The organism is Streptomyces sulfonofaciens, from assembly GCF_014656295.1.
In the GTDB taxonomy this organism is placed as follows: Bacteria; Actinomycetota; Actinomycetes; order Streptomycetales; family Streptomycetaceae; genus Streptomyces; species Streptomyces sulfonofaciens.
Map to the genome: position 1 here is coordinate 115343 of NZ_BNCD01000008.1, position 57671 is coordinate 173013.

At 70.5% G+C, this 57671-nt stretch carries 40 protein-coding genes and 4 pseudogenes (1 of these 44 cut by a window edge); 19 read left to right on the forward strand and 25 right to left on the reverse strand.

Translation table 11 applies throughout. The annotated features are described in order from the left end of the window. Positions 1-126: 126 nt before the first annotated feature. The gene (locus IE313_RS15300; RefSeq protein WP_189932357.1) at positions 127-513 is read left to right on the forward strand and encodes a DUF1304 domain-containing protein; all 387 of its coding nucleotides are present in this window, start codon (positions 127-129) and stop codon (positions 511-513) included. A gap of 204 nt (positions 514-717) precedes the next feature. Here IE313_RS15300 and IE313_RS15305 read toward each other — a convergent pair whose 3' ends face one another. Next, positions 718-2208: an MFS transporter gene (locus IE313_RS15305; RefSeq protein ID WP_189932359.1), complete on the reverse strand. Its 1491-nt coding sequence runs from the start codon at positions 2206-2208 to the stop codon at positions 718-720. A 270-nt stretch (positions 2209-2478) separates the two neighbouring features. Here IE313_RS15305 and IE313_RS15310 point away from each other — a divergent pair, with 270 nt between their 5' ends. Continuing rightward, positions 2479-3093 carry a PadR family transcriptional regulator gene (locus tag IE313_RS15310; protein WP_189932361.1) on the forward strand — a complete coding sequence of 205 codons (615 nt, stop codon included), beginning with the start codon at positions 2479-2481 and terminating at the stop codon, positions 3091-3093. A gap of 299 nt (positions 3094-3392) precedes the next feature. On the opposite strand, the gene xynA is transcribed toward IE313_RS15310, so the two are convergent. Then, the gene (gene xynA, locus IE313_RS15315; protein ID WP_189932362.1) at positions 3393-4076 is read right to left on the reverse strand and encodes an endo-1,4-beta-xylanase XynA; all 684 of its coding nucleotides are present in this window, start codon (positions 4074-4076) and stop codon (positions 3393-3395) included. 643 nt (positions 4077-4719) lie between these two features. On the opposite strand from xynA, the gene IE313_RS15320 reads away from it, so the two are divergent. Both IE313_RS15320 and IE313_RS15325 read left to right on the forward strand, forming a co-directional pair. Then, on the forward strand, positions 4720-5343 hold the full coding sequence (locus tag IE313_RS15320) for a TetR/AcrR family transcriptional regulator (RefSeq protein WP_189932363.1): 624 nt from the start codon (positions 4720-4722) through the stop codon (positions 5341-5343). Between the two features lie 352 nt (positions 5344-5695). Further along, positions 5696-7576 (forward strand): ricin-type beta-trefoil lectin domain protein, encoded by a 1881-nt coding sequence (locus tag IE313_RS15325; RefSeq protein WP_189932364.1) that lies wholly within the window; start codon positions 5696-5698, stop codon positions 7574-7576. Between the two features lie 490 nt (positions 7577-8066). Here IE313_RS15325 and IE313_RS15330 read toward each other — a convergent pair whose 3' ends face one another. Beyond that, positions 8067-9086, reverse strand: a complete 1020-nt coding sequence (locus IE313_RS15330; RefSeq protein WP_189932365.1) for a LacI family DNA-binding transcriptional regulator — start codon at positions 9084-9086, stop codon at positions 8067-8069. Positions 9087-9346: 260 nt separating this feature from the next. Here IE313_RS15330 and IE313_RS15335 point away from each other — a divergent pair, with 260 nt between their 5' ends. The 5 genes from IE313_RS15335 (at position 9347) to IE313_RS15355 (ending at position 16487) form a co-directional block, all read left to right on the forward strand. Beyond that, a complete protein-coding gene (locus IE313_RS15335; protein WP_189932366.1) occupies positions 9347-11320 on the forward strand; it encodes a glycoside hydrolase family 127 protein in 1974 nt (657 codons plus the stop codon). Between the two features lie 66 nt (positions 11321-11386). Then, positions 11387-12637 carry a sugar ABC transporter substrate-binding protein gene (locus IE313_RS15340; protein ID WP_189932367.1) on the forward strand — a complete coding sequence of 417 codons (1251 nt, stop codon included), beginning with the start codon at positions 11387-11389 and terminating at the stop codon, positions 12635-12637. 115 nt (positions 12638-12752) lie between these two features. Continuing rightward, positions 12753-13736, forward strand: a complete 984-nt coding sequence (locus IE313_RS15345) for a carbohydrate ABC transporter permease (RefSeq protein ID WP_189932368.1) — start codon at positions 12753-12755, stop codon at positions 13734-13736. A gap of 56 nt (positions 13737-13792) precedes the next feature. Continuing rightward, positions 13793-14554: a carbohydrate ABC transporter permease gene (locus IE313_RS15350; protein WP_189932679.1), complete on the forward strand. Its 762-nt coding sequence runs from the start codon at positions 13793-13795 to the stop codon at positions 14552-14554. Between the two features lie 190 nt (positions 14555-14744). Beyond that, a complete protein-coding gene (locus tag IE313_RS15355; RefSeq protein WP_189932369.1) occupies positions 14745-16487 on the forward strand; it encodes an RICIN domain-containing protein in 1743 nt (580 codons plus the stop codon). Positions 16488-16902: 415 nt separating this feature from the next. On the opposite strand, the gene IE313_RS15360 is transcribed toward IE313_RS15355, so the two are convergent. From IE313_RS15360 to IE313_RS15375, 4 genes and pseudogenes are all read right to left on the reverse strand, one after another. Beyond that, entirely contained in the window at positions 16903-17916 is a 1014-nt protein-coding gene (locus tag IE313_RS15360) for a DMT family transporter (protein WP_189932370.1), read from the reverse strand. A 99-nt stretch (positions 17917-18015) separates the two neighbouring features. Continuing rightward, a complete protein-coding gene (locus IE313_RS15365; protein ID WP_189932371.1) occupies positions 18016-21165 on the reverse strand; it encodes an ATP-binding protein in 3150 nt (1049 codons plus the stop codon). A gap of 132 nt (positions 21166-21297) precedes the next feature. Continuing rightward, on the reverse strand, positions 21298-22140 hold the full coding sequence (locus tag IE313_RS15370; RefSeq protein ID WP_189932372.1) for an alpha/beta fold hydrolase: 843 nt from the start codon (positions 22138-22140) through the stop codon (positions 21298-21300). Between the two features lie 458 nt (positions 22141-22598). Continuing rightward, positions 22599-22775: pseudogene (locus tag IE313_RS15375) on the reverse strand (IS5/IS1182 family transposase); the annotation flags it as partial. Between IE313_RS15375 and IE313_RS15380 the strand changes: the two are divergent. Then, a pseudogene (locus IE313_RS15380) lies at positions 22766-23111 on the forward strand (transposase family protein); the annotation flags it as partial. The pseudogenes IE313_RS15375 and IE313_RS15380 overlap by 10 nt on opposite strands. A 525-nt stretch (positions 23112-23636) precedes the next feature. Here the strand turns inward: IE313_RS15380 and IE313_RS15385 are convergent. Continuing rightward, complete coding sequence (locus tag IE313_RS15385; protein ID WP_189932373.1) at positions 23637-24482, reverse strand: NAD(P)-dependent oxidoreductase; 846 nt, start codon at positions 24480-24482, stop codon at positions 23637-23639. Between the two features lie 338 nt (positions 24483-24820). Beyond that, positions 24821-25744: a LysR family transcriptional regulator gene (locus IE313_RS15390; protein ID WP_189932374.1), complete on the reverse strand. Its 924-nt coding sequence runs from the start codon at positions 25742-25744 to the stop codon at positions 24821-24823. A gap of 679 nt (positions 25745-26423) precedes the next feature. Here IE313_RS15390 and IE313_RS15395 point away from each other — a divergent pair. After that, positions 26424-27143, forward strand: coding sequence for an SDR family oxidoreductase (locus tag IE313_RS15395; protein WP_189932375.1), 720 nt, complete (start codon positions 26424-26426; stop codon positions 27141-27143). Positions 27144-27598: 455 nt separating this feature from the next. Here the strand turns inward: IE313_RS15395 and IE313_RS15400 are convergent, their stop codons facing one another. Together IE313_RS15400 and IE313_RS15410 are read right to left on the reverse strand one after the other, a co-directional pair. Then, complete coding sequence (locus IE313_RS15400) at positions 27599-27793, reverse strand: hypothetical protein (protein WP_189932376.1); 195 nt, start codon at positions 27791-27793, stop codon at positions 27599-27601. Between the two features lie 576 nt (positions 27794-28369). Continuing rightward, positions 28370-29536, reverse strand: a complete 1167-nt coding sequence (locus IE313_RS15410; RefSeq protein ID WP_189932378.1) for an acyl-CoA dehydrogenase family protein — start codon at positions 29534-29536, stop codon at positions 28370-28372. Between the two features lie 88 nt (positions 29537-29624). Here IE313_RS15410 and IE313_RS15415 point away from each other — a divergent pair, with 88 nt between their 5' ends. The 6 genes and pseudogenes from IE313_RS15415 to IE313_RS15440 all read left to right on the forward strand — a co-directional run bounded on the left by IE313_RS15415 (position 29625) and on the right by IE313_RS15440 (position 38013). Beyond that, entirely contained in the window at positions 29625-30338 is a 714-nt protein-coding gene (locus tag IE313_RS15415) for a TetR family transcriptional regulator (protein ID WP_189932380.1), read from the forward strand. Positions 30339-30602: 264 nt separating this feature from the next. Continuing rightward, positions 30603-30983, forward strand: a pseudogene (locus tag IE313_RS15420) (3-hydroxyacyl-CoA dehydrogenase NAD-binding domain-containing protein); the annotation flags it as partial. A 210-nt stretch (positions 30984-31193) separates the two neighbouring features. After that, positions 31194-32792 carry a long-chain-fatty-acid--CoA ligase gene (locus tag IE313_RS15425; RefSeq protein ID WP_189932384.1) on the forward strand — a complete coding sequence of 533 codons (1599 nt, stop codon included), beginning with the start codon at positions 31194-31196 and terminating at the stop codon, positions 32790-32792. 68 nt (positions 32793-32860) lie between these two features. Beyond that, a complete protein-coding gene (locus IE313_RS15430; RefSeq protein ID WP_268256708.1) occupies positions 32861-35140 on the forward strand; it encodes a DUF6351 family protein in 2280 nt (759 codons plus the stop codon). 337 nt (positions 35141-35477) lie between these two features. Beyond that, positions 35478-36010 (forward strand): annotated as a pseudogene (locus IE313_RS15435) (transposase); the annotation flags it as partial. A 686-nt stretch (positions 36011-36696) separates the two neighbouring features. Next, positions 36697-38013 carry a serine hydrolase domain-containing protein gene (locus IE313_RS15440; protein ID WP_189932388.1) on the forward strand — a complete coding sequence of 439 codons (1317 nt, stop codon included), beginning with the start codon at positions 36697-36699 and terminating at the stop codon, positions 38011-38013. Between the two features lie 89 nt (positions 38014-38102). Here IE313_RS15440 and IE313_RS15445 read toward each other — a convergent pair whose 3' ends face one another. The 3 genes from IE313_RS15445 to IE313_RS15455 form a co-directional block, all read right to left on the reverse strand. Then, a complete protein-coding gene (locus tag IE313_RS15445) occupies positions 38103-38447 on the reverse strand; it encodes a hypothetical protein (RefSeq protein ID WP_189932390.1) in 345 nt (114 codons plus the stop codon). Positions 38448-38497: 50 nt separating this feature from the next. After that, positions 38498-39280 carry an ISAs1 family transposase gene (locus IE313_RS15450; RefSeq protein ID WP_189932391.1) on the reverse strand — a complete coding sequence of 261 codons (783 nt, stop codon included), beginning with the start codon at positions 39278-39280 and terminating at the stop codon, positions 38498-38500. Positions 39281-39497: 217 nt separating this feature from the next. Further along, positions 39498-40088, reverse strand: a complete 591-nt coding sequence (locus tag IE313_RS15455; RefSeq protein ID WP_189932393.1) for a TetR/AcrR family transcriptional regulator — start codon at positions 40086-40088, stop codon at positions 39498-39500. An 85-nt stretch (positions 40089-40173) separates the two neighbouring features. Between IE313_RS15455 and IE313_RS15460 the strand changes: the two genes are divergently transcribed. Continuing rightward, positions 40174-41073 (forward strand): alpha/beta fold hydrolase, encoded by a 900-nt coding sequence (locus tag IE313_RS15460; protein ID WP_189932395.1) that lies wholly within the window; start codon positions 40174-40176, stop codon positions 41071-41073. Between the two features lie 109 nt (positions 41074-41182). Here the strand turns inward: IE313_RS15460 and IE313_RS35200 are convergent, their stop codons facing one another. The 10 genes from IE313_RS35200 to IE313_RS15510 all read right to left on the reverse strand — a co-directional run bounded on the left by IE313_RS35200 (position 41183) and on the right by IE313_RS15510 (position 55527). Next, positions 41183-41581, reverse strand: a complete 399-nt coding sequence (locus IE313_RS35200; RefSeq protein ID WP_229924663.1) for a hypothetical protein — start codon at positions 41579-41581, stop codon at positions 41183-41185. Positions 41582-42336: 755 nt separating this feature from the next. Continuing rightward, the gene (locus IE313_RS15470; protein WP_189932396.1) at positions 42337-43764 is read right to left on the reverse strand and encodes a sulfite oxidase; all 1428 of its coding nucleotides are present in this window, start codon (positions 43762-43764) and stop codon (positions 42337-42339) included. Between the two features lie 532 nt (positions 43765-44296). Then, positions 44297-45898: an SWIM zinc finger family protein gene (locus tag IE313_RS15475; protein ID WP_308439176.1), complete on the reverse strand. Its 1602-nt coding sequence runs from the start codon at positions 45896-45898 to the stop codon at positions 44297-44299. Positions 45899-46218: 320 nt separating this feature from the next. Then, the gene (locus tag IE313_RS15480; protein ID WP_189932400.1) at positions 46219-49107 is read right to left on the reverse strand and encodes an SCO1167/SCO6262 family helicase; all 2889 of its coding nucleotides are present in this window, start codon (positions 49105-49107) and stop codon (positions 46219-46221) included. Between the two features lie 399 nt (positions 49108-49506). Beyond that, positions 49507-50109, reverse strand: a complete 603-nt coding sequence (locus IE313_RS15485; RefSeq protein WP_229924664.1) for a sugar kinase — start codon at positions 50107-50109, stop codon at positions 49507-49509. After that, entirely contained in the window at positions 50106-51263 is a 1158-nt protein-coding gene (locus IE313_RS15490) for an ROK family glucokinase (RefSeq protein WP_189932408.1), read from the reverse strand. Before IE313_RS15490 ends, IE313_RS15485 begins: the two co-directional genes overlap by 4 nt. A gap of 182 nt (positions 51264-51445) precedes the next feature. Further along, positions 51446-52360: an ATP-binding cassette domain-containing protein gene (locus tag IE313_RS15495; protein ID WP_373316995.1), complete on the reverse strand. Its 915-nt coding sequence runs from the start codon at positions 52358-52360 to the stop codon at positions 51446-51448. Further along, positions 52357-53430, reverse strand: a complete 1074-nt coding sequence (locus IE313_RS15500) for an ABC transporter permease (protein ID WP_189932410.1) — start codon at positions 53428-53430, stop codon at positions 52357-52359. Before IE313_RS15500 ends, IE313_RS15495 begins: the two co-directional genes overlap by 4 nt. Then, a complete protein-coding gene (locus IE313_RS15505) occupies positions 53427-54431 on the reverse strand; it encodes a sugar ABC transporter substrate-binding protein (RefSeq protein WP_189932412.1) in 1005 nt (334 codons plus the stop codon). Before IE313_RS15505 ends, IE313_RS15500 begins: the two co-directional genes overlap by 4 nt. A 346-nt stretch (positions 54432-54777) precedes the next feature. Further along, the gene (locus IE313_RS15510; RefSeq protein ID WP_229924680.1) at positions 54778-55527 is read right to left on the reverse strand and encodes a GntR family transcriptional regulator; all 750 of its coding nucleotides are present in this window, start codon (positions 55525-55527) and stop codon (positions 54778-54780) included. A 115-nt stretch (positions 55528-55642) separates the two neighbouring features. Here IE313_RS15510 and IE313_RS15515 point away from each other — a divergent pair, with 115 nt between their 5' ends. Continuing rightward, the gene (locus tag IE313_RS15515; protein ID WP_189932415.1) at positions 55643-56647 is read left to right on the forward strand and encodes a Gfo/Idh/MocA family protein; all 1005 of its coding nucleotides are present in this window, start codon (positions 55643-55645) and stop codon (positions 56645-56647) included. 1007 nt (positions 56648-57654) lie between these two features. On the opposite strand, the gene IE313_RS15520 is transcribed toward IE313_RS15515, so the two are convergent. Next, on the reverse strand, positions 57655-57671 hold the final stretch of the coding sequence (locus IE313_RS15520) for a guanyl-specific ribonuclease (RefSeq protein WP_189932417.1). The gene runs 403 nt beyond the window's last position; the window shows 17 of its 420 coding nt (coding positions 404-420); the start codon falls outside the window, past its right edge; the stop codon is at positions 57655-57657.

Here is a 57671-nt window from a genome sequence, read left to right on the forward strand (position 1 = left end):
TCGGCCCGGTTTCGGATCGGCCCGGTCACGATTCGGCCTCCGGCCTGCACCCCGGCGCACCGGCGTGGAGCACGGCAGGCCATAGTGCCTCGCACCACACGGTTTGTCGGTTCATCAGGAGTGAATGTGCTGGTCGTCGCCCTTGTCTTCGCGATACTCGCCGCTTTGACACACGTCTACATCTTCGTGCTGGAGTCCCTCCTGTGGACCGCGCCGAAGACCAGGGCGGTCTTCGGCACCTCGGAGGACGAGGCACGGGCCACCCGGCAGCTCGCGTTCAACCAGGGCTTCTACAACCTCTTCCTGGCCGTGCTGGTCGCACTCGGCGCGGTGGTCGCGCTCGCCGCCGACGACACCGTGGGCAGGACGCTCGTCGTCGCGGGCACCTCCTGCATGGTGCTCGCCGGCCTGGTCCTCGTCCTGAGCGACCGCACCAAACTCCGCTCCGCCCTGGTCCAGCTCGTCACCCCGGCCGTCGCCCTCGTGGCGCTCGGCGTCGATGCCCTGCACTGAGCGGACGCCCTGCACTGAGCGGATGCTCGGCCGCGACCGGATGCTCGGCCGAGCCCGGACGGTCGGCAGCGCCCGGATGCTCCGCCGCGCCCGGACATGTGGTCGCGCCCGCGCGCGTGGTCGCGCGGTCCGGCCGCCGCCTGCCGTCCTCCGCCGCCTCTCGGCCGAGGGTCTGCGGCTGTTCGGTCCACGGCTCGCGGCCGCTCAGCCCGTGGCCCGCGGCCGTGCCGTCGCGGGCCCGTCCGTGCCCGTGTCCGAGGCGTCCCGTTCCGCCGGGGCCGGCGCGGAGGCCGAGTACGCCGCCGTGCCACCCGCCGTGCCACCCGCCGTACGGCTGCGCGCGAGCGGCACGCAGAGCAGCAGCGCCACCACCGCGGCGCCGCCGCAGGTGGCGAAGGCCGCGAGGTAGGAGCCGAGCGCCGGAAGTCCGGCGGGGGTGGTGAAACTCGCGAAGTAGACGCCGACGACCGCGCTGCCCAGCGACTGGCCCACCGCGTACATCACGACAGAGAGGCCGAGCGCGATACCGGACTCCTCCGCCGGCACCACGCTGAGCACGAGCAGTTGCGTGGCCGCCAGCGCGATGGCCAGCCCCATCGAGTCGGGTGCGAGGGAGACGAGTTCGGCGAGGGGCGTGGAGTGGCCGACGGCGTAGCCGGCGAATCCCACGATGATGAGGCAGAAGGAGATGGCCGCGGTCATCACGAGACCCCGCTGCCGCCCCCACCGCAGCACCAGGGTGCCGAGTGCAGGCCCCACCGCCTGCGGGACCGCGAACCAGGCGGTGGCGTGGCCGCTCCAGCCGAAGCCGAAGCCGGCCTGGAGGGGGGTCTGGGCGAGCCGGGTCACCGCGGAGAGCGAGCCGTAGATCCCGAAGGCCACCAGGAAGGTCATGGCGTACGGGATTCCGATGTGCGGCTGCACCAGGTAGCCCACCTTGATCAGCGGCACCTGCGCGGTGCGCTCGCGCAGCCACCACAGGCCGAACAGCACCGCGCCGCCCACCAGCAGCGACACGACCCCCGCCGAGCCCCAGCCCCAGGCCGAGCCCTCGCTCAGCCCGAGCAGCACCGCGACGAGCGCCAGGGTCAGCAGGCCGGCACCGGGGAGGTCGAGGCCGCCGGTGGCGCGCCGCGGTGAGTCGTGTACCAGCAGGGCGGTCGCCACCAGGCCGATGAGTGCGGCAACGGCACTGATGGCGAAGTACAGGTGCCAGGACCTGCCGACGAAGGAGCCGAGCAGCAGTCCGGCCGCGATGCCGAGACCGGTGCACACATGGATGGAGCTGATGGTGCCGTGCGCCCGCTTCGGCTCCAGGGTGTCGTTGGCGATGGCCACGGGCAGCGCGAGCATGGGGAGTTGGGCGCCGATCAGGACCCGGCCGAGCAGCACCAGCGGCAGGGTGGTCGCGAAGGTGTCGATGACGCAGCCGACCACGACCAGGCTCATGGCCAGCAGGATGACGGGCCGCTTGCCGATGAGGTCGCCGAGCCGGGTGAGCACGGCGAGGAAGACCGCACCCGACAGCAGTCCGGAGGTGAGGATCCAGGACGTGCCGGCGGGCGAGGCGCCCAGCTCGGCACCGATCTCGGGCAGCAGGGGCAACAGGCCGACCTGCACCATCTGGAGGGCGAAGCCCAGGTAGGTCAGGGCCATGATGGCCGCGCGGCCGTTGCGGGGAGGACGGGAGGTCACACGCGTCAACCGATCGGACGAGGAGGGAGTACGGCGCGCGGTACGCTAGGCCGACCCAGAAATGTATGTCAATGGTTACGTAACTGCTTACACACATAGGCCGGGTGCGCGCTGACGGAGGACGGCGTGGGCGCGCCTGCGCAGGCGCTGCGGGAATCCGGTTGCGGGCGGGCCGACGCGCCACCGGCGGCGACCGGCAGGCGGCGGGCCGACGCGCGACCCGGCGGCACGTCAGATGAGCACGCCGAACGAGAGACGAGAGGGGATCCGGTGTCCCTGTCCCACGCCCTGCTCGCCCTGCTCGACGCGGGTGAGATGACGGGATACGAACTGGCCAAGCAGTTCGACCAGTCCGCCGACCGGGTCTGGCATGCGACGCACCCGCAGATCTACACGGAGCTGCGCCGCCTGGAGAGCGCGGGCCTGGTCACCGCCCGCGAGCTGCCGCGCGGCCCGAAGGCCAAGGCGGTGAAGCGGGCGTACGCCCTGACCGAGGCGGGAAGTGCCGAACTCCTGCGCTGGGTGGCGGAGATCGAGCCGCCCCAGCGTGTCAGGGACGTGGCCTGTCTGAAGGCCACGTACTTCGAGTACGCCGACCCCGGCACCGTACGCCGCCAGTTCGAGTCGCACCGCGACCACTTCCGGGAGCAGCAGCAGCGCTGGGAGCGGCACGTGGAGCAACTGCGCACGCGCCGGACGGAGCTGCTGAGCCGCCGTCTGGCCGTCGCTCCGCAGGAGGACCACGAGACGATCGTGGCCTACAAGGTGCACGCGTACCAGGGCCTCGTCGAGCGCGCCCGTACCGAGGTCGCCTGGGCGGAGCGCGGACTGGCGCTGGTCGATGAACTGGAGGCGCAGCGGCGGTCCCGCCGGGCGCCTCGCTAGCCCGCGTCGCCCAGGTGGCCAGGTGACCCGGTCGCCCGGTCGCCCACGCCCGCCTCGCTCCGGGCGGCGCCGTCGGCCGAGGTGGTGCCCTGACTCACTCCCGGCCGCGCCGGGCGGCGGCACCGGGCCCTGGGACATCACCGGCACCGGCCCCGATCGGACGGTGCGGGGCGTACTCACCTCGCACACCGTGCACTGACCGCCGCCGCGCGGCGCCGGATCCGCCTGGCTCCGGATCCGCGCGGCGGCCGGTCCGCGCGGCGGCCACGGGCCGTCGCGCCACCCCCCCCAGTGCGGTGTCAGCTCACGGAGAGGTTGGAGTTTCCGCTGCTCTGGTATCCCTCGGTGGCGAGGATCATGTAGTAGCTGAAGCTGCCCAGGCTCATCCCGGCGCGGGACCAGGCGTCGAAGTGGTTGCCCGTGGTGATGGAGCCGCCCGTCCGCTTCGACTGCCGGACGCTCCAGAACTGCGGGAAGGTGCGCGTGCCTTCGACGGAGGGGGCGTTGTACCGCATCGTCTGGTAGATGTCGTACGTACCGCCGTCGCTGGAGACCGTGCCCTTGTACGTTCCGGTGGGCCGGAAGGTGCCCCAGTTGTCGACGATGTAGTACTCCACGAGCGGGTTGGAGGTCCACCCGTACAGGGCCAGGTAGGCGTTGCCCGACGGGTTGAAGCTGCCCGAGTAGTTCACGGTCCTGCGCCCGCCGTTGCCCCAGCCCTTGCCGGCGACGAAGTTCCCGACGTTGCTCCACTGGGTGCTGTAGCTGCCACCGGACTTCAGGGTCATGGAGACCGACCCGCCGCCATCGGTCCAGAACGAGTAGTAGTAGCCGTTGTTCGTGCCGGTCTGGTTCGTGTTGATGGTCGTGTCGGCGTGGGCGGTTCCCGGCAGCAGCACCGTGGAGGTCACCAGGGCCGCGGCGCCGGCGCCGATGAAACCCCTGCGACTGATCGGACGGGCGGGGGTGTCGTTCTCGTACATGCTTCCTCCTCGTGAAGGCTGGCCGGAGGCCAGGCAGCGTGATACGACCCGGCGGAACTGCCGGAGAACAAGGTGGCGCTGACCGCGCGTCGGCGTCCTGCGACGCAGCGGGGACGAGCCGGTCGTCGTGCGGTCGACGGGTGGAGACCAGGACGCGGCTCGTGGCCTGGCTCGACAGTGGTTGGGCTCCCGTCGATGCCGACAGTGTTGGTCCGGCTCCATGGGGTTGTCAACGGTTCCCGCAAGGATTGCGAGAGTGATATTCCGGTTCGGAATTCCTTCGTAATGCATTGACCCAGGTCACCGGCCTTCGCCTGCCGTTCAGCCTCGAGGGCGAGCGGTTTGGCCCCCGGATATGGGGAGAGATCGGAGCCAACGTTGTCGAAAGTTTCGTATGCGTTCCCGATCAAGTTGCGGGCGAGGGGCGGGGGTGGGTGCGGGGTGGGGCGAGGGGCGGGGCGGAACCAGGGAAGGTGGGGGTGTGGACGCGGTGTCCCGGCCCCGCTCTCCAGCGAAGTGCCGGGATGGCGGGTTGCCGGGGCTCCGCGCTGCCGCCGGGCCGCCTCCGGTTCCGGCTGAAGGGGACGACAGGTAGACGACCGGTCTGTACCGTGAATAGTCGACCGGTCGTAGACTGCACGGCATGGGACGCACCAGTGACGGCAAGGAGAGGATCCTCGCGGCCGCACAGCGGCTGATCGAGCTGCGCGGTTACTCGGCCCTGGGAGTGGCCGAGATCTGCAAGGCCGCCGGTGTGCCGAAGGGGAGCTTCTACTACTTCTTCGATTCGAAGGAGACCCTGGCCCTTGCCGTCCTCGACGAGGAGTGGCACGCACAGCACCGCACCTGGGACGCGATCCTGGGCGGCGGCGACGGGCCCCTCCAGCGTCTGCGCCGGCTCTTCGAGGCGACCGAAGCCGCCCAGCGTGCCGGACAGCACTCCTGCGGCACCGTCGCCGGGTGCCTGTTCGGCAACCTCACGCTGGAGCTGAGCAACCGGACGGAGCTGATCCGCACCCGCCTGCAGGAGATCTTCGACGCTCAGGTGGCCATGGTCGAAGGGGTCGTGGACGAGGCGTGCGATCGCGGCGACGCCACCGTGGCCGACAGCAACGAGGCGGCGCGTGCCGTGGTCGCCCAGCTCGAAGGCCAGCTCCTCTTCGCGAAGCTGTACAACGACACCAGCCGTCTCGAAGCCATGTGGTCGAACTGCCTCGCGCTGCTCGGCGCCCGCGGGCCACGGCGGATCGCCGCCACCTCCTCCTAGTACTGCGAACACCGTTGCCGTGCCGGCCCCGCTGCCCACGACGGCCTCGCGCGCGTGGCCGTGCCGTGCGGACGCCGCGCGCGTGGCCGTGCTTCGGCCCGACCGGCTCCCCGAGCGGTCTCGACCGCGGACGCCGCGCGCCGTGCCGTGCAGACGCTCACGCCGAGCGCCGACCGGACCGCGGATGTCTGGTACAGACTTTTACGGAAACAGTGTCGCCGCTGGTCAGCGGGGGTGCAGCGGCGCCCGCCAGGCAGTCGTCCTCTTGACGCTGTGTTCCGGGGGCAGTTCACTCTCGCCGCGGCCCCACGGCCGCCCCTCCCACTACCGGGTACGAGAAGGGCAGCACCCCATGGGTAGATCGAGTGGCCTCTTGCGCCGCTGCGCGAGATCCGCGCTGGTCGGTGTTCTCGGTGTCGCGGGCCTGACCCCGCTGGCCGCGGGCACCGCGCAGGCCGCGGGCGAACAAGTGCACATCGCCCTGACCACCACGGACGACGCGGGCGGACGGCACGTCACCCGTGGCCTCCAGGACCAGGCCCCCATCGCCTTCCAGGCCGGCAGCGGCGGTGGCGGGACGACCGTCAACGTCGACGAGAACACCAAGTACCAGGAGTTCAGCGGCGCCGGCGCGTCGTTCACGGACACCGCGGCGTGGCTGATGAACAGCAGCGGGGCGCTGTCCCAGGCCACCCGCACCGACGTCATGAACAAGCTGTTCTCACCCACCTCCGGCATCGGCGTGAGCTTTCTGCGCAACCCGATGGGCACCTCCGACCTGGCCCGGAACGACTACAGCTTCGACGACGTGCCGGCCGGCCAGACCGATCCCGGCCTCGCGAAGTTCAGCATCGCCCACGACCAGGCCGACGTACTGCCGCTGACCAGGCAGGCCAAGCAGCTCAACCCGGCCCTCAAGGTGATGGCGTCGCCGTGGACCGCGCCGCCGTGGATGAAGGACAACGACAGCTACGACCAGGGCTGGCTGGAGTCCCAGTACTACGGCGCCTACGCCCAGTACTTCGTGAAGTACATCCAGGCGTACCAGAGCGCCGGAGTGCCCATCGACTACGTCTCGGAGCAGAACGAGCCGACCTGCTGCTCCGGCTACCCGTCCATGCAGTGGAACGGCTCGGGCCTCGCCTACTTCGCCAAGAACAACCTGCTGCCGGCCCTGCACAGCGCGAACCTGAAGACCAAGGTCCTCGCCCTGGACTGGAACCCCGACTCGTACGCGGGATACGCGCAGCCGACCGTGGACGACGCCGCGATCCGCAGCGACCCGAACTTCGGCGGTATCGCCTACCACGGCTACACCGGCCACATCGACACGCAGACGACGGTCCACAACCAGTACCCGGACATCCCGGCCTTCGACACGGAGCACTCCGGAGGCACCTGGATCGCGGACCAGCAGAAGGAGGACATGACCAACCTGGTCGACTACTTCCGCAACTGGGGCCAGAGCTGGGTCAAGTGGAGTCTCGCCGTCGACCAGAACATGGGTCCACACAACGGTGGCTGCGGCACCTGCACCGGCCTGATCACCGTGCACAACGGCGACAGCCGCAGCGGCCAGGTGGACTACACCGTCGAGTACTACACCATGGGCCACGTCACCAAGTTCGTGCGGCCGGGGGCCCGGCGCATCGCCTCGACCGCCTCCAGCGCCCTGCCGAACGTGGCGTGGCTAAACCCCGACGGGAGCAAGGCCCTCATCGCCTACAACCCGTCCGCATCGCCGCAGCAGCTCAAGGTCGTCTGGGGCGGCCAGTCGTTCGGCTACTCGCTGCCGGGCAAGACCTCCGCGACGTTCACCTGGGCGGGCACCCAGAGCGGTGGCTCCGACACGACGGGCACCCTGACGGGTCTCGGCGGCAAGTGCCTCGACGCCGCCGGCGGCTCGACGGCCAACGGAACGGCCGCCCAGATCTACACCTGCAACGGTTCGACGGCCCAGCAGTGGACCCTGAAGGCCGACGGTTCGGTACAGGCGCTCGGCAAGTGCCTGGACGTCGCCGCGGCCTCGACCGCGGACGGGGCAAAGGTCCAGATGTACGACTGCAATGGCACGGGCGCCCAGCAGTGGCGTCTGGAGCCGGCCGGTGACCTGGTCAACGCCGGGGCCGACAAGTGTCTGGACGTGACGGGCATGTCGTCGGCCGACGGGACGAAGGTCCAGCTCTGGACCTGCACGGGCACGGCCAACCAGAAGTGGCAACTGCACACCTGAGTCAGGAGCAGGCCGGGGCCCCGTCCGACCGGCGTCCGCGAGGCCGGACGGGCGCCCCGGCGGGGGCCCCTGCCCACCGAGGACGCCGAATGCCCGGTGTTGGTACACGCCCTCGAACAGTCGCGACACCACTGACCCGGTCCGGCATCAGTCCACGCGCGCGCCGCGCCGGACGCCCCGGCCGCCGGCGGCTCGAACCGCCACCGGTCACGGGGTTCTCGACACCCGGGCATCGAGTTCCTCGGACGGCTCCCACAGGCGTGCGGCGGTGTCGGGGCGATGGCGAACTCGTGCACTGCGTCGATCGACGGATCGTCGTCGGCGAGGCGTGGGGCGTCGGTCTCATCGCCGCCACCCTCGGCCCGTCCGGCTCCGGGAAGTCGGCCCTGCTGCCCTACCCACGCGGCGAAGGGCGGCGATCCACGCGCACCGGCGGACGGGCTTCGTCCTCTGCGGGCCGGACACCACCGCGGACCGTACACGCGGCGGTTCAGCTCGACTCGCGGACGACGAGGCGGCAGGGAACGGTGCGCACGCCTGGCTCCGGCTTGCCGCCGATGGCGTCCAGCAGCCGCAGCGCGGCCTGCCGGCCGACCTCGGCGAGGTTCATGTCGATCGTGGTCAGGGGCGGGCGGCAGGCCAGGGCCATGACATCCCAGTTGTCGTAGCCCACGACCGCCACCCTGCCGGGGACATCCACGCCGTTCTCGCGCAGGCTGTCGGCGACGCCCCTGGCGATCTGGTCGTTGCCGCAGAAGAAGGCGTCCGTGTCCGGTGCGGCACGCAGGACCGTCTCGGCGGCGCGGCGTCCCCACGTCTCGCTCCACTCGCCGAAGTGGACCCGGCCGGTGGAGAGCGCCAGCGAGGACTGTTCGAGCAGCTCGACGGTGTGCTGGGCGCGGTCGCGGGCGGCCGCGTGATGTGCCGGGCCGGTCACGTGCGCGATCCGGGTGCGGCCCGTCGCCAGCAGGTGATCGACTGCCAGTCGCGCTCCGCTGCGGTCGTCCGACACGACGGACATGTCGTCCGGATCGACGGACGGCGAGAGCGCGTAGACCGTGGGGATCGGCTCGATGCCCGTCAGGGGAGAGCGTGGGTCGGTGCGCCGGCCGGTCACGATGATGCCGTCCACCCGGCGGTCCATGAGATTGCGCAGATGGTGCTGCTCGCGGATGGCGTCGCCCCGGGTGTCGCACAGCAGCACGGAGATCTTCCCGGCGCCGAGCGCGTCCTCGGCGCCGAGCAGTACCGGAGTGCTGAAGCGGCCGATGCCGTCGGTCGTCATCAGCCCGACAGTCCAGCTACGGCCCGTATGCAGGCTTTGCGCATGCTGGTTGGGCCGGAAGTCGAGCGCTTCGACGGCGGCCAGGACCCGCTGCCGCGTCTCGGGCCGCATCCTGCCGCCGCCGTTCAGCGCTTTCGAGGCCGTCCCCACACTGACGCCGGCCAGCTTGGCGACATCGGCGAGCTTCGCCCGCCCGGCTTGGGGAAACCCTGGAACGGCGGCCACGCGCAATCCTTTTCCTAGAAGACATCAGCTACGCCCATCGTCGCACCCATCCCGACCCGTGGCCAGTTCCCCGCAGCAGTCCGAAAAAACTTGCCGCATCCCCCCTTGACTCATGCTCGTGGGCTCCCTACGTTTCCGGCAGAAAATCGTTTTCCCAAACGGGTCCGAGGAGCGGAGCACCGCTGGGCCGTTCCCGGGACGCACGGCATCCCCGTGCGCCGGGCTTCGCCCGTTTTCCCGCCTATCTTCTTCGGAGAGCCATGCTCCGCCCACGTTCCGCTGTGCCGTCCTCCACGTCTTTGGCCGCGCCTGAAGCGGGGCGCGTCCCCATGGGCCCGGTCCGCCTCGGTCCGGGCGCCAAGGCCGCGCTGGTCCCCGCCACCGTTCAGGTAGGCGCCGGCTTCTGGGGCACCCGGCGGAAGGTGAACGCGCACAGCTCCATCCCGCAGGGCCCCGGCCTGCTGGAGTCGGCGGGGAATCTGAACAACCTGCGGGTGGCCGCGGGCGCCGCCGAGGGCGCGTTCCAGGGCGCGTACCCGTTCGTGGACTCGGACGTCTACAAGTGGCTGGAGGCCGCCGCCTGGCAACTCGCCCAGGGGGCGCCCGGGGACGGCGGCCCGCTCGCGGCCGACGTGGAGCGGATCGTCTCCCTCGTCGCGGACGCGCAGCAGCCCGACGGCTACCTGAACACGTGGTTCCAGTTGCTCAAAGGGGGCGAGCGGTACAAGGACCTGCGCTGGGGCCACGAGTTGTACTGCGCCGGCCATCTGATCCAGGCCGCGGTGGCCCACCACCGGGCCACCGGGCGCCGTCAACTGCTCGATGTGGCCGTCAGGTTCGCCGACCACATCGACAGCGTCTTCGGCCCCGCGGACAGCGGCAAGCCCCTCGACGGCGTCGACGGCCACCCCGAGGTGGAGACCGCTCTGGTGGAGCTGTACCGGGAGACCGGTGAGCGCCGCTACCTGAACCTCGCCGGCTACTTCGTCGACCGCTTCGGGCACGGCCTGCTCGGCGGCGAGGCGTACTGCCAGGACCGCGTCCCGCTGCGCGAGGCGACCGACGTGGAAGGGCACGCCGTACGCCAGTTGTACCTGCTGGCCGCCGCGACCGACCTGGCGACCGAGACCGGGGACGCGGGACTGCGCGCCGCGGCCGAACGGCTGTGGTCGGCGATGACCGCCACCAAGACGCACCTGACCGGCGGACTGGGCGCCCACCACGACGAGGAGGACTTCGGCGACCCGTACGAACTGCCCAACGAGCGTGCCTACTGCGAAACCTGCGCCGCCGTCGCCTCCGTCCAGTGGAGCTGGCGCATGGCCCTGCTCACCGGCGAGGCCCGCTACTCCGACCTGATCGAGCGCACCCTCTACAACGGCTTCCTGGCCGGCGTCTCACTGGACGGCGAGCGCTGGCTGTACGTCAACCCGCTCCAGGTCCGCGACGGTCACACCGACACCGGCGGGGACCAGTCGGCCCGCCGCACCCGCTGGTTCCGCTGCGCCTGCTGTCCGCCGAACGTGATGCGCCTGCTGGCCTCCCTGGCGCACTACCTCGCCGGCGGCGACGCGGGCGGTCTCCAGATCTGCCAGTACGTCACCGGCCGCTACACCGCCGAGGGCGTCACCGTCCGCTGCGAGACCGACTACCCCTGGCAGGGCGTGATCGGGCTGACCGTGGAGGAGGCCCCGGCGGACCGGACCAGGACCCTCTCGCTGCGCATCCCGCAGTGGTGCGGTGAGTTCCGCGTCCGGTGCGCGGACACGGCGTACGACCAGACCGACGCTCCGGTCGACGACGGCTGGCTGCGGCTGGAGCGCACCTGGGCACCCGGCGACCAGGTCGTCCTCGAACTCGGCCTGGAACCCCGCCTCACGGCCGCCGATCCGCGGGTGGACGCGGTGCGCGGCTGCGTGGCGATCGAACGCGGACCGCTCGTCTACTGCCTCGAACAGGTCGACCACCCCGGCGGCGGCCTGGACGACATCGTCCTCGACACCACCCGCGCGCTCACGGTGGAACACCGTCCGGACCTGCTCGGCGGCGTCACCACTGTCGTGGCCGCGGGGCACCGCCGGCGGATTCCCGATGCCGGCTGGTGGCCGTACCGGAGCGCGGAGGGCGCCGGCGCGCCGCCGGCCGGCGAGCCCCTCGCACTGACCGCGATCCCCTACTACGCGTGGGCGAACCGTCAGGACGGCAGCATGCGCGTCTGGCTGCCCACCTCCTGAACCCCGCGGCCGTCCCAGGCTCCGCCCCCCGCTCCCCGTGAGAAGCCCCGAGACAACGAGGTCACCGTGAGAAACCGCCGCCACAACCTGATCACAGCCGTCGCCGCCATCGGCGCACTCACCTCCCTGGCCGCCTGCGGCAGCGGCGCCGACTCCTCCGCACCCGGGTCCGGCGAGGCCGGCGGAACGTACACCTTCTGGGACCCGTACCCGCAGTTCGACACCTCCTCCCCCTGGGGCGAGCTCGTCGCCAAGTGCGGCAGCGACGCCGGGGTCGAGGTCAAGCGCACCAGTATGGACACCACGGACCTGGGCAACAAGGCGCTGCTCGCCGCCCAGCAGGGCAACGCCCCCGACGTGATGCTGGTCGACAATCCCGTCGTGTCCACGCTGGTGGAGGCGGGAATCCTCAACAAGACCAGCGAACTCGGCCTGGACACGAAGCCGATCCAGAGGAACATCCTCGGCGCGGGAGAGATCGACGGCGCGTCCTACGGTGTGCCGATCGGCGCCAACACGTTGGCCCTCTACTACAACAAGAAGGTCCTGTCCGCCGTGCACGTCGACCCCGCCTCCGTCAAGGACTGGGCCTCGCTGACGGCAGCCCTGAGGAAGGTCAAGGCGGCGGGGATGAAGGGCATCACCTTCTCCGCGAACAACACGGAAGAGGGCAGCTTCCAGTTCCTGCCCTGGTTCTGGGGCGCCGGCGGCGACCTCACAGAGCTGAACTCGGGCCAGGGCGTGGCCGCGCTGTCCCTGTGGAAGCAATGGGTCGCATCCGGGTACGCGCCCAAGGACGTCCTCCAGAACACGCAGACCACCACCTGGCAGGAGTTCGCCACCGGGGACTACGCCTTCGGCGAGAACGGCACCTGGCAGCTCGGCAACGCGGACAAGGCCGGCTTCGACTACGGCGTCATCAGCATCCCCGGCCGCAACGGCGGCTCGGCGCCCGTGCCGACCGGCGGCGAGTTCGTCACGGTCCCCGTGCAGAAGGACGCCTCGCGCTACGACGTCAGCAAAAAGATCGTCACCTGCCTGACCAATTCCGCGAACCTGCTGAGCACGGACAACACCCTGATGTACGTCGCCCCCACCGCGACGGTGCAGGCCGCACAGGTCAAGTCGGACCCCAGGCTGAAGCCGTGGGTCAGGGCGGTGGCCGCGGCACGAGGCCGCACCAGCGGCGGTCTGGGCACCAAGTACCCGACCATCTCGCAGCCGATGTGGACCGCCGTCCAGGCCGCCCTGTCCGGCGGCAAGAGCCCGAAGGACGCTCTCGACGCCGCGCAGCGGGCCGCCGGCAAGGGCAACTGACGCTCGGCGCCCCCGTGGCACGCCCCGGGACCTCCTTTCCCTGAGCCGTATGGCACCCGCAACCGCCCGGACACCACCACGGCTCCGGGCAGGCCACCCGCATCCAGGAGTTCGCATGACCACCGCCCGCGTCGACTACCGCTCACCGCGATCACCGGCCGCGTTCGCGGCGACCGGCACCGATGACCGGACGGACGCCTCGGTGTTCCGGCGCCGGCAGCGCCGCAGGAGCCGGCTCACCGCGCTGGCCTTCCTCGCCCCGCTGGTCCTCTACCTCGCCGCCTTCTACGTCTACCCCCTCTACCGCAACCTCGACCTGAGCCTGCGCGACTACACGGTCCGGTCGTTCGTCTCCGGTGACGCACCCTTCTCCGGGCTGGACAACTTCAGGACCGTCCTCCACGACCTCACGTTCGGGCCGGCGATGCGCCACACCATGATCTTCACCTTCGTGTCGATCGTGTTCCAGTACGTGGCCGGGCTCGCCCTCGCGGGCTTCTTCAACCGGCACTTCCGGCTGGCCGGCACACTCCGGGCGCTCTTCCTGATCCCGTGGCTGCTCCCGCTGATCGTGTCGGCGTCGACCTGGTCGTGGATGCTCAACAGCGAGTCCGGCGTCATCAACTACGCCCTCCACCTGGTGGGCGTGTCCCCGGTGGACTGGCTCGACTCCCCGGGCTGGGCGCTCACCTCGGTGATCATCGCCAACATCTGGATCGGCATCCCGTTCAACCTGGTCATCCTCCACAGCGGTCTGCAGAACATCCCCGGTGAGCTGTACGAGGCCGCGGCCCTGGACGGGGCGAGCGCCTGGCAGCAGTTCCGGCGCATCACCTTCCCGCTGCTGCGGCCGGTGTCGGCGATCACCCTGCTGCTCGGTCTCGTCTACACCCTCAAGGTGTTCGACCTGATCTGGATCATGACCAAGGGCGGTCCCGGCGACGCCTCCTCCACCCTCGCGACCTGGTCCTACCAGCTCGGATTCGGCACCCTGCTGCCGAAGTTCGGTCCCGGGGCCGCCGTCGGGAACATCCTCATCCTCATCGCCCTCGTCTTCGGGCTGCTGTACATCCGCGTCCAGAAGAGGCAGGAACCGTGAACTCACGTACCCGATCGCGACGTCACACCGTCATCGGTCTCGTCCTCACCGCCCTGATGCTGTTTCCGGTGTACTGGATGCTCAACGTGTCCCTCACTCCGCAGCAGGACATGCGCAAGAGCCCGCCCGACCTGCTGCCCCTGCACCCCACGTTCGAGGGCTACCGTGCCGTGCTGCACGACCAACTGCCCTACCTCGGCACCAGCCTGCTCATCGGTCTGGGCACGGTCGTCCTCACCCTGCTCCTCGCCGCCCCGGCCGGTTTCGCACTGGCCGAGCTCAGGCCCCGCGGCGGAGGACTCCTCGGCCTCGTCCTGCTGGTCGCCCAGATGATCCCCGGCATCGTCACGGCGATGGGCTTCTACGGCATCTTCCTCGACCTCGGGCTGCTGAACTCCTGGTGGGGCCTGATCATCGCCGACTCGACCATCGCCGTGCCCTTCGGCGTCATGATCTTCACGGCCTTCATGTCCGGGATTCCCGGCGAACTCATCGCCGCGGCCCGCATCGACGGCGCCGGCACCTTGCGCACCTTCCTGTCCGTCGTCCTGCCGGTGAGCCGCAACGCGGTCGTCACGGTGTCGCTCTTCGGCTTCCTGTGGGCCTGGTCCGACTTCGTCTTCGCCAACACGCTCGACGGTGGCGGCGAGTGGCGGCCGATCACCCTCGGCATCTACCACTACATCGGCAACAACAACCAGGAGTGGAACGCGATCATGGCCACGGCCGTCATCGCGTCCCTGCCCGCCGTGGCCCTCCTCGTCCTCGCCCAGCGCTACGTGGCCGCGGGCGTCACCGCGGGCGCCGTCAAGGACTGATCCCACGATGCCGGCAGCCCGCGGCCCACCGACCGGGTGGAACCGAGCTCCACCCCGTCCGCCCGCGGACACCGCAGCGCTGTCACCCGTCACGGGGGCCGACGTCCCACCTGACCGGCCGGCCCCGAGCCGTCACCCCCCGGCGCACCGCGCCACTGACACGTCCCCTTCCAGCCCAGGAGAGTCGCTGATGTCAGACCTGAGCTCCCGCCACCGCGGCAGAGGAATCCTCGGCCGCGCGTGTGCCACCGCCCTCGCCACGGCCCTGGCCGCCACCACCATCGTCCTGTCGGGCACGTCCGCCCAGGCCGCCCCCTCCGCCACCACCCTCGTCGTCAACGCCAACCAGACCCTGCGCCCTGTCACGCATGTGGCGACGGGCAGTCTGTACGGTCTGGCGAACGCCACAACACCGGCTGACAACCTGGTGCAGGCGATCAAGCCGAACACCTTCGTGCAGAAGCCGCAGGACGGCCGTCAGCAGCCGACCGGCGACATCCTGACGGTGGCGCCGAAGGCGGCCAGAGCCGGAGCGAAGGTGGTCAACCGGCTGTCGGACTACTACGCGGGATGGCCCTACCAGTTCAGTTGGAGCAACTGGCTGAGCGTGGTCGACGACCAGATCGCGAAGACCAAGGCGTCGGGCATCACGAACCTGGCCGCCTACGCGCCCTGGAACGAGTCCGACAACACCTGGCTGTCCTCCAACGGTACGTTCGAGGACTTCTGGACCAGGACCTACCGGGAGATCAGGTCCAAGGACACCACGACGCCGATCCAGGGCCCGAGCTTCTCGGACAACATCAGCGACATGGACAACTTCTTGAGGAACGCGGTAGCCACCAACACGGTGCCGGACATCATCGCCTGGCACGAGCTGTCCAGGTCGTCGAAGATCGCCGGTGATGTGGCGACGGTGACCGCCCTGGAGAAGAAGTACGGCATCAGTCCGCGACCGATCGCGATCGAGGAGTACGCCGCCCCCTCCGAGGTGGGCGTTCCCGGTGCCCTGGTGGGCTACATCGCCAAGTTCGAGCGCCTGGGCGTGCACGACGCCGAACTCGCCTTCTGGAACCAGTCCGGAGCGCTCGGGGACCTGCTCACCGGCCAGGGCGGCAGCCCCAACGGCGCCTACTGGCTGTACAAGTGGTACGCCGACATGAGCGGCAGCATGCTCGTCACCACCCCGCCCGCCCAGACCGGCATCGACGGAGCTGCCTCCCGCAACAGTGCCGGCAACGAGATCGACGTCGTCTTCGGCGGCAGTTCCGGCGACTCGGCCGTGACCGTGGGCGGACTGGGCTCACTGCCGGCCTTCGGGTCGTCCGTCCATGTCAAGGTCGAGGACACACCTTCCCCGGGACGCACGGTAGCCGTGTCCGGGCCGACCACCCTCACGGAGTCCGACTACGCCGTGAGCAACGGCTCCATCACGGTTCCGGTGATCGCGAACAGCACCCACGGCTACCACATCGTGATCACCCCGGGGAGCGGCAGCGGTTCCACCCTGGACGGCAGTTACCAGATCACCAACAAGAACAGCGCTCTGGCGCTCGACACCCAGAACGGGGCCACCAGCCAGGGCACGCTGGTCGACCAGGCCACACTGGGCAACTCGGCCACTCAGACCTGGACGCTGGTGTCCGCGGGCTCGGGCCTGTACAAGATCCGCAACCAGGCCAGTGGCCTGCTGCTGGGAATCACCAACGCGAGCACCTCTGACGGCGCCACCGCGCTGATCTGGGCCGACAACGGCACCCCCGACCACCTGTGGCGGATGGTGCCCGATGGCACCGGCTACTACAAGGTGGTCAACTACAACAGCAACCTGCTCCTGGGCGTCCAGAACATGAGCACCGCCAGCGGCGCCCAAGTCCTCCAATGGAACGACAACGGCACCGCCGACCACTTGTGGAAGCTCAATCGGCGCTGACCCCTGGCCGCACCTGCCGGTTGCCGCCGCCTCGTCCGTCGAGGCGGCGGCAATCGGCAACGGCCCCGGGTCTGATGCTGTGAGCATGGCTCTCTTGGCTGAGTTGCAGAACGATGCACGGCGGATCAATCGGATTTCCGGCCAGAGGACGGTCTCGGCATCGCCGTCGATGGCACGGCTCGGCAGGGGCTGGCTGTTCACCGGTTGTCCCGTCGCACTGACCTGGAGCCCCCGGGTCCCCGTGCGGGCGCTGAGGCAGAATGGCGGAGGTAACGGACGTGGCAGACGACCACGGCCGCCAGGAGACCATCCCGCTCCGCCTTCGCCACCATCCGCTGTTGTCGGAAGAGTGGGCTCGTGAGCCCTACCGGGCCGGAATCCCATCGCTGACGGGATCGACGACGAGAAATCCAAGTCATGGCTTCAGCGAATGCGCCGACAGCGGAGGCTTTGTCCCTCCTTCGGGCGGAGGGCTTTCCGAGCCCAGCGCCAGGGTTCTGTCGGTATCCGGTGAAAACTTCCTGGTTCGGATGGAAGAACGGCCGGGAGACAGCATAGGCAGGCACATGGTCATCATTCCGAGGAGGATCAGCGCGCAACCGGACCATGCCAAGGGTGAGAGCTGCTCGTGGAGGAGTAGCAGGGCGATCAATGCCGCGGCCAGGGGTTCGGCGAGGCTCAGCGTACCGGCCGTGGTCGCCCCCACTCGGCTGAGACCTGTGGAGAACAACCAGTACGCGGCAGCAGTGGTGACCACTCCCAGCCAGGCGATCAAGGCGAAAGTGGTGCCGTCGTGCACCGGGACGGTGCCCCTGACCAACCAAGGCAACAGGAGGACGGAACCCACCAGGAGAGTGAGCGCGGAGAGCGCCGGCAGGTGGGCGGCGGAGGTGGTGGCGGCCAGCTTCTTGGCGAAGACCGTGTAGAGGCCGTAGCAGGTGCCCGCAGTCACGGCCAGGAGCAGGCCGATCGCATCGACGCGGGCACCGTCCGGAACAAGGAGGAGGGCGCAGCCAGCGACGGCGGCGACCGTGCTGACCAGCCAGCCGGCACCCATCCGTTCCCCTGTGACCCACCGAGCCGACAAGCCGGTCGCCGCGGGGGCGGTACCCAGGGCCACCACCGTGGCCAAAGCCGCCCCGGTCCGCGCCACCGCGGACAAGAAAGCCGCCTGGTAGAGGGCCGTCGAGAACACGCAGATCAGCAGGGAGGGCAGAACCATGCGCATAGGGAGAGCGCGCAACTTCTTGGGGCGGACAGTGAACGCCCCGAGTACCAGTCCACCTGCCAACAGCCGCCAGCCGCCCAGGGCTGCGGGCGTCATGGGACTGGACGCCAGGACCTGAGCAGGGCCGACGGTTCCCCACAGCACGGCCGCCATCAGCACGAGACTCGCGCCGAATACCGAGTCGTTCTTTCGCGTAGCCATGAGCAGCGAGACTAGGTGGAGATCTGGTTCTGACCGGTCATCGCCGTACGATATTCGGCTTGGGCGTAGTGAGATGGAATTTGGTCCGCCGGAAAAACTCTAGCTGCCGGAGTCGCGGAACGATGTACGGCAGAACCCACCGGACCCTGTTGCCAGGGTGGGGACCCGGTGCAGCACCCTCTCCATGTGTCCGGACCGGCGGGTGGCCTTTTCCATGTCGGCGAGCAGATGCAGATGCAGCATCCGGATGAGTACGAACCCGGACCGGCGGGTGGTCACCAGGGCGGTGCGAGCAGCTTCGAACACCTGGTCGCCGTCGTCTCCGGTTCGCACTCGCGCCCAGGCGAGCAGTAGCGTCAGGTTCGCCTGCCAGATACGCGAACCCGTGTTCTCGGCGAGCCGGAGAGCCGGCTGAGCGGTGGCCAGGGCCTGGCGGGCCTTGCCGTCCAGCACCGCCAGCATGGCTGCCACGTACAGCGTCGCGAGCCGCTCCGCAGGCACAACGCTCTGGTCGGCGGTGATGATGTCCTGCAGTCTTCTCACCAGTTGTCGGGCGGCGCCCCGCGCGCCGCAGTGCCACAGGCTGACGGCCTGCCAGCACCGGAGGGCAATGTGTACACGACAGCCGTGCAGCCGGGGCGTGCCGGGGACTCCGGCGGCCAGGGCACGGTTGAATTCGGCGAGAGCGTCGTGGAAATGGGCCCGGCTGTATAAGCGAACCCCGCGCACGTAGTGCAGGATCACCGCGTCGGCCCCCTCGCCGGCCGACCACGAAGGACCCGGCCCACAGGTCAGCATCGCCTCCGCATGCGCGAACCGGCCCTGGCACAGCATCCCCAGGCACCGCCCGACGCGACTGACCGGGCTCTGCGCACGGCGCAGCAGCCGGGTCAGACGGTCCATGCGGTCGTAGATCGCCATGGTGGCCCGTGCGCCCGTTCCGTGCACGAGAGTGGCGATGTCCGCCTGTCTGGCGAGCAGGTCGAGGTGGAAGCCGGCGCAGCCGGACTCGTCGTGGTCGGCGAGCAGTGAGGAGGCCAGTTCGAGACAGCGCAGGGCGGGCTCGTACGCGAAGCTGCGTGCCAGCCGGTCGGCCTCGGCGATCAGCGGCGCCAGCACGTCCTGGGGCGGGAGCCTGCGCAGGGCTGCCTGGGCGTGGGCGGTGACGGAGGCGGCGAACGAGTCGGGCTCGGGAGACATCCGGCGGACGAGTGATCGCACGGCACGCCGGTGGATCGCCACGGCGGCCTCCTCGGACAGCTCCTGTCGGACCACGTCCCGGATCAGCGAGTGCTCGAAACGGATGCTTCCGCCCGCTGCGGTCTGCGGTCGCAGGAGGTCGCCGCGCTGGGCGAGGCGAATCGCCTCCACCATGATGCCGGCCTGGTCGATCATGTCCTCCAGGACGGCCCGGGGAGTGCCCTCTGCCAGGACAGACGCCATGTCGAGCACGGCGCGTACGTCGTCCGGCAGGGAGCCGATGCGTTCGAGGATGATCTCGCGGACACTGTCCGGGATCATCAGGCGCACGTCATCCGGTGTCGTGCGGTCGGACAGGCCCCGTGCCAGCCCGAGGACGAAAGAGGGGTTGCCGTGGGTGCGCTCGTGAAGCGCCGCCACGATCTCGCCGTCTGGTTTCCCTGTGTGAGGCGACACCGTGGCGGCCAGGGTGGCCGTCTCCGGCCTGCTCAGTCCGCCGAGGCGGATCACTTCGACGCCGGGCTGTTGGAGGAGGGCCGCGAGTGTCTTGCGCAGGTTCGGGTCATGGGCGGGCAGGAACGTCCGTAACGACACCAGCAGGATCAGGTGCGAGCCTGCCATCTGCCCGGCCAGGAACCGCAGGACCGCCCAGGAGGAGGGGTCGGCCCAGTGGAAGTTCTCCAGCACCAGGACGAGCGGGCTTTGACCCAGGACGGCCAGTGCCCGGGTGATGGCATCGTGGAACTCGAAGGCCGAGGGCGTGGCGTTTGCGCGCCACTCGGGCACGTTCTCGGAGTCCGGGGCCAGTTCCGGGACCAGGTGGCCCAGCACCCGCCGTATCTCGTCGGACAGGGACTGCATGAAGCGGGGCCGCACTTCCAGGGCGCGCCGCAGGATCCGGGACCACGGCCAGAAGGCGGGCATGCCCTGCATGTCCGGGCACTGGACGGTGATCGCGTCATTCGTCTTTGCCATTGCCGTGAACCGCTGAAGAAGACTCGTCTTACCGATACCCGCCTCTCCGAGTATGACTGCGGTGCGGCCGCTACGGGACCAGGTGACCGGTTGCGCGGCGACCAGCGCGCGCAGTTCGTCCTGCCTGCCGACGAACGTCCTCACGTCCGGGTTGCCCGTGGGCTCGGGAGCCTGGTTCGTGCCGGCGAGGAGCAGCGGCTTCGGCTCCGCGGCGGGTGGTTCTTGGGACGGGTGCAACGCCGGGTCATGCCGCAGGATGTCGGCGTGCATCCGCTGTAATGGAAGGCTGGGGTCGACGCCGAGTTCCTTTGCCAGCACACGGCGGGTGCGTTCGAAAGTACGCAGGGCGTCGGCTTGTCGGCCCATCCGGTACTGCGCCCGCATAAGCAGACGCACCAGCCCCTCTTCCAGCGGGTTGCGATTGACCTCGCTCTCGAGCTCGGGCAACGTCACCGAGTCGAGCCCCAGGACGAAGGCCATCTCGGCCCGCTGCTGGATGACGCTGAGGCGGACGTGCCCCAGACGGATCGATTCCTGGCTGGCGAACGCATATTCGGCGAGCTCTTCGAACGGAGGGGCGGTCCAGGTGCTCAGAGCGGCGCCGAACAGATGGAACGCGAGAGCGTGGTCCGCATCGCGTGCGGCCCGGTGTCCCTCGTCCGCAAGTCGTTCGAACCGGGCTGCGTCGATCTCCTCCGCCGGGGCGACGAGGACGTACCCGGGCGGTTGATAACGAATCTTCAGGCGGGAGCCGCTGGGAAGTGGCCAACTGGAAAGCAGCTTGCGCAGCCGCGACACATACGAGTGGAGGGACGCCAGCGCCTGCTGAGGCGGTTCGCTGCCCCACAGACGATCCACCATGGCCGGCACGGGCACCACACGGCCTACTTCGATCAGCAGCACGGCCAGCACGGCCCGTTGCCGAGGAGGGCCGAGCTGGACGGTGTGACCGTCGAGTACGACTGACAGCGGTCCGAACACCGAAATCGCGGGAGTCTGCAGCCTGGTCGGGGCCGTCGAGCTCGGCCACCGGTCGCCTGGAACGTTCCCGATGCTGGTCTGCTGGTTGTGCACGGCAGCCCCTTCTTGACGTCATGCGGACGGTCCTGCTCGATGCCCAGGCAACACCAGGGCCCTGAGCAGGAAAGATGGAGACGCTCCTACCGCCCGGCGGGGTGTGGCGCTACCCGCCGGGCGAGGGGTGGTTCAGTCGCGGAGGAAGTCGAGCGTCTGCTGGACGAACAGGCTGTGATGCTGGAAGATCGCGCCGTGCCCGGCGTCGGGGTAGATGCTGAGCTGGGCGCCGGGGATCTGCTGCGCCAGGGCGAAGGAGTTGATCGTCGGCAGCATGGTGTCCTCATCACCGTTGACGACCAGGGTGGGCTTGGCGGGGGATTCCAAGGGGAGTGCGGGGGCGCTCTGCTCCCACTTGGCAAGCGCGGTGAGCTGAGCGCCGATCGTCTCATTCGAGGCGGGGACGTCGCGGTCGTCGGTGCGCTGGTCAAGTCGGGCGAGGAAGGCGTCCGCGGCCGCCTGGCTGGTGGGCGTGGGCGAGAAGAACAGGAAGTGCTTCGGGTGCTTGCCCTGTGCGGATGCCTGCTGCACCGCGTCCTGTAGTACGGCTCCGGTCCTTCCGCCTCCCGGGCCCCCTGCGGGAGTCGTGCCGGCCAGGACGAGGCGCCGAACGAGATCGGGCCGCTGCTGGGCCACGACCTGGGCGACCATGCCCCCCAGCGAGAAACCCAGCAGGTCGACGGCTCCCAGTCCGCTCGCCTCCACGAAATCCACGGCGTCCTCGGCCATGGCCTCGACGCTGTCGGGCGTCACACCCTCGGAACGGCCGACACCCCGGCCGTCGAAGGCGATGACGCGCCGCTCGGCGGCGAGGCCGTCGATGACCGCCGGGTCCCAGTCGTCCAGGACGCCGGTGAAGTGATGGAGGAGGACGACGGGGACGCCGCCGCCGTCGGCGCCTACCTCCCGGTATGCGAAAGAGGTGCCGGCAACGCTCACCGTCTCGGTCGGGGCGTGCGTGTAACTCGTTGTCATGATCTCTACTTCCCATCGACATTGCCGCACAGCGGACAGCGCGACCCACCGCCATAGAATAGCGATCGATACATAACGAACGTTGTCCCATGCGGCCTGGCAGACGGCAATGGCGTGAAGGGCGTCAGGCTGCCGGCCCCCGATGTCCCGCTTCCGGATGTCCCGCTCCCGGCCAAAGAGCCGGAACGGGAGTGTGTCGGCGCCCGGTTCGCAGTACACGGCAAGAAGGTCGGCCCCCGGCCTCCTGTAGGCAAGCGCCCCTGCGGGTCCTTGGTGCAGCCGCGCACCGTCGCGCGGCGGGCACCGTCGCGCGGCACCGGCGCAGATGCGAGCGCCTGCGAGTGCCGCGCCGCCCTGGAAGGTCCTGGCGGTCCTGGGGCCGACGGGAGCGGTCACCACAGCACCGTGAGCTCACAGTCGCTGCGTCAACTCGTGGGCTGTCGAAACAACGGTCGACATCATGAGCGGGGCTGTCGCTGGGTGATCAGGCAGCAGGCGAGTTTCAGGAACGCTTCGCGGATGTCGGCTCGTCGCTGCCACCGGATGCGCAAGCGCCGGAAGCCGTGCGGTCAGGCGAAGGAGCGCTCGGTCACCCAGCGGTAGGTGCCCACTCCGGCGCCGCGGAGTTGCCGCCGGGTTCGGGATCAGCGAGTCCCCCGCCCTTGCCCGCACCAGCGCCGGTCGTCGACCTGCTCGCCGGGACGTGCACCGGGTCTGCTGAGTACGCTGCGCGGGCACGAACCCGACGTCGTCCTGCTCGACGGCACCCTCGCCGAGTGTGACCGGGTCGGCGACGGCCTGGCCGGCCACTCCCGCAGACCCTGGTCGACCACTCCCGCAGACACCGACGCCACGGCGTGAACGTGCAGGTCGTCACCGACCCCGGCGGCCGGCTGCTATGGCTCTCGCCCGCCCTGCCGGGCCGCACCCACGGCCTGACCGCCGCCCGTACCCACCGGAACATCCGGATCCTTTCCGCATACTGGCCACGGCCCGACTCGCCCAGCCCCAGCCGGATCCTTCGCGACGTCGGGATCGGGGTTACCGAGGTCCGTCACGACGCGTAGAACCCACTCACGACGCACAATTGTGCGCGCGCGCCGCTTCTCCGGCTGGACAACCAGCGTTCCCATACGGACGACGGCCCACCACTGTCCGTGTGACCATGAGCCGCACCGGGGGCCAGGGCCGCTCGGTCGAAAGTGCTCCGCAGGGCCATGCGGTAGAGCTCGGCCATTGCTTGATCCGACAGCAGGCCAACCAGCTTGTTCGGGGGAAGTCCTCTGCGTTCCGCAACCGCGATGAGCAACTTGGCCACGATGTCGATCACCGTGTCCCCGTCGAAGGGCGCAGAAGGGGCAAGGACTTGGTGATGCATATCGCGGTCTCTTCCTGTGATCGATGTCATAAGCGCCGCTGGAGCGGCAGCACGCCAGGGCGACGTGCGAAAGGACGACGCACAAGCGGTTTACGGTCGGCCCCGCCGGATGCATCCGTTACCTCGCGTCGCCAGCCGCAATGACGGAGAAGTCGTCGTCCCCACGGCCTGCGCGTACAGCGGTCTGCAAGGATTCGAAGGTCGCGGCGACGGCGGGCAGTGCGTACTGGCTGCTGTGCAGCATCAGGCGGATGTCCTTGGCCAGCAGATCTGCGGAGAACTGCGTGTCGTCAAAGGTGCCCGCGCTGATCACGTCGCCCTTGAGCGCCCTCATTCCGGCCAGCATGGTCAGGTCCAGGGTCGACAGGATCTCGTCGGTGTCAAGGTCGTTGGAATGCCCAAGGCGCAACGCTTCAACCACCCCCTGTATGCCCAGGGCCACCGTCATGTTCGCGATGAGCTTGGCTGCCGCGGCCTTTCCGGCGGTCTCGTAGGTCTTGACCTTGGCGCCATCGGCCCATACGACGATCTCTTGCGCCCGGGCCACCGCTCCGGGAGTGCCACCGAAAAGCACACCCAGCTTCCGGGCGCGGGCGGGCGCAAGCGAACCGATGACGGGTGCGTGTACGTAATCGACCCCCTGTTCCGTCGCCCAAGTGTGGAACGATGTCGCGTCGGCGGGTGAGATGGTCGTGACATCGATCCACAGGGCGCCGGGAGCGAGGGGGAGTTCCCCTTCCACCACGACCTGGCGGACCGCGTCAGGGCCGAACAGGGCGGTGACGACGGCGTCCGCACCGTCCACCGCGTCGTACGCCGTCACCGCCGCATGGGCACCCTGATCGATCAGGGGAACGGTCGCACTGCTGGTCCGGTTCCACACTGTGACGTCATGGCCGTCGGCAACAAGATGGGCGGCCAGTTCGCGGCCCATACGGCCAAGGCCGAGGAAAGCGATCTTCATGAGTCATGTCCTTCAGTGAATGGGAGGTGCCTCGGGGAAGAGAGGGGAAGAGAAGCGATCAGCCGGCAGGACCGGCGCCGGCCCACTCCGTGCGGAGGTCGACCGGCTGAATGGACCGCGGAGGCGTGCGGGCGATTCTGATACTCACTCTGGCGCCGACCCGCTCGCGGTGTCCAAGACCTCATCCGCCTTCTGTGGTGCCGTGAAGGTACTGATGGGGTGGGGAAGAAGAGGGGTCGTACCGACCGGCTCGGAGAGAAGTGTCGATTCGCCACCAGCTTCACCCGACCCCTCTGATGCGCGATCGCCGGCCCCGAACTTTGACTACAACCGCCGCCTCATCGCCGCGACACTCCGTCTGATCCATCCTCCCCCGGGGCGGACGCATCGCCTGGGAAAGGGGGGTACTTCGCGGCGATGTCCGCGAACTCGCTGATGAGGGGGCTCCGGCGGCTTGCATCCCATGCGAGGCCGACGTGGTTCGGCCCGATGTCGTGAATGTGGAGATACGCGAGGTCCGGCCTGCGGTAAAACAGCGCCGCCGATTCCGGCAGGATGGCGATGCCGCGGTTGCAGGCCACGTGCTCAAGTTTCTCCTCGACGGTGTAGGCATTGTCCCGTTTTTTTCGAGGATGGTTCTCTTGCATTTCCGCCGCGATGTCACGCCATTCCGGGACCGCATCGGGGTGCTGGAGCAGATGTTCCGCCGCCAGGTCCTTGATGCTCACCGGTCCCTTTCCGGCGAGCCTGTGGTCGCCGGGCAGGACGGCGACTCGCGCCTCGGCGAACAAGTCCAGGACGCGCAGCCCACGCGAGTTGACGGGCTGTCGTACATAGCTCACGTCGACACGGCCGTTACGCACTATCTCAGTCTGGTCCTCCCAGCCGCTGCGGACCACGTCGACAGACAGAGCGGGATGTTCGGATGCCAGTGCACGCACAGCCGATGTCACGATCAGCCCGGGCATGAACCCCACCGTGAAGATTTCCTCCCCCCTGGCCGCTATGTTCGCCCGCCGCTGCAAAGCCTTTGCACCGGTGAGCAGAGGCGGGGCGTCGCATAGGAGTTGCCGACCGGCTGGGGTCAGTTCGACTCTCCGTTTGTCTCGGACGAAAAGCTGAACATGCAGTTCACTTTCGAGCGCCCTGATCTGTCGCGAGAGCACGGGCTGGGCGATGTGCAGGGCTTCGGCGGCCCGCCCATAGTTGAGATACTCGGCCAGCGCCATGAAGTAGCGCAGCTTTCGCAGGTCAAGGTCCATCCATCGCCCTTTCTCAGACCTCAGCAGTACCTGGGTTACCCAGCACCAGCTCCTTGCGTGCACAGTCACGGACGGTGTCCATGTGCAAGGCATCGCGCCTAGGCCCTAGGCCCTAGGTCTGCGGCCTCACCGCGCGGCACCGCCGGACCGTACGGACCTTCGACTGCGGGCGGAGAACCGCCGTGCGCGGGGGTGGGCTCAACGGTGGCTTCCGCGATCGGAAGGTGTCCAATACCCATCTGCGTGCGAGTGATAGCCGCAGGGCATTACAGCTCGTGAGGGTGCTGCCGAGACGAACTGGGTGGCATCCGGCGCACGACGACCGCCGCTGATCGCCCGGTCCGCCCGCAGGGTATGGGTGCACGTCATGCCGCCCGGTCGTCGGCGGCGACGGCCCAGGAGCCCTGACTCGCTCGCCCCGGGCAACGGACCGAGCAGTCAAGTCGCACAGTGTCGTTAGGCGAAGCAGCCGGGACAGTACGACTCCCGCCGAGCCAGGAGGGCGCGCATCTCCTTGCCGGCGCGGGTGGTGCCCTCCGGCGTGATATCCGCAAGGTATGACTTCGGACCTAATAGGTCTTGGACGCGAAGACGAGAATTCCTCGACTATGGAGGGGTAAAGAGGGCGGCCCGAAATCGGGCCTGTTGACACCACGATCGTTTGGAAGGCTTGGTCACCATGGATCTCACCGGGCAGCGCGTCGTTCTACTGGGCGGCACCTCGGGCATCGGGCTGGCAACGGCTCTGGCTGCGAGTGCTGAGGGCGCACAGGTCGTCGTCGCCTCGAGCCGACAGGCAAGCGTCGACAAGGCCCTGACGGCGTTGCCGAGCGGTGCCGAAGGATACGCGGTGAACCTCGCCGACGCAGACGAGACGGCGACCTTCCTCGCGGGCCTTGGAGAATTTGACCACCTGGTTTACACCGCTGGCGAACCACTTACCCTAATGCCGCTCGACACGCTCGATATGGAGCAGGCGCGGTCTTTCTTCACCCTGCGCTTCTTCAGCGCCCTGAACGCGGCACGCGCCGCCGCCGCACATCTGCGGCCGGGCGGTTCGATCACGCTGACGACCGGCACGGCCAAAGACCGACCCGGCCCGGGGTGGGCGGTCGCGGCCAGCATCTGCGGTGCGGTGGAGGCCCTCACCAGGGCGCTCGCGGTGGAACTGGCTCCGCTCAGGGTCAATGCAGTCTCTCCTGGCGTGGTTCGCAGCCCTCTCTGGTCGGGCCTGAGCGAAACCGATCGCGAGGCAATGTTCGAAAGCATCGGAACTTCCTTGCCCGTCGGACGCGTAGGCGAAGTCGAGGACGTCGCGCAGGCGTACCTGTACCTCCTCGGCCAGTCCTACACGACCGGCACCGTACTGACGATCGATGGCGGCACGATTCTCGTCTGATCTGAAGCGTGTTACAGAAGGCTGGGGTCAGGGAGACACTCCTGTGTGCGGTGGGTTATTGGGGGTGATCCACTGTGGGTGGACACGTCCACGGGGCTGCGGATCAAGGGGGCCTCCAGGGGCTCTTAGGGGTGATTTTGCACCCTCCTTCCATCTTGAACACTCGCATCAGCATCATCGTTCTCCCTAAGGGATATGACGCAGACCGCCGGTGACTCTCCGAGGAAGCTTCGACGGCTGTGCGGGTTGCGGGGTCGGCTGGACAGGCTTCCGGCGGATGCGTGTTGTGCGGACGCGAGCGGAAACCCCGTCGGTCACCTCCTTCTACCTCATGGAAGAGGGCGAGGCTGCGGTCCACTCGGTGGGCCAGAAGCTGCCGAAGGGGTGCACCTCTCGGCAACCAGCGTCGCGCAAGCCCAGCGGACGGGACGTGCGCACGGCATCCGGGCCCTGGGTCACGCCTCCACGACAAGCCGGGAGACAGCAGTGAGCGCGGCTCCGAGGACCTCTCGCGATTCTTCTCCGGCAGGCACGGCCCGGGCGACCGTGACGGCACCGATGATGGTGGCCACGGCCGTCCAGGCGTGCTGAGGCTGCTCACCCGGGGTGCCCCTCATGGCAGGAGCCGGCGTCGGAACGAGTTCGGCCATGCGGCGCCGGTAAGTCTCGCGCACGGGAATCTCCGCCCGCGAAACGTCCACGCTCAGCCTGGGCATCACACAGCCGTCCGCGACTTCCTCCCGGTGTTGATCGCTGAGGTGAGCGGCCGCCAACTTCCGCCCGGCGTGGGTCGCTCCGGGGGAGTGAGTGATGCCCACAGCAGACGGTCGAGCGGATCGACGATGACCTGGACGCTCACCCCGTGCTTCTTGTGCTTTCACATCCGCGCGGCCGAACCGCGGCGTCATCGACGCCCTGTCCGCAGCCAGCATCCGGTGCTGGGCCGACAAGGCGCATCAAGGCGCAAGGCGCCGGGGTACGGTGCGCGTGCCCCACCGCGGACCCAGGCTGTTCGAGAAAGACTTCACACTCTCCCTAAAACAGAAGCCTCGTTCACTCCGCCCGTCCCACTCGACGGCCCCGCGTTGCTGCATTGCGGTCGGCCATGTCGACGGATCACCATGACGACAGCCGGCAGTCCTTCATCTCGTCCACGAGATGGATTTCGGAGAGCGATCAGCTCGAACGAGCGGTGACGCACCGATGAGGAAGGGGCTCAACGCACCTCAGGTCAGGTTGCGGGCCATCACGATGCGCTGCACTTGGTTGGTGCCTTCGTAGATCTGAGTGATCTTTGCGTCGCGCATCATGCGCTCCAGCGGGTAGTCGCGGCTGTAGCCGTAGCCGCCGAGGAGCTGAACGGCGTCGGTGGTGATCTCCATGGCCGCGTCGGAGGCGAAGCACTTGGCGGCCGCGCCGAAGAAGGTCAGTTCTTGGTCCCCGCCGCCGGTGCAGGAACGTTCGGAGCGGGCCGCGGCGGCGTAGGTGAGCTGGCGGGCCGCCTCCAGCTTCATCGCCATGTCGGCCAGCATGAACTGGATGCCCTGGAAATCGCCGATCGGCTTCCCGAACTGCTTGCGCTCGCGCACGTACCCCTTGGCGTAGTCCAGCGCGCCCTGCGCGATGCCGAGCGCCTGGGCGGCGATGGTGATGCGAGTGTGGTCCAGGGTCTTCATCGCGGTCGCGAAGCCGGTTCCCTCACCGCCGATAATCCGGTCGGCCGGGATGCGGACGTCGTCGAAGTAGACCTCGCGAGTCGGGGAACCCTTGATGCCCAGCTTCCGCTCCGGGGCACCGAAGGACACTCCCTCGTCGCCCTTCTCGACCACGAACGCCGAGATGCCCTTGGAGCGCTTGCCCGGGTCGGTCACCGCCATGACCGTGTAGAAATCGGAGACACCTGCGTTGGTGATCCAGCGCTTCACCCCGTTGAGCACGTAGGCATCACCGTCGCGCACCGCGCGGGTCGTCATCGCGGCGGCGTCCGAGCCGGCGTCGGCCTCGGACAGGCAGTAGGAGAACAGGCCCTCTCCCCGGGCCAGCGCACCCAGGTACTTCGCCTTGAGCTCCTCGGATCCGGATAGCTGCACCGGCAACGAGCCGAGCTTGTTGACCGCGGGGATCAGCGAGGAGGACGCGCACACCCGGGCGACCTCCTCGATCACTATGACCGTGGACAGCGCGTCGGCGCCCGCGCCGTCGTACGCCTCGGGCACGTGGACGGCGTGCAGACCGTTGGCCTCCAGCGTCTCGCGCGCCTCCTGCGGGAAGCGGCCCCGCTCGTCGACTTCCGCCGCATGGGGGGCGATCTTCGCTTGGGCGAGCGAACGGACAGTGGCCCTGAGCATCTCGTGCTCCTCGGAGGTCCGGAAGTAGCCGAAGTCGTCGCTCATCGTGGCTCCACAGGGGTAGGGTACTCAGTACCCTGAATTATGCACTCTCAGTGTCAGCCATACGCACCCGTCGCGGTATCGTCGTCGCATGAGTGGTCCACACGACAGCCGACGGGAAAGTCCGACTCGGGGACCGGAGGACGGCAAGGCACCCATCCGGTCCCAGTTGGTCACTGCCGCGTTCGAACTCTTCGCGGAACGCGGTTACGAGGAGACGACCATCGATGACATCGTCCGGCTGGCCGGAGTCGGCCGCAGATCCTTCTTCCGGTACTTCCCGACCAAGGAGAAGGTGATCTTTCCCGATCACGAACAAGCCCTGGCCGACATGGTGGACTACCTGAACGAAGGCGAACACGACCCCGACCCGGTGGGCAGGGCCTGCGGAGCAGCGCGCATGGTGATGCGGATGTACGCCGCGAACGTCCACTACTCCGTCAAGCGCTATGCCCTGACCCGGAAGGTGCCCGCACTCAAGGCATACGAGCTCTCCGTCGTCTGGCGCTACGAGCGGGCGCTGGCCGACTACCTGATCCGCCGGTTCGCCAACCTGCCGGACGGCGGTGCCCGCGCCTCAGTGATCGCCGCCGGCGTCGTAGCCGCACATAACCACGGCATGCGCGCTTGGCTGCGCTCCGGCGGGCGGGGTGAGGTGGCGGCGAGCGTCGAACCCGCCCTGGACCTGGTCCACCGCACCTGGAGCGAGCCGGAGGAATCGGTGGTCCTGATTACGCGGCGCGGCATCCCGATGTGGCAGATCGTCCAACGTATCGAGACCGAACTCCGGGAGGGGCCGGCATAGGCCCCCTTTGACAGGACCTGCCGGCACTGGGCCGGGCCGGGCCGGGCGGCCCCGGACGGCCCGCCGACACTCGGGGAGCGGAGCGCGTGGTGCGAGCCGCCCGCTCCACCGCGCACGCGTGCGGCTCCGTCAGGACCGTCCGCCACCGCCGTGAGCCCTGCGCTGATGCTTCGCCCTGAGCGAAAGCGCCTCGCAGTGGACGCTAGACAGGATACTGAGTGCCATGGAATATGGGTACTCAGTGTCAGACAAGGGAGTCGGCAAGTGTGTGACATCCAACGCGTGGCAGTGGTCGGTGCGGGTCAGATGGGCTCGGGCATCGTAGAGGTGTTCGCACGGGCCGGACTCGACGTCCGGCCGGCCGAGGCGACCGGCGAGGCGCTGGAGTCCGGCCGTGCCGTGCCGTCCAAGTCGCCGGGCACGGCCGTCGAGTGGGACAAGACCACTACGGCGGAGCGTGACGCAGCGCTGGGCCGGCTGCTGGGCTGCGCCCGCGCGATGGGCCCGCTCAAGCTGTCCGACCTGATCGGCCCGGACACGCTCACGGCGACCGCCGACTCGATGTACATCGAAGATAATGGGCCGCCGTGCGCCGCGCCGCCGGTCCTGCGGCGGATGGTGGAAGCGGGTCGGCTGGGCCGCAAAGCGCGGGTTTTCACGCGTACTGACGGAGGTCGTCGCCGGGGCCCGTCTTCCCGCCTGGAGCAGTCGGTGTCACAGCCGCGTCCGAGTCACGGGCCGCGTTCACCAGTCCGCGCGCGCCGAGGGCGACCCGTTCACGCAGTCCGAGCAGCCAAGCCGATGAACCCGTCTCCTCGTCGGGTCGTACATCGCACCGAGAGGAGCCTTTGACAGATGACGAACCTCGCCGGCCTTCTGGACGAAGCGGTAGCCGCCTTCCCCGCCCGGACGGCGGTCGTCAGCGGTGACATCCGGCTGTCGTACGCGCGACTCGCGGCATCGGCGTCACAAGTGGCCCACCTGCTCAAGTCCCGCGGTGTCGGACGAGGCGACACCGTTGCCCTGTCATGCCCGAACACGCCGGCCTTCACCATGGTGTACTTCGGCATTCTCAAGACGGGCGCCGCGGTCGTGCCGCTGAACATCCTGCTCAAGGGCCAGGAGATCGCCTACCACTTGAATGATTCGGGCGCGAAGGCATATTTCGCCTTCGAGGGCACGCCTCACCTGCCGATGCACGTGGCGGTCCGTGAGGGGTTCGAGCGGGCCGAGGGGTGCTCGCACCTCTTCGTGATCCCGGCCGACGCATCCCTGCCGCTGCCGTGGGCGGACCAGGACACCGTCTTCGAGACCACCTCCACCGATGACGAGGACACCGCCGTGATCCTCTACACCTCCGGTACCACCGGCCGCCCCAAGGGGGCCGAGTTGCGGCATCGCAACATGCGCGCCAACGCCCTGTGCGGCGCCGCGGTGTTCGGCTGCGACGCGGAGCGTCCCGACACGTACCTGGCGACGCTGCCGCTGTTCCACTCGTTCGGTCAGACCGTCGTCCAGAACGGGGCCGTCGCTTACGCCGGCACCGTGGTCATGATGCCCCGGTTCGAACCTCAGGCCGCGCTCCAACTCATCGTGGCCGAGCGGGTCACCGTTTTCGCTGGCGTGCCGACGATGTACTGGGGTCTGCTGTCGGCGGTGCACGACGCCGCCGGGGAGCTCGACCCGGCGGCGATCACGGACACCTTGCGCATCGCCGTGTCCGGAGGCTCCGCTCTGCCCGTCGAGATCCACCGCCGTTTCCGCGAGCGGTTCGGCGTCACGATTCTGGAGGGGTACGGACTGTCGGAGACATCCCCGGTCGTCTCCTTCTCCGTACGGGGCGAGGAGCCGCGACCCGGGTCCATCGGGGTACCGATCCCGGGCGTCGAGATGCGACTCGTCGACGGCGACTGGAACACCGTGGAGGACGACCCGAAAGCCGTCGGCGAGATCGCCGTCAGGGGGCACAACGTCATGAAGGGCTACCTGCGGAACCCGGAAGCGACCGCGGAGGCGACCCGGGACGGCTGGCTGCGGACCGGTGATCTCGCCCGCAAGGACGCGGACGGCTACTTCTACATCGTCGACCGTTCCAAGGACATGATCATCCGAGGGGGTTACAACGTGTACCCGCGCGAGATCGAGGAGCTCTTGATGACACACCAGGAAGTCTCACTGGTCGCCGTCATCGGCATCCCGGACGCGTCCCACGGCGAAGACATCAAGGCTGTCGTCGTCCCCACCGACGCGTCCCGGATCACCCCCGAAGAGCTGCGCGCCTGGGCCAAGGAACGGCTCGCCGCGTACAAGTACCCCCGCATCGTCGAGTTCGTCGACACGCTGCCCATGACGAGCACCGGGAAGATCCTCAAGCGCGAGCTCATCCGAGGACACGCCCCTGCCGACCGGGCGGCCGCGTTGCGGCCTGGTCCACCGTCCCGCCGACGACGGTAGGCGTTCCACACCGAGCGCAACCGGTGGCGGACCGGGAGGCGACGGGCAGGCGCAACCGCGTCATTCATATGGCGATTCGATCCGCCACGCCCGCGGAAATCAGTCGGTGCGCCTCGTCGGGCCCGCGGGCACCCAGGTGTCGACATCTTGATCATCACGCCTCCCAGGAGCCGTCAGTGACCCCATTCAGGAATCGATTGACCACCGCGTTGGCAGCGGTGGTATGTGTGCTGCTCGGTGCGGCGACACCCCCTGCGTCCGCGGCCTCGAATTCGCCCTCGGGGACGGGGAGAACGGCACCCGTTCCGTCGGGACGCTCCCACCACCTCGCGATCAGCAGTGTTTCCAATCCCCGGCCGCAGTTCGTCAGCGGAGGGGAAGTGCTGGTGCGGATCGATCCGCCGAACCACGGCGCGGTCCGTGTGACGGCGGACGGTCACATCGTCAGCGACCGGTTCACGCGGCAAGGTGACGGCTCCCTGCTCGGGTTGGTGACCGGTCTGCGACCGGGCGAGAACCTGATCTCGGCCACCGCAGGGGGACAGGCCGCGACCTTGACGGTGATCGATCACCCCCGTTCCGGCCCCGTGTTCGCCGGCCCGCAGCAGCACCCCTTCTACTGCGAGACGACCGCCTTCGGCCTGAGCCCCTCCACACAGCCGCTGTGCTCGGCACCAACCGTGGTCAGCTACGAGTACCGCACCACCGGCGGGGCCTACGCGCCTCTGGCCGACCCCGGCACCCGGCCCAAGGACCTGGCCACCGCCACGGTCGACGGGCGCACCGTCCCCTACGTCGTCCGAGTGGAGACCGGAACCATCGACCGGGCCGTCTACCAGATCGCCGCTCTGTACGACGGCAGTGCCCCCTCGCCACTGCGCCCCGACCACGGCTGGAACCAGCGCCTCGTCTACACCTTCGGAGGCGGCTGCAACGGCGGCTATCACCAGGGGAACACCACCGGCGGCGTTCTCAACGACCTGTTCTTGTCCCAGGGGTACGCCGTCGCGTCCTCCAGCCTCAACGTGCTGGAGAACAACTGCAGCACCATCCTCTCCGCCGAGGCGGCGATGATGGTCAAGGAGCACTTCATCAACACCTACGGTCCGGTGGCGCACACCATCGGCTGGGGTGGCTCGGGCGGCTCGATACAGCAGTACGACATCGCCGACGCCTACCCCGGCATCCTTGACGGCATCGTGCCCGGCTTCTCCTTCCCGGACCCCTTCACCGTCCTGAACGCGGCAGACGACTGCAGGCTCCTGGTGAACTTCTTCAAGGGTACGGAGACGGACTTCACCGCGGCGCAACGGCAAGCCGTCGCGGGCTTCCCCAGCTACGGGAGCTGCACGTCCTGGGACTCCAGCTACGCCAACCGCAACACGGCCAGCGACAGTTGCAACAAGGAGATCGCGGCCGACGACAGTGCCATCCCGCCCGCCGCGATCTGGAACCGCACCTCCAACCCCACCGGGGTGAAGTGCGCCGCCGCCGAACAGTATGCCAACCAACTCGGCCGGGATCCCCGCACCGGAATGGTGCGCAGCCAACTGGACAACGAGGGCGTGCAGTACGGCCTGGCCGCTCTGCGGCACCGGCAGATCACCGCAGCGCAATTCGTCGCGCTCAACACCGCGATCGGCGGGTTCGACGCCTACGGGGCTCCCGTGCCGCAGCGAAGCAAGGCGCACCCGAAGGCGCTGAAGGCCGTCTACCGCGACGACATCCTCGTCAACGGAGGCCTGGGCCTGGCGACGACACCCATCATCGATCAGCGCGTCGACCTCGATCTCGAGGGGCCGCTGCTCGACATCCACACCACCCAGTGGTCGTCGGTGATGCGAGCACGGCTTCGGCAAGCCAACGGCACGAGCGCCAACCAAGTAATCATCGACAGCCAGTACACCCCCGAGGGCATGGCGGCGGCCAACAGCTTCGAACTCGCCGCGATGGATGAGTGGCTCACTCGCATCGCGGCCGACCACTCCACGCGCAGCCGGCAGGCCAAAGTGACAGCGGACAAGCCCAGGGACCTGGGCGATGGCTGCTACCTGTCCCCCACCCACCGCGTCCAGGCGCCGATCACCGACCCGGCGACCGGACCGTGCGCCGCGCAGTATCCGGTGGGCGCAGACCCGCGGCAGCAGGCAGGAGAACCGCTGGCCGAGAACACGCTCAAATGCGCCTTGCGGCCGCTCGACTTCGCTGACTACCCGGTCCGGTTCACCCGGGCACAGCGGGCACAGCTACGCCGGGCCTTCCCCACAGGGGTGTGCGACTACGGCCGCCCGGGCGTCGGCCAGGTCCGGCCGGCCGGCACCTGGCTCGACTACAGTCAGACACGATAACCACCGGCTCCTCCGGAGTGCGTGCCCGGCCGTGCCGGCCGGGCCCCCACGACCGGTCGCGGGCTCCGGCATGCGCACGGTGGTCGGCGGACCGGAGCCGGTCCCGCCTCGCCCCTATCGAGCATGGATGCCGCCGACCACCATGCGGAGGATGCGGTTCTTCTGGTCGTCATCGCGGGAGAGGCCGAGAACGTCGCTCACGATGTTCCCGCAACGCACGAGGCTCCTGTGCCGTTGAGAGAGATGTTCGACGTCTCAGCTCATCAGCGCAGGAGCCTCGTGGGTTCCCTGTCCTGCCGCACTCGACCTCCCGCACGCTCTGGTCGGGTGGGTGACCATGCTCATCGTCACACGTGAGAGTGACCGCCGCTGCAAGCTCCCGCCTCACCAGCGTGCTCTCGTCGGCCTGGTCCACCTCCGCCGACACGACACGCTCGCGCAGATCGCCGCCGGGTTCGGCATATCCGTCGGCACCGCCCACGCCTACGTCACCGCCGCCGTCGGCCATCCGTCCCGCCGGGCGCCCGGACTACTGCGGGTCCTGCGGGAAAGGGCTCCCGATCACATCCTTCTCGACGGAACGCTCACCGAGTGCGACCGGGTCCATGACAGCCGGGCCGACCTCTCCCGAAAGCACCGCCACCACGGCGTGAACGTGCAGCTCGCTGCCGACCCCGCGGACAAACTGCTGTGAATCCCGCCCGCACTGCGCGCTGTGGATTTCGCCCGCACTGCGCGGCCGCACCCACGACCTGACCGCGGCCCGCACCCACCGCATCATCCGGATCTGCGAACGCCAGGGCGCGCCCGCCCTCGCCGACCGCGCCAACATCGGGGCCGGCTCCTGGGTGACCACGCCCATCAGACGTCTTCCGCACAAAGACATGTCTGCCATATCGCAGCACACGCCCACTGCCCGGCGATGCTGCTGCGCCTCGAAGTCGACGGCCCTGCAAACAACCCAAGAACGAGCCACGGACGAGGATCAGCCGGAAGGCCCGTTTCGCTGCTTCTCCGCTTTTCCCCACGCACTGCCCTCAACTGGGCCATCAGGATGTGGCCTGGCAGAATGCACATTCAGCCAGGCGACCGCTGGTGCTTTGCATGGCAAAGTGTCAGGACGAGGTGCGGAGGATTGTCCGTGACCTTTCCACCGGGAATGCCGCTGATCCTCAACGCATTTCGCCCGCATACAGTCACCTGCTGGAGACTTCAGCACGCCGAACCATGACCGTGCCACAAGCTCCTTACCCTCTGTGAGCCGCAAGGTATCACAGAGGGCGCGATACGTATTGGACGCACGGCTTGGCAAGGTCCATGGTTGAGCCGTAGTCCGGCGAACGGGCCAGCGGTCCAGGCCTACGCAGATCCCTCATGCGAAATGTCGAGAGGACCGACCGGTGCCCCGTCTCGGACCCCGGGGTCAACGTGCGCCTGTCTGTCGCCCGGTGGCGGATCGTCAGCCACTAGTAGGTGTCTTCCTGCCGCACGACGACTCCTCACCGTAGCCGGCCAGTGTGTCGGTAGTTCTCGTGTCATCACAAAGGAGTTTGGCAATGCCTGATATCGGTCGCCGTGGAGTGCTTGCACGAGGCGGTCTCATGGTTGCTGGAGCCGCCTTTGGGTCGCTCGGCGTGGAGGCGCTGGGAGCGCCTCCGGCGTCGGCTCGCGGCCTTACAGGATGGCAGCGCGGCCACGCGAAGCGGTTCGAGATGATCGACGATTCGCTGCACGCTTCCGTCAACGACGGAACGGCACTGGGCGTGGCAGCGATGGGCGCCACGCCGAAGGGGCTCGCGTACGAGGGCTTCTTCGGCAAGGCCAACGCTCATACCGGGACCCCGATGGCACCGGATACAGTGTTCTGGCTGGCGTCCATGACGAAGAACTTCACCGCCATCGCCTGCATGCAGCTCGTGGAACAGGGCAGAATCGATCCGGAGCAGCCAGCGAGCGACATTCTGCCCCAGCTCGCTTCTCCCAAGGTTCTGGAAGGGTTCGACTCCCGTGGAATGCCGATTCTCCGGCCGGCGAAGCGTCCGATCACTGTTCGCCACCTGCTCACTCACACCTCCGGCTACACCTACGCCAACTGGAGCGAGGTGCTGACCCGGTATGAGGGTGCCACGGGGCTTCCGGACATCACCACCTGCCAAAATGCCGCTTTCGGCGCACCGATCGAGTTCGATCCGGGAGAGCGCTGGCAGTACGGCATCAGCATGGACTGGGTCGGAAAGCTCATCGAGCAAGTGACGGACCAGTCGCTCGAGGTGTACTTTCGGGAGAACATCTTCGAGCCGCTGGGCATGAAGGACTCAGGTTTCCTGATCGGCACCGACCAGCGTGACCGGGTTGCCACACTGGCCGCCCGTCAGCCTGACGGCAGCCTCAGGCCAGAGCCGTTCGAGATTCCGCAACGCCCCGAGTTCTTCATGGGGGGCGGAGGCGCGTTCAGCACGCCGCAGGACTACCTTCGTGTCCTCCAGGCACTGCTCAACGGGGGCGCCCTGAATCGAGTTCGCATTCTGCGACCGCAAACCGTCGCAGAAATGATGACCAACCAGATCGGCGATCTGAACGTCCAGGAGATGCACACAGCCAACCCGGCCTGGTCGAACAGCTTCGACCAGTTCCCCGGTCAGAGGCATAAGTGGGGGTTCTCCTACGACATCAATGAGAAGCCTGGCCCGCACGGACGTGCGGCTGGCAGCATCTCGTGGGCCGGACTGCTCAACTGCTACTTCTGGGTGGACCCGGTCAAGAAGGTGACCGGTGCCCTGTTCACGCAGATCCGACCGTTCTTCGACGAACGCATCGTGTCCCTTTACGGGCATTTCGAGAGTGGCCTGTACCAGGGACTGGGGCGGGCCTGACCAAAGAATTCGCAACACGATCACGCGGTACTCGTTTTGCGGCATCTCCAGCAATGAGGCTGCAGGCGCCCGGCAGGGGCGATGCGTTCTCAAGCTGTGAGTCCGAGCGCGGCGGTTGCGTGCTGGGGGCGTGAGCGGTAGTGATCGACTGCGGCGGCGATGTTGGTCCAGTCCGCTTGGCGCATGAGTCCGATAGCCAGGTTCCGCAGCGTGGCCATGGCGCGGGGTGCGGTGCCGGTGCGCACTCGCGAGGCGTCCTCGCTATAGGTGACGTCTCTGACGTGGTGCAGGGCCTCAACCGACCAGTGGTTCTGCACGGGTTGGGCGAGTTGCGCCGGGCGGGCCTGCTCGGGCGACAGGCTGGTGACCGCGTAGACGGTCCTCGGCTGGACCTTGCCGGTCCTGCGGTGGGTGCGGCGGCGCTTGATCTCCATGGTCTGGACGGCGTGCGGGAAGAGCAGGCCGGGCTGGACGGTGCAGACCTTCAGGCGGCGGACCTCGCGGCGGCCGTGCCCGGCCCCGGTGATGGGGCCTGCAGCGGGATCTCCCTCCAGGGCAGGCGCCGCAACTGCTTGCGCAGCTTCTTCTGGTTTCCCTTGACGACCAGGAGGTAGTGGCCGCCAGCGGTGATGACGTGCTCGGCGTGGGTGCGCTGGGTGTGCATCGCATCGGCGGTGACGACGACGCCGCGCAGGTCGAGCCGGTCCAGCAGCGGGGCGAAGGCGGGGATCTCGTTGCTCTTCGCGGCGGCTTGACACTGGGCGATCACGGTCTGGCAGCCGTGCAGCGCGGCGGCGAGCAGGTGGACGGCCATGCCGTCGGTGCGGGATCCACGCACAGTCTTGCCGTCGACGGCCAGGCCGATCAGTGTCTCACCGGGTTCGTCCACCGGGTCGGCGGCGTACCGGGCGAGCCAGGCGCCCACGGCGTCGTCCAAGGCGTCGCCGTCCAGACGAGCGAGGAGTCGTCCCAGTGTGGAGCCGTTCGGTGTGCTGGAGGCGAGCCCGAGCTGTTCGCGCAGGCTGGAGTCGGTATCGGCGGCGAAGCGGGCGATGGCGGCCAGGGACCTGGCTCCGCCGAGCACGGCGACCAGGCACAGCGCGAGCAGGGAACCCAGGTGGTGGCGACGGCCGCGGACCCGGCGGGGATCGGGTATCCGGCTCAACGTCTCCGCCAGGGAGGTGAACTGCTGCGGTTCCGGATCCGGGCAGGCGGAGTCGGTGCCCTGGCAGTGGCGCTGCAGGACACCGATCGGGGAGGATGGCACGCGAACGCGACCCCTGTTCTGATCAAAGACTTCGAGAACCTTGATCATCGGCGCAGGTCACCGCCGTGCAGGGCTCCGTGATGCGTATTTCCGTCACTCCCAGAGGGACGACTCCTCCAACCCGCCAAGGTCGACGCCGGCTACATCAGCCATCTGTCCTGCCCCTCCGAACATTGAGAAGCGCCTATGACTCTCAGACAGAAATTTGATGTGCCAGCTATCCGACCTGTCTCAGCGCCCGCGCGAGCGCGTCGACGGTCACACCGACGATCGCCCGGAGTTGCTCCGGGCTCGACCCGGCCCTGCCCATCACCGCGAGAGACTGGTTCACGGCCGCTACGTGTACGGCGAAGTCCTCGGCGTTCTCGTCGGACATTCCGCCAGCCTTCAGCGCGGTGCGCAGGCGCGGGCGCTGTAGGCCGAACAACTCTTTGACATGCTCTGCGACGCTCGGGCTCAGCGCCGGACTCGCCATGACCGACTGGGCCATCAGGCATCCGTCGGGCACGGCGGGGTCGGCGATGCGCCCCAGGGTGACATCGAAGAACGCACGGACGGCGGCGACGGGGTCCTCGGCCGCGCACGAGAGGGCGGCGTCGAACTTGTCGCCGTAGCGCGTGGCGTAGCGATCCAGGCAGCGAAGGAAGAGCGCGTCCTTGTCACCGAGCGAGGAGTAGATCGAGCTGCGGTTCAGGCCGGTCGCCCGGGACAGGTCGTCGAGCGAGGTGTCGGCGTAGCCGGAGCGCCAGAACTGGATCATCGCGGCGTCGAGCACCGTGTCCATGTCGAACTGCTTCTTGCCTGCCATGGGGCCCATTCTCCCATCTTGGACTGATCAGTTCAAGACGTGCTAGCGTCGAATCACGGTCCACCCGCCTCGACGGAGGATTCCCATGACCAACCCCGTCCCCGCCCTCCCCCTGCATGACCTGGCCGGATTCACGCACCGCTGGGTCGACGCCGACGGCGTCCGCCTGCACGCCGTCGAAGGCGGTCGGCCGGACGGACCGGCTGTCGTCCTGCTCACCGGGTTCCCGCAGACGTGGTGGGCCTGGCGAAAGGTCATGCCTGCTCTCGCCGATCGGTTCCGGGTCATAGCGATCGACAGGCCGGGCCAAGGCAATTCCGAGCATCCGGAGCTCAGCTACGACACGCACACGGTCGCCGCGCACATCCAGGCCGCTGTGAACGCGCTCGGCGTGCGGGACTACTGGCTCGCCGGGCACGACATCGGCGCCTGGGTCGCCTTCTCCCTCGCCCTGAACTACGAGAGCCGACTGCACGGGGTCGCGCTGCTCGACGCCGGAATTCCCGGTATCACCATGCCGGAAGCGATCCCCCTCGACCCGACTCCGGCGTTCAAGACCTGGCACTTCGCGTTCCACGTGGTGCCCGATCTTCCCGAGACGCTGATAGCCGGCTGCGAGCGGGAGTACATCAGTTGGTTCCTGAAGACCAAGTCCCTCGCGCCCGACGCGTTCGAGGAAGCAGAGCTCGACCACTACGGCGCGGCCCTCGCCGTCGATGGCGGCCTGCGCGCCGGCCTCGCCTACTACCGCGCCGCCGCCGAGTCCGCGCGCAAGAACCGCGCGGCACTCGAGCAACGGCGACTGACCGCGCCCGTCCTCGGAATCTCCAGCAGCCACGGCTCGATCCCGGACATGGCGGCCTCCATCAGCCCGTGGGCCGAGAACGTGACCGGCGTCATCGTGCCCGACGCCGGTCACTACATCCCCGAGGAGCAGCCCGAGGCCGTCGCCGCCGCCCTCACCGACTTCTTCAGCGGCCGTTAGTGCTCTAGCAGGAGGGCGATCCCCATTGCCGTCGGGGGCCCGTCAGTTACGGGCCCGCCCCGCGCGCCTACGGACGTGCCGTGAACCGCCCGTCGCCCCGCTTGTGCAGTCAGCCCCGGGCGGCGAGCTTGGTCATCTTCGCCCGCGAAGGTTCCAGCTTGCCGTGTACCGAGGCGTCCAGCCCCAGCCGCTCGCCGACCGCCCTGACCTGCACCGGGCCGTCCGCCTCCCGCACGATCGCCAGGACCTTGCGATAGTCGCCGGGCCCGCCCTCGTCGGCCGCGTCGCTGCGGTGCGGGATGAGCAGGACTGCCCGCCCGGCCACCTTCGCCGATGCCGGAGCGACAGCCCGGCATCGGGCCGGACCTGATCGGCCAGGCGGTTCAACACTTCGCTCCGCGACCGCCAGTTCGTGCCGCTCGGCCTGCCTCCTGGAGTGCTTGCCCAACTCCTCGGCGAGAGCATCCAGTTCGCTGTGGCGGGCGGTGATCCGCTGCCGCTCCTGCATCCCCCGCGCCCTCCCGCGTTCTCACGGTGTGCCGACCTGCTGACGAATCGTGGGCGGGGGCCGTGTCGTGGGCGCAGCCGAACCCGGCATCCCGCCAGAACCGGACCTGCCCGATGATCTACACCATGGTCATCGGCCGCCGACCGCCACGAGTACCCAACTCACTATTCACACCAGACCCGTGACCCGCGACTTCATGATGCACACCGCTCAATGGCGAACGGGGCAAACCATCCGAAGCGACGCATACACACGCGATCAGTTCATCTCGCTGGCTGAGAACGCATCAGCCCTGAGGCGCCCGGCACGGCGGACCCGGGAACGCCGGCCGCCGTGCCGCGCACGCGCGCGAGGCCGCTGGGGCTCACGCCCGGACGGCGCCGGGACTGCCCCGAAAGCGGCAGGTGTCCATCAACCGTCTGTGACAGCCCGTCAGGTCGGAGCTACCCAGCGCTGCGGTGAGTCTTTCCCGAACCGCCGGGCAACCGCTCCTCGGGACAGCATGCTCCTGGCGGGCCCGCCCGCGGCCGCACGGTCCCCGGCCCGTCGGCCGCACGAAGGGGCCGTCTGGTCGCCCGCGCGGTTCCCCGTGCCCCCGGCGTGCCGTGCGTCCGACCGGAGGCCGAGCGTCCGGTACGGCGCCCGGCGCGCGAGGTCGAAGCTCCCGCACGGCGCGCCCGGCGCACCAGGTCAACTGCCCGCACGGCGCGCCGCGGCGGAGGTCGAACCGCCGCCACGGCGTGCCACGCCAGGAGTCAGACCACCGTCACGGCGTGCCGCACCACCGCGTCGAAGAGATAGCCCTGGGTGTTGTGCGGCGTCGTGTCGGGCTGGCGGCGGCCGGTGCTGTCGGTGGCGCGGGCGAGCAGTTCGGCGGGGCCGGTGGCGGTGGGGCGCACCTCGATCGACCAGCGGACCCAGCCGGCCCGCGCGGGGGCGTCGTGCAGCCGGGCGGGGCGCCAGGTGCGGCCGCCGTCTTCGCTGACCTCGACCCCGATCACGCCTCCGTGCCCCGACCAGGAACGGCCGGTGACCTGCTGCCGCCCGCCCGCGGTGAGGGTGGCGTTCCAGGGCAGTTCGAAGGCGGACTTGAGGGTCTGGCGGGTCAGCGGCGCGCTGCCCTCGGGCGGGTACGTCCCACCCCACAACCGGTAGAAGTCGGTGTTCCAGGGCGAGTACAGCGGCTCGGCGGAGACCTCGATGTCACCGACCCACTTGATGTTGGCGATGCCGACCCAGGTCGGCGCGAGCACGCGCACGGGGTGGCCGTGGTCGGGCGGCAGCGGCTCGCCGTTCATCTCGTAGGCGAGCAGCACGTCCTCGTACGCCTTGGCGACGGGCAGCGGTCGGCGCACATGGCCCAGGTTCTCGCCGGTGTCGGGCAGGACGTACTCGGCGTCGAGCCCGCGCGGCATGACGTCCACCGCGTGCGGGCCCGTGCCTGCCGCCCTGAGGACGTCGGCGAGGCGGGCCCCTCGCCAGCGGGCCGTGCCCACCGCGCCGAGGGTCCAGGCCGTGCCCTCCACACTCTGGCCCTGCTGGCCGGTGAAGAAGCTGCGGCCGTTGCCGGCGCACTCCACGAACGCGCTGCGCGTGACCGCGGGCAGTCGCCTGAGGTCGTCCAGCGTGAAGACGGCCGCGCCGCCGGTCAGTCCGCTGCCCCAGACGGTGAGGGTCCAGTCCGCCGCGTCCAGCACCGGGGTGGCCGTGTGGTTCCTGACGAAGAACCGCTCCACCGGGGTGTGGTAGCCGGTGTCGGCCAGCGCCTCGAACCGGGTCTCTGCGTTGGTACCGCGGACGGTGAACCAGTCCTCGGGCAGCGGCTTGACGATGCCGGGCCCCGCGGCGGCCGCGGCACCCGCCCCGGCGGACGCGGTGCCGGGCCCGCTCGGGGCGGACGGCGCCCCTGGCGCGGCGGCCGCCGGTGCGGCCCTCAGGACCGGTACGGCGGACGAGGCGAGCCCGGCGGCGGCGAGCAGCCTCAGCATGGAGCGGCGCTCCACCCCCTCGGCCCGCGCCTCGCCGGCCAGCCACTGCCGCAGCCTACGGCGGTCGTAGGCGGCCTCGGAACCGGTGCCCCCGGTGGTGGTAGGGGCCGCGGGGGCGGTACGGGAGCCGGGCACCGGCCCGGAGGGCGCGTGCGGAGCCCCGGAGGGCGCGGTGGGGCGGTCGGCTGCGGTCATGGCGACATCCTTCTCTGGCTGAGGAGTGGTGCGGTGGCCGTGCGCGTGCGTGGGTGGGTGGGTGGGTGGAGAGCGGGGCCGGGCTGTGCACCGGTGCTCGGGCAGGTGCGGTACCGGTGCGCGGAAGGTGTGCGGGGAGGATGCGGGCGGTGCCCGTACGCCTCGGGCGGCGCACCTGTGGTGCCCGGTTCCTTCGCCGTGTGCCTGTCCTTCGCCGTGTGCCGTCGTGCGGGCACGACGTACGGGCGTGGGACGCGGGTGCCGCCGTGGTACGCGGGCGGACGCCGGACCCGGTAGGACGGGCGGTGCCCGCCCGCGGCTGCGGGCCGACGCCTATGCGCTGACGCACCGATCCGGCGGTGCCCACGGCGGCCGGCCGACCGGCCGGGGTCCTGCCGCTACCGCCGGCGCCGCACGGAGGCTGCCGCGGGCCGGTGGCGGGCGGTCAGAGGGGGATCAACAACAGCCGTACGGCGGAAGCGCTCGTACCCGGCGGACGGGGTGGCGAAGGCTGCGGATCATGGCCGGCATTCTACGGCCTCAAGGGGTCCGCGGAAGAGGGCTCGTCGGCCTCGTCGGCGCCCGGATCGGCCAGGCCGGAGAGGGCGCCCACCGGGTCCAGGTCGGGGACGCCGCGGGGCCACCAGTCCGCGCGGCCGGGCTCGGACTCGTATCCGTACCACAGACCGTCGCGGCCCAGGCGGAGTTGGAGGTGGCCGCCGGGATGGGTGAGGTGGTTGCGCCAGGGGCGGAAGGCGGGGAGGTCCCCCGCGAGGAGTGCGGGACGGGCACGGTCGAAGCGGCCCGCGGGCGGATCCCAGGGCTCCTCCAGCACGGCCAGCCCCTCCTCGCCGCCCTGCCGCCAGGCCGCCACCGCGCGGGCCAGCTCGGCGGGCGTGCGCCCGGTGGCCTCGGCGAGTGCCGCGTACAGTCCGCGGGTGGCGGCCGTCAGGCCCGAGCCGGGGCGGGCGGCGGCGAGCCGGACCGCGTCCTGCCACACCGTCAGCTCGCCCACCGGGTCGCGTCCGGTGGTGAGCAGGGCGTGGGCCCTGGCTGCCGCGTCGATGGCCAGTTGGTCGAGCGCCAGGGGGTCGGGGCCGCCGGGGGTGGAGGGGTAGGCGGGCGGGTGCCCGGGGGTCTTCGGCACGGGGAGGGGCGGCGGGAGGGGTCCTGGCGGGGGCGCGTCCCGCAGGTCCTGCGCCGGTACGCCGGGGAAGGGTGCGGGCCCCCGGGCGGCCTGGGCCGCGCGTGCGGTGCGAGTGGTGTGGCGGCGGGAGAGTGCGTCGAGCAGTTCGCGTTCACCGCGGCCGCGCAGGAGGAGCAGCAGGAACGGGTCCTCGTCGAGCAGCCGGGCCATGCGGTAGCAGAGGGCGGCGACGTGCTTGCAGGGGTGGCCCGAGTCGGGGCAGCCGCAGTGCGGTTCCAGGTCGCCGGGGCCGGGGAGCAGGCCGGGGCCGTGTGCGGCGAGCGAGTGCGGCAGGTCCTTGTCGAGGAGCGCGGCGATGTGGCCCGGGTGCTCGGCCGCGGCGTCAAGGAACTCCTCCCACGCCTCGTCCGGCAGCGTCCGCACCCGTACCTGCGCCCGGTACGGCCGCACTCGGCTGCCCTGTACGTACGCCAGCAGCCGCCCCGGCGCCACACTGATCTCCCCCACCCTGCCGAGCCCCGCATACCCCCGGCCGCGGGCCAGTCGCGCCGGATCGAGCGCACCGCCCTCCAGCGCACCGATCCAGGCGCGCCCCCACCAGGTGCGCGCCCCGTCGTCCTCCGCGACTCCCGTGCGCCCGCCGGCATACCGGCCGCCACCGGGCCCGGAGCCGCCCTGCCCGGCACGCCTTCGCGGAGCACGGCCCTGCTCGGTACGGCCCTGCTCGGTACGACCGTTCGCGGTGCGGCCCTCCTCCCCGCGACCCTCCTCGGTACGGCCCGCCCCGGCGCGCCCCTCCTCGCCACCGCTCCGACCGGCACGGTCGCCCGCGGTACGCCCCGCCCCCCTGCGGCCCTCCTCGGTACGCCCCTCCTCCGGGCGGCCCGTCCCGGCGGGACCGGTGCCGGGCGGGCCGTCCCCCGCGAGGCCGTGCCTGGGCTCAGCCCCCGAGCCGCCGTGCCCGGACCCGGCTTCGGACCCGGGCACGGGTCCGGGTCCAAGTCCGCCACTCCCGGACGCGGTCCCCGAGCCGATCTCCTCGGAACCAACGCCCCCCGGGCCGGCCTCCTCGGAGCGGGTCTCCCCGGAGTCGACGGGCTCGGAGGTGGCGCCCCCGGGGCGCCCCTCCCCCGCCGGCCCCGCAGGGGGCGGCCCGAGGCCGCCCCGCTTGGCCGGTGCCCGCCGGGCCAGTGCCCGCCGCGCCTCGCGCAGGGCGCGGCGGGCCTCGTCCGCGGGACGTGGGGCGCCGGGGGTGCGAGGGGCACGGTGGGTGCCCGGATCCTCTCCCGGACCCGGGTTGCGGGGGGTCACGACGGCCTCCGGAGGGACACCAGATCCGCCAGCTCACGGTCCGTCAGCTCGGTGAACGACGCCTCGCCGGCGCCGAGGATCGCGTCGGCCAGCGCCCGCTTCGCCTCCAGCAGGCCGGCGATGCGGTCCTCCACGGTGCCCTCGGTGATGAAACGGTGGACCTGGACCGGCTGGGTCTGCCCGATGCGGTAGGCCCGGTCCGTGGCCTGCTCCTCCACCGCCGGGTTCCACCAGCGGTCGTAGTGGATGACGTGGCCGGCGCGGGTGAGGTTGAGACCGGTGCCGGCCGCCTTGAGGGAGAGGACCAGCACGGGCACGGCGCCGCTCTGGAAGCGGTCGACGAGCCGCTCGCGCTCCGCGACCGGCGTGCCGCCGTGCAGCAGCGCCGCGGGCACGGCGCGGGTCTCCAGATGGCCGGCGATCAGCCGGGCCATGCTCACGTACTGGGTGAAGACCAGGGCGGAGCCCTCCTCGGCGAGCAGCGCCTCGACCAGCTCGTCGAGCAGGGCCAGCTTGCCCGAGCGGCCGTCCAGCGGGCGGCCGGTCTCCTTCAGGTACTGCGCGGGGTGGTTGCAGATCTGCTTCAGGGAGGTGAGCAGCTTGAGGACGAGGCCGCGGCGGGTCATGCCCTCGGAGCCCTCGATCAGCACCATCGACTCGCGGACCACGGCCTCGTACAGCGCGGCCTGCTCGCGGGTGAGCGGCACCGGGTGGTCGGTCTCGGTCTTCGGCGGCAGCTCGGGCACGATACCGGGGTCGGACTTCCTGCGGCGCAGCAGGAAGGGCCGCACCAGCCGGGCCAGCCGCTCCGCGGCGCCGGTGTCCTCGCCGGTGACGATGCCGCCCTCGACGGCCCGCGCATGCCGGGCGCGGAAGGTCTTCAGGGGGCCGAGGAGGCCCGGTGTGGTCCAGTCGAGGAGGGCCCAGAGCTCGGAGAGGTTGTTCTCCACGGGGGTGCCCGTGAGGGCCACCCGGGCGGGGGCGTGAATGGTGCGCAGGGCCTTCGCGGTGGCCGAGTACGGGTTCTTGACGTGCTGGGCCTCGTCGGCCACGACCATGCCCCAGGGCTGCTCGGCGAGATGGGCCGCGGCGGACCGCATGGTGCCGTAGGTGGTCAGGACGAAGCCGCCGTCGACGCCGGCCAGGGTGCGGTCCTGGCCGTGGTAGCGGCGCACCGGGGTGCCCGGCGCGAAGCGGTCGATCTCCCGCTGCCAGTTGCCCAGCAACGAGGCGGGGCAGACGACGAGCGTGGGCTCGCGCCTGGCGCGCCGCAGGTGGAGCGCGATGAGCGTGACGGTCTTGCCCAGGCCCATGTCGTCGGCGAGGCAGCCGCCGAGGCCGAGGGACGTCATCAGCTCCAGCCAGGCGAGGCCGCGCAACTGGTAGTCCCGCAGGCGCGCGTGCAGCCCGGCCGGCTGGGGTGCCGGCTCGACGCCCGCGGTGAGCCGCTCGCGCAGCGCCGCGAGCGCACCCACGGGCACCGCCTCGACCTGCTCGCCGTCCACCTCCACGCTGCCCGCGAGGGCCGCGGAGAGCGCGTCCACCGGGTCGAGCAGGCCGAGTTCACGCCGGCGGGCCTTGTGCACCAGCGCGGGGTCGACGAGCACCCAGCGGTCCCGCAGCCGCACGATGGGCCGGTGCGCCTCGGCCAGCGCGTCCATCTCGGCGTCGCTGAGCGGCTCGCCGCCGAGCGCGAGCTGCCAGCGGAACTGCAGCAGCTCCTCGCTCTCGAAGAACGCCGGCCCGTCCACTGCGGCGCCCGGCGCGGGGCGCACCACGGCGGTGGCGGTGAGGTCCTGGGCGAGGTCGCGAGGCCAGTGCACGGCGACTCCGGCCGCGCCGAGCCGGGTGGCCGCCACGCCCAGCAGGTCCGTCAGCTCCTGCTCCGACAGGGGCAGCACGTCGGGGGCGGGCCGCTCGGCGAGCCGGCCGAGCGGCGGCCAGACGCGGGCCGCGCGGCGCACCGCGAGTGCCGTGTCGATCCGGGTGCGGGGGCCGAAGGCGGGGTCCGCCTCGCCGGCCCACAGGGCGGCCGCGTCCACGACGAGAGTCGGGTCGGCGAGGCTGTGCACTTGGACCACGGCAGCGCCGGCGCTGCGCGCCCCGGTGCCGGCGCTGTTGGCCGCGGCCCCGTCTGTGCCGTCCGGGCCCTCGTCGAAGACGCGGGAGGCGGAGAGGTCGAGCCGGAGGGAGATCCGCACGCCTACGTCCATGCCGGCGGCGACCTCGGCCGCCCAGTCCTCTGCCCGGGGCAGCTTCTGGGGCGCACGCGCCGCGAACGGGGCGCCCGAGGCGTGGGCCGCGGCGGGAGTGCGGGGCAGGGTGTCGGCGACTGCGTCCAGAAAGGCGCGGACCAGGGCCCGGGGCTGCGGGACCGCGGGCGGATCGCTGCCGGGCAGCGGGGTGGCGTGGCCCTCGAAGGGCAGTGCGGCGGCCACGGTCCGCAGGTGGGTGATGTCGTCGGTGTCCAGGGGGCCGGCGCGCCAGGCGTCGTGCCCGTCGGCGGTCAGCCCGGGCAGCAGCCGGCCACGCGCGACCAGCCGCAGGGCGTGCAGCGCGGCGGCCGACCAGCAGGCGGTGGCCGGGTGGGTGCCGGGCGCCGCCCTGGCCGCGGCGAGCAGGGGGAGGGCGGCGTCCAGTGGGAGGGTGAGGGCGGGCACGGCCCGGTTCCGCACCGGGTCGCCGAGGTGCGCCACCGTGAGCCGGGTGGGGGTGGCGCGGGGGTGCGCGGCCCCGGCCTGCGCCGGGTCCCAGGCGCCGGTGGGGTCCCAGAAGGCGAGCCGGCCTTCCCTGGGGAGGGGGGCCGGGACGAAGACGGCGGGCAGGCGGGTGAGCGCCCGGAGCGCGGCGTCCTCCGTGCGTGCCGCGGCGGACCCTACGGCCATCTGTCCCGCCTCCCTCCGGTGTCGTCGGACCAGGTGTCTTCGACTGTACGAGCAGGGTCTGACAATCGGCTCCGGCGCCGGGCGCGGGTGCACGGCAGGGGTGCCCGGCCGGGGGCGGGTCCGCGGTGCGCAGGGGCGTCCCGCCGTCCCCGCGGCGGCGTCCGTCCGCGCCCGGACCGCCTGTCCGCCGCCTGTCCGCCGCCTGTCCGCCACCCGACCGCCACCCGACCGCGGCGCGGGCCCTCGCGGGGCGCGGGCGGCAGGCGCACACAGCCCCTGCGCACATCGACCGAAGCGCGCCCGCCCCGGGTGCGGGCCCGCGGGTGCGGGCCCGCGGGTGCAGGCCCGCGGGTGCGGACCGGAGGCACCGGCCCGCGGGTGCGTACGTCAGGGCGGGCGTCAGGGGGTCGTGGCGGACACCACGAACACCTCCGGATAGCGCGGGTTGGAGCGGTTGACCACGATCTTCTGGGTGGGCAGCGGGTCCTTGCGGCGGTGGGTGAGGCCCCGCCAGTCACCCGTGCCGCTGAAGTCCCAGTCGACGATCCTGCGATCGCGGGCGCTGATGGGCAGATCGCCCTTCCTCAGGGCCGCCTGGCTGGTGCCCATGGCTTTGAGGAAGGTGTCCAGGCCCTGGTTCGTGGTGAGGAACTGCACGTAGAGGCGGCTGGTCTTCCAGTTGTTCGTCTCGTAGTACGACACGGCCGCGTGCTGGTAGGGGATGGGCACGTTGTACAGCCGCTGCTGCACCTTGGACGGGGTCCCGCCGGTGAGGCCGGTGGCCGCGTACCGCGCCTCCTTGTCCTTGCCGCTGTCCCGGCTCTGGTTGGCCGAGATGATCAGATAGCCGGCCGGGATACCGATGAGCAGCACGATGATGCTCAGGGTGAGCGTGCGTCTGCGGATCACCCGGCGGCGGTCCTCGGCGGGTTCCTGGGGCGCCTGCGGGGCCTGGGCTCTCACGTCGGTCCGTTCTGCGGTGTTCGGCTCGGCGGTGCTCATCGCTGCGTTCCCTGCGCGGTGCGACCCGTGCGGCGGGCCTGCACGTACCGCTCGTAGCGCTCGAAGCGCTCCACGCGGCGGCGCTTGGCGCGCCGGAACCGGCGGGCGACCAGCCTGGCCAGGTCGGCGGCGCCGACCATGCCGGCCTCCGGCCCGAGCTGGGCGCGCGCGATCCGTGCCTCCGGGCGGTAGCCGCGGCCGGTGAGGTGGCGGCGGAACGCTTCGCGGGCCGGCCCGATCAGCAGGTCGTCGGCGGCGCTGACGCCCCCGCCGATCACGAAGCACGAGGGGTCGAGCGCGGCGGCGAGGTTGGCGATGCCGACGCCCAGCCACTGGCCGATGTCCTGGAGGAGCTCGACGCACATCGCGTCGCCCTCCCTCGCCAGCTCGGTGATCAGCGGCCCGGTGATGTCGGGGATGCTGCCCTTGACGCGGTCGATGATGTTGTACGCGACCGGCGAGTCCGCCGCGGCCATCTCGCGGGCCTCGCGGACCAGCGCGTTGCCGGAGCTGTACTGCTCCCAGCAGCCGCGGTTGCCGCACGGGCACCGGTGCCCGCCGGGCACGACCTGCATATGGCCGAACTCCCCCGCGACCCCGTACCTGCCACGCTTGACCTGGCCGTCCTCCAGGATCGCGCCCCCGATACCGGTGCCGAGCGTGATCATCACGAGGTGGTCCTCGCCGCGGCCGGCGCCGAAGCGCCACTCGCCCCAGGCGGCGGTGTTGGCGTCGTTGTCGACCATCACGGGCACGGCGAGGCGGCCGGAGAGCCGGTCGCGCAGCGGTTCGTTGCGCCAGGACAGGTGGGGCGCGAACAGCACGCGGTTGCGGTCCGCGTCGACCCAGCCGGCCGCGCCGATGCCGACGGCGTGCACGTCGTGCCGGTCCGACAGGTCGAGCACCAGCTCGACGATGGTGTCCTCGACGACCCGCGGGCTCTTGGACTTGTCCGGGGTCTCGGCGCGCAGGGTCTCCAGGATCGCGCCGTCGGCGTCCACGACGCCCGCCATCACCTTCGTCCCGCCGATGTCGATGCCCACGGTGGGGACGCGGGGCGCCGTCAGATGGGAGCGGCGCTCCCTGGTGCCGACGGTGCGCAGGACGGTGGCCCGCGCGGAGCCGCGGTGGGTGAAGTCGCGGTAGGTGCTCATCGCGCCGATTGTGCCTCACCCGCCCCGGGGGCCGCATGGCGCATCCGGCAGCCGGGCCACCGCAGCGGCGGGTCCGCGCATCCGCCCCGCATCCGTCCGGCCGTACCGCGCCGTGCGCGTACGGTCACGACGGCGCATGCGGGCGGTGCCGCCCCGGCCGCCACGGCCCCGGACGCGGCGCGCTACGCGCTCTTCGTGGCCCGCCCGCCGAGGTGGGCCGGGGCGGGAGCGCGCTCCAGCTCGTGGCGGAGGTCGTCCAGCTCGCTGCCGCCCGCCATCTGTCGGGTGAGCTCGTCCAGGGTGATCTCGTCGCGGGTGTGGCTGCCGGCCATCACGCCCCGCTTCAGCAGGACGAAGCGGTCGCCGACGAGATAGGCGTGGTGCGGGTTGTGCGTGATCAGCACCACACCGAGGCCGGCGTCCCTGGCGGCCGCCACGTACTTCAGGACCACGCCGGACTGCTTGACGCCGAGTGCCGCGGTGGGCTCGTCGAGGACGAGGACCTTGGCGCCGAAGTAGACCGCGCGGGCGATGGCGACGCACTGCCGCTCGCCGCCCGAGAGGGTGCCGATGGGCTGGTCGACGTCGCGCAGGTCGATGCCCATGCGGCGCAGCTCGGCATGGGTGGTGGCGCGCATGAACGGCACGTCGAGGCGCCGGAAGGGGCCCTTGCCCCTGGTGGGCTCGGAACCGAGGAAGAAGTTGCGCCAGACGGGCATCAGGGGGACGACGGCGAGGTCCTGGTAGACCGTGGCGATACCGCGGTCCAGGGCCTCGCGCGGCGACCCGAGCGTGGTCTCCTCGCCCTCGATGCGGAAGCTGCCCGCGTCGTGCCTGTGCAGGCCGGCGATGATCTTGATGAGGGTGGACTTGCCCGCGCCGTTGTCGCCGAGGACGCAACTGATCTCGCCGGCGTGCACCTCCAGGGTGACGCCTTCGAGCGCGCGGACGTTGCCGTAGTGCTTGCTGACGCCGTCGAGCCGGACGAGCGGACCGCCCTGCGCGTCCACCGCCCCTGCCGCATCCACCGCCCCTGCCGCGTCCGCCGGCGTGTCCTCGCCGCCGCCGTCCGTCACACCGTCGCCTTTGGTCGTCATGCCGTCGCCTCCGCGCGCTTGCGGACCCAGGCGTTGAGCAGGGTCGCAAGGAGCAGCATCGCTCCCAGGAAGAACTTGAACCAGTCCGGGTCCCACTCGGCGAAGACGATCCCCTTGCTGGTCATGCCGAAGATCAGGGCGCCGATCGCCGAGCCCACCGCGGAACCGTAGCCGCCGGTGATCAGGCAGCCGCCGATCACCGCGGCGATGATGTAGATCAGTTCGTTGCCGACGCCCTCGCCGGACTGCACGGCGTCGTACGAGAAGAGCAGGTGCTGCCCGACGATCCAGGCGCCGAGGGCGACACCCATGTAGAGCCCGATCTTGGTCCTGGCCACCGGGACGCCGACCGCGCGGGCCGCGTCCCTGCTGCCGCCCGCGGCGAAGATCCAGTTGCCCGCGCGGGTGCGCAGCAGGATCCAGGTGGCGACCACCACGAGGGCCAGCCACCACAGGATGGTGATCCGGAAGCCGACCCCGCCCAGGGTGAACCGGGAGGCGAAGAGGGCCCGTGCCGAGTCGAAGCCGTCCATGTCCGCGATGGACTTGGTGGAGACCGTGCCGTCGATCAACTGGGTGAAGCCGAGGTTCATGCCGGTGAGCATCAGATAGGTGCCGAGCGTGATGATGAAGCTCGGCAGCCTGGTGCGGGTCAGCATGAACCCGTTGAACGCGCCGATCGCGAGGGTCACCAGGAGCGAGACGCCGACGCCGACCCAGACGTTCGCGGTCATCTGGTAGCTGAACATCGAGGAGATGAGCGCGGAGGAGGTCACCAGCACGCCCGCGGACAGGTCGAACTCGCCGCCGATCATCAGCAGCGCGACCGGCACCGCCATGATCCCGATGGTGGAGGAGGCGTAGAGGACCGTGCTGAGGCTGGACCCGCGCACGAAGGAGTCCGCCGCGAAGGCGAAGAACACGAAGACGGCGATCGCGCCGACCACCGAACCGAGCTCGGGCCTGCCGAGCAGCTTGCGCAGCGGCGACCTGCCGAGCAGGCGCTCGTCGGTCCCGTCGGCACCGTCCGCGCCGGGCGCGGGGGCGGGCGCCGGGGCGGTGGCGGTCATCGGGTCCCCCGCTTGGCGTAGTCGGCGAGCGCTCCCGCGCTGTCCTTGGTGACGATCTGCGGTCCGGTCAGGACGGGACGGCCGCCGCCGAGCTCGTCGGCGTTGTACTTGTACAGCCACAGCAGGTCCACGGCCTCGTAGCCCTGGAGGTAGGGCTGCTGGTCGACGGCGAAGCCGAGGCTGCCGTCCTGGAGCCCGGCGGCGACCTTGGCGTTCAGGTCGAAGGTGTCGATCTCGGCCTTGCTGCCGGCCTCCTGCGCGGCCTTCACCGCGGTGTCGGCGAACGGCGCGCCGAGCGTGACGACGCTGTCGATGGACTTGTCGGCCTGGAGCTTGGCCTCCACGGACGCCTGCACGTCCGGCATGTCGGTGCCGTCCACGTACAGGTTCTGCATGCTGCCCTTGAAGTGGTCCTTGGCGCCCGCGCAGCGCTGCTCCAGGCCGACGTTGCCCTGTTCGTGCACCACGCACAGGGCCTTCTTGCGGCCCCGCTTGTTCAGCTCGTCACCGACGGCCTGGCCCGCGATGGTCTCGTCCTGCCCGATGTGGGTGAGCGCGCCGAACCGCTTGGACACCTCGGCGCCGGAGTTCACGGTGATCACCGGTATGCCGGCCTGCTCGGCGCGGGCCACGGCGGCCTTCATGGCGTCCGGCTTGGCCAGGGTGACGATCAGGCCGTCGACCTTCTTGTCGACGGCCGCGTCGACGAGTTGCGCCTGCTGCTGGGCCTGGTCGTCGTGGGAGTAGAGGAAGTTGATGTTGTCCTTGACGGCGGCCTGCTTTGCACCGCTCTGGACGATGTCCCAGAAGGTGTCGCCGTCCCCGGAGTGCGTGACCATCGCGAAGGTCCACCGGGGTGTGTTGACCGCGGCCTTCCCGCCGGCCGCGGCGGCGTTGCGGGCGTCCTCGGCGCGCTTGCCGCCGTGGCTGCTGCACCCCGCCAGGGAGAGGCCGAGCGCTGTCGCCAGCGCGATGCTTACCCAGCTTCGAAACCGTGCCACGAGGCCGCGCCCTTCTACGTCCGTCTGCCGTGCCGATACGGGTCGGCCGCCCAGTATCCGGTACGGCTGTCCGCTACCCGTGCACCGGGTACCGCATCCGGGGCCGGGACCTGGCCGAGCGGGGCGCTCGGTGACGCCGGCCGCCGCCGGTGGCGGCTGGAGGTGTTGTAGCCGCGCACCGGCCGCAGCGTCAATGGTTTTGTCAGAACATTCTGACGACAGTGGGGGCCGACAGGCGGGGGCCGCGTGGGCTCGCCGGCCGCCGGTCGCCACCCGCGGCGGCGCCTGACTCCGGGCACGCACCGGACTCCGCAGCCGCACCGGTTACCGGCGCCCGTACGAGGCCCTACGGCCGCACCAGGAGCTGGAACTCGAAGGAGTAGCGGGAGGCACGGTAGGTGTGGGCGCCGAACTCGACCGGGCGGCCGGTGTCGTCGAAGGTGGTGCGCTGCATGGTGAGCAGCGGCGCGCCGGGCGGCTCCGCCAGGCGCTCGGCCTCCCCGGCGGTGGCGGCGCGGGCGCCCACGGACTGCCGGGCGCTGTGCAGGGTGATGCCGGCGGCGCGCATCAGCCGGTACAGGCCGGTGGCCTCCAGTTGGTCGTCGGCCGGGGCGAGCAGGCCGGCCGGGAGGTGGTTGCAGAGGTAGGCCATGGGCTCACCGTGTGCCATCCGCAGCCGCTCCACGCGCAGTACCTCGCTGCCCTCCGCCAGACCCAGCGCGGCAGCGGCCTCGGCGGGTGCCGGCACCAGCGTGTTGGCGAGCACCCGGGTGGTGGGGCGCTGGCCCGCCGCCTCCAGGTCGTCGTAGAGGCTGCTGAGCTCCAGTGGGCGTTTGATCTGGCTGTGCACCACCTGGGTGCCGACGCCGCGGCGGCGCACCAGCAGGCCCTTGTCGACCAGTGTCTGGATGGCCTGGCGGACGGTCGGGCGGGACAGGCCGAGGCGGCCCGCCAGCTCGATCTCGTTGCCGAGGAGTGTGCCGGGGGTCAGGGCGCCGCGCTCGATCGCGGCCTCCAGTTGCTGGGAAAGCTGGAAGTAGAGCGGGACCGGGCTGCTCCGGTCGACGCTCAACTGAAGCGGGACGGTCGGATCCACTCCTGGTTTGGGCACGGGGCGAGCGTAGTCGCAGGAGATGATGACGGGAAGTTGTGAAGTCACATTGTCCGGACAAACCATTGACAGGGCAGGGGCCCGGGGTCACTTTGGAGCCATGCGCATCGGACTCATCGGAACGGGCCGTATCGGCTCATTTCACTCGGCCGCCCTGCACGGGAACCCGGCCGTCGACTCCCTCGTCGTCACCGACGCCGACCCCGCGCGGGCCGCCGACCTGGCGGAGCGCCTGGGGGCGACCCCGGCATCCGGCGTGGACGAGCTCTTCGAGCGGGACGTGGACGCGGTGGTGATCACCACGGCCACCTCGGCGCACGCCGAGCTGATCGGCCGGGCAGCGCGCGCCGGACTGCCGGTCTTCTGCGAGAAGCCCATCGCCCTGGACCTGTCCGGCACCCTGGCTGCGCTGCGCGAGGTGGAGCGGGCGGGTACGGTGCTCCAGCTCGGCTTCCAGCGCCGCTTCGACGCGGGGTACACGGCGGCGCGCGAGGCGGTGCGCGAGGGCCGGCTCGGGCGGCTGCACACGGTGCGGGCCATGACCTCGGACCCGGCGCCGCCGCCCGCCGCGTACCTGCCGCTGTCCGGCGGGCTGTACCGGGACTGCCTGGTGCACGACTTCGACGTGCTGCGGTGGGTGACGGGCCGTGAGGTGACCGAGGTGTACGCCACCGGCTCGGATGCGGGGCCGGCGATGTTCGCCGAGGTGGGCGACGTGGACACGGCGGCCGCGGTGCTCACCCTCGACGACGGCACGCTCGCCACCGCCACGGCGACGCGCTGCAACGGCGCGGGGTACGACGTGCGGATGGAGTTGGCCGGGGAGCACGACCAGATCGCCGTGGGCCTGGACGACCGCACCCCGATCACCTCCACGGAACCCGCGGCACCACCCGCCGCGGGGAAGCCCTGGAGCGGCTTCCTGGAGCGGTTCGCGCCCGCGTACGAGGCCGAACTCGCCGCGTTCGTCGACGTGGTCCGGGGCGAGCGCGCCAACCCGTGCGACGGCCGCGAGGCCCTGCACGCGCTGCGGATCGCGGAGGCGTGCGAGCTGTCCCGGCACGAGCGCCGGCCGGTCGCCCTGGCGGAGATCCGCGAAAGCTGAACGCACCGGGAGCGCCGGTCCGCAGGCGCTCCCCCGCCGACATCGGGAAGCCGCCCGCACTCCCCCGCCGACCGGCGAGGCACCGTCCGCGCTCCCCCGCCGCCGGGTGCGGGACCGGCGGACCGCTGCCGGAGCGGGGGACCGCGCCGGGTCGCTCCTCCGCACCCGTACGCCGCTGGACGGCCGGTGACCGGGCCGCACGGCACGACCGCGTCGCAGGGGACGGCGCGGCCGCGTCACCGGGCGCCAGGGGCACGCCTTCACGTACCGGGGCGCGCCGCCGTAACCGTGCGGGCCCCCGCCGATGCGGCGAGGGCGGAAGACGGCCGAAAGCGGGTGCGGTCGAAAGCGGGTGCGGTCGAAAACATCGTCGTTCGTCCACGACGGGAGCCGGTGCACCGGGACGCGGTGCACGACGGTACCCAGTTCACCGCGGGAGCCGGTTCACCGTGGGAGCCGGTTCACCGTGGGAGCCGGTTCACCGCGGGAGGCGGCGCCGCCTTTCGGCGAACGCGGCCCTTCGGCGGCCCCCGGCCTCCGGCGGACCCGGCCTTCCGGCGGCCCCGGCCTTCCGCCGAACGCGCTCTCGCCCCGCGGCCGGTGCGTGTGGGGGGTCCGCGGGGCGAGGTCCTGTTGCACGGAGCAGCTTGAGTAGGCCACGGTCGAGCGCACCCGTGCCGGGTGCCGCTGCCGTGGCGCGCACGGCCGCCGGCCGACCCGGCGCTGCGGCCGCCGGCCGGCTGGGCCCGTCCGGTGGGGCGGCTGGGCCTCGTGCGCCGGCCGGGCTTCCTCGACGGCCCCGAGACCGAGCGACCGCCGCGTCGACCGTGCCGGTCGTGTCGCGTCAGGCGCCGTCAGGCCGCCGAGGGGAGCCGCGGGGCCCGGGTCCGGGCCCGGAGCTCCGGGCCGGGGCCCGGGACCGGACGCCGCGCCAATCGCGGGCGGGCCGGCTCCCGGATCCCTGCCGGGGCGTCAGGTGGGATACCGGTGCCCGGCGGGCGGATGGCTCAGCAGTCGAAGTCGA

Bases quoted from the DNA above. Each gene is read 5' to 3' on its own strand.
- xynA (WP_189932362.1), bottom strand. From the start codon at position 4,076: ATGTACGAGAACGACACCCCCGCCCGTCCGATCAGTCGCAGGGGTTTC.
- IE313_RS15320 (WP_189932363.1), top strand. From the start codon at position 4,720: ATGGGACGCACCAGTGACGGCAAGGAGAGGATCCTCGCGGCCGCACAG.
- IE313_RS15325 (WP_189932364.1), top strand. From the start codon at position 5,696: ATGGGTAGATCGAGTGGCCTCTTGCGCCGCTGCGCGAGATCCGCGCTG.
- IE313_RS15335 (WP_189932366.1), top strand. From the start codon at position 9,347: ATGCTCCGCCCACGTTCCGCTGTGCCGTCCTCCACGTCTTTGGCCGCG.
- IE313_RS15345 (WP_189932368.1), top strand. From the start codon at position 12,753: ATGACCACCGCCCGCGTCGACTACCGCTCACCGCGATCACCGGCCGCG.
- IE313_RS15350 (WP_189932679.1), top strand. From the start codon at position 13,793: ATGCTGTTTCCGGTGTACTGGATGCTCAACGTGTCCCTCACTCCGCAG.
- IE313_RS15355 (WP_189932369.1), top strand. From the start codon at position 14,745: ATGTCAGACCTGAGCTCCCGCCACCGCGGCAGAGGAATCCTCGGCCGC.
- IE313_RS15360 (WP_189932370.1), bottom strand. From the start codon at position 17,916: ATGGCTACGCGAAAGAACGACTCGGTATTCGGCGCGAGTCTCGTGCTG.
- IE313_RS15370 (WP_189932372.1), bottom strand. From the start codon at position 22,140: ATGACAACGAGTTACACGCACGCCCCGACCGAGACGGTGAGCGTTGCC.
- IE313_RS15385 (WP_189932373.1), bottom strand. From the start codon at position 24,482: ATGAAGATCGCTTTCCTCGGCCTTGGCCGTATGGGCCGCGAACTGGCC.
- IE313_RS15390 (WP_189932374.1), bottom strand. From the start codon at position 25,744: ATGGACCTTGACCTGCGAAAGCTGCGCTACTTCATGGCGCTGGCCGAG.
- IE313_RS15395 (WP_189932375.1), top strand. From the start codon at position 26,424: ATGGATCTCACCGGGCAGCGCGTCGTTCTACTGGGCGGCACCTCGGGC.
- IE313_RS15400 (WP_189932376.1), bottom strand. From the start codon at position 27,793: ATGGCCGAACTCGTTCCGACGCCGGCTCCTGCCATGAGGGGCACCCCG.
- IE313_RS15410 (WP_189932378.1), bottom strand. From the start codon at position 29,536: ATGAGCGACGACTTCGGCTACTTCCGGACCTCCGAGGAGCACGAGATG.
- IE313_RS15415 (WP_189932380.1), top strand. From the start codon at position 29,625: ATGAGTGGTCCACACGACAGCCGACGGGAAAGTCCGACTCGGGGACCG.
- IE313_RS15425 (WP_189932384.1), top strand. From the start codon at position 31,194: ATGACGAACCTCGCCGGCCTTCTGGACGAAGCGGTAGCCGCCTTCCCC.
- IE313_RS15430 (WP_268256708.1), top strand. From the start codon at position 32,861: ATGGCGATTCGATCCGCCACGCCCGCGGAAATCAGTCGGTGCGCCTCG.
- IE313_RS15440 (WP_189932388.1), top strand. From the start codon at position 36,697: ATGCCTGATATCGGTCGCCGTGGAGTGCTTGCACGAGGCGGTCTCATG.
- IE313_RS15445 (WP_189932390.1), bottom strand. From the start codon at position 38,447: ATGGAGATCAAGCGCCGCCGCACCCACCGCAGGACCGGCAAGGTCCAG.
- IE313_RS15455 (WP_189932393.1), bottom strand. From the start codon at position 40,088: ATGGCAGGCAAGAAGCAGTTCGACATGGACACGGTGCTCGACGCCGCG.
- IE313_RS15460 (WP_189932395.1), top strand. From the start codon at position 40,174: ATGACCAACCCCGTCCCCGCCCTCCCCCTGCATGACCTGGCCGGATTC.
- IE313_RS35200 (WP_229924663.1), bottom strand. From the start codon at position 41,581: ATGCAGGAGCGGCAGCGGATCACCGCCCGCCACAGCGAACTGGATGCT.
- IE313_RS15470 (WP_189932396.1), bottom strand. From the start codon at position 43,764: ATGACCGCAGCCGACCGCCCCACCGCGCCCTCCGGGGCTCCGCACGCG.
- IE313_RS15480 (WP_189932400.1), bottom strand. From the start codon at position 49,107: ATGGCCGTAGGGTCCGCCGCGGCACGCACGGAGGACGCCGCGCTCCGG.
- IE313_RS15485 (WP_229924664.1), bottom strand. From the start codon at position 50,109: ATGAGCACCGCCGAGCCGAACACCGCAGAACGGACCGACGTGAGAGCC.
- IE313_RS15490 (WP_189932408.1), bottom strand. From the start codon at position 51,263: ATGAGCACCTACCGCGACTTCACCCACCGCGGCTCCGCGCGGGCCACC.
- IE313_RS15495 (WP_373316995.1), bottom strand. From the start codon at position 52,360: ATGACGACCAAAGGCGACGGTGTGACGGACGGCGGCGGCGAGGACACG.
- IE313_RS15500 (WP_189932410.1), bottom strand. From the start codon at position 53,430: ATGACCGCCACCGCCCCGGCGCCCGCCCCCGCGCCCGGCGCGGACGGT.
- IE313_RS15515 (WP_189932415.1), top strand. From the start codon at position 55,643: ATGCGCATCGGACTCATCGGAACGGGCCGTATCGGCTCATTTCACTCG.